The following is a 54,829-nucleotide window of genomic DNA, read 5'->3' as shown; positions in this document are numbered from 1 at the left end:
ACGGCCGGCGTGGACGTGGAACTGAGACATGACATGTGGCGCATCGTGGGCGAATTGAAGGACAAAGGCGTCACCATCATCCTGACGACACACTACATCGAGGAAGCCGAGGAAATGGCCGACCGTGTGGGGGTGATCAACAAGGGTGAAATCATTCTGGTTGAGGAAAAGGCGGAACTGATGCGCAAGCTCGGGCGCAAGTTGCTGTCGCTCAGCCTCACCGAACCTCTCAGCGAGATCCCGGGCAGCCTTGCCCACTATGACCTGAAGCTCGAGGACGAAGGGCGCAGTCTGGTCTATACCTACGATACACAGGCGGACCGCACCGGCATCACCTCGCTTCTGACCGACCTCTCTCAGGCCGGTGTCCGCTTCCACGATCTGCAGACCGACCAGTCGTCGCTGGAGGATATCTTCGTCGGCCTGGTCAGTCAGGGGTGAGGCGGAAATGGAAAAAGACTTCACCATCCGCGAGGCGGTACTTGCAGACAGCACGGCCCTGACCGATCTGTGCATGCGCTCCAAGCAGTCGAACGGTTACGACGACGCCTTCATGGCGATGTGCGCCGAAGAACTGAAGGTCCGCGACAGCTGGATCGAGGATGATGATTTCTGGCTGGCGCAGGATGCCGACGGGCGACCGGTCGGCTGTATTCGACTGTCCACGGGTGAGGATGGCGAGACGGGCGAACTGGAAACCTGTTTTGTTGACCCTGCCTGGCAGGGGCGGCGCGTTGGCCGGGCGTTGTTCGACATGCTTCACCAAAGGGCACAGGATCTGGGGCTGGTCAGGATCGGTCTCGATGCGGATCCCTTCGCCGAACCCTTTTATGCCCGCATGGGCTTCAAGACCATTGGCCGGTCACCATCCGGTTCGATCCCGGGGCGTACATTGCCCCGGATGGAACTCCTTCTGACATCGGGGCAGCAGCGCACATGAATTTCGAAGCGATCAAAGTCATTTATCTGACGGAAATGGCGCGCACCCGCCGCACGATCATGCAGAGCATCATCTCGCCGGTGATCTCCACGGTGCTTTATTTCGTCGTCTTTGGAGCGGCCATCGGCTCGCGGATTTCCGAAGTCGACGGCGTCAGCTACGGCGCCTTCATCGTTCCCGGGCTGATCATGTTGTCGCTGATGACACAGAGCCTGTCCAACGCATCGTTCGGCATCTATTTCCCACGGTTCACGGGAACGATCTTCGAGGTGCTGTCAGCTCCGGTGTCGTTTCTGGAAATTACCGTCGCCTATGTCGGCGCGGCGGCGACGAAGTCCATCCTGGTCGGTCTGATCATTCTCATTACGGCGAGTTTTTTCGTACCCCTGGAAATCCAGCACCCGGTGTGGATGGCGGCGTTCTTTCTCCTGACGGCCATCACCTTCGCGCTGCTCGGCTTCATCATTGGCATCTGGGCTGATAACTTCGAAAAACTGCAATTCGTCCCGCTGTTGATCGTCACGCCTCTGGCTTTTCTGGGCGGCAGCTTCTATTCCATCAACATGTTGCCGGAGATCTGGCAGAAGATCACGCTGATCAACCCGGTGGTCTACCTGATTTCGGGCTTCCGCTGGAGCTTCTATGGTCAAGCGGATGTCAGCTTGTGGCTGTCTCTGCTGGCAACCATGATCTTTCTTGGCGGGTCTCTGGCCGTCGTACATTGGATTTTCAAGACCGGTTACCGCCTCAAGGCATAAGGTCCGGCCGAAACGCGAGTTTGAGAGAGCGGGAATGCGTGCGTCTTTCCTTATGAAGAAGGCTTCGATCTTCATTCTGGCCGGCTTCCTGGCCGCCTGTCAGACCGGGCAAGGTCAGTCTCCGGCGCCTGTTGCAAGCACGGCACCGGCCGTTCAGGCTGCCCCGCTTCCGGCCGTTGCCTATGCGCCGGAAACAGCCGTCGAGCGCGGATTTTCCGCACTGGTGCTGAATGCATCCACCGGTGAGGAGCTTTACGCGGTCGATGCGGATGCGCCGCGTTATCCCGCGTCGCTCAGCAAGATGATGACGCTCTATCTGCTTTTTGAGGCCGTCTCCGAAGGGCGCTATTCGCTTTCCACTCCCTTGAGCGTTTCTGCCAAGGCGGCATCGGAGCCTCCGGCGAAAATCGGCCTCAAGGCAGGGTCCACCATCACGGTAGAGCAGGCAGCCAGGGCGCTTGCTGTCAAATCCGCCAATGATGTTGCCATCGTCGTTGCCGAAAACCTTGCCGGCAGCGAAGCAGCCTTTGCCCGGCAGATGACCTCCCAGGCACGGGCGCTTGGTCTGTCGCGGACCCGCTTCGTCAATGCCACCGGCCTGCCTGATCCCGCTCAGGTGTCCTCGGCCCGCGACATGGCGGTGCTGGGCCTCGCGCTCAAGCGTCGCTTTCCGCAATATGCCAGCTATTATCGGGCAAGGTCCTTTTCCTATAACGGCCGCACCTTCCGGGCGACCAACAACCTGGTGGGCAAGGTGGCCGGCGTCGATGGCCTGAAGACGGGCTATATCCGCATGTCGGGTTACAATCTTGTCGCGACAGCCAATCGCGGCGGCAAGCGTCTGATTGTTGTCGTCATGGGCGGAGCCAGCGAAGCGGCACGGGACAAGGAAGTGACGCGGCTGATCGAAGCCTATTCCTGAGCGGCCCCGAAAACTCAGGACGGCGCAGCACCGGACGCGGCATCAACAACGGAAACCCGGTTGCGACCGGTTCGTTTGGAGCGGTAGAGGCTCTGGTCAACCGTCTTGAGCAGTTCGGTCGATGGTAGCTCGCTGCCGTTGCCGTGATAGACACCTGCCGAAGCCGTCAAGTTGAACTCTTCCGGGGCGAACTCGAACCGCAGCCCGGCGATGCGTTCGCGCAGGCGTTCGGCGACACGGTAGGCGTTCTCCCTGGAAATGGATGGCAGCAGCACGGCGAATTCCTCGCCTCCGAGGCGTGCGAAGCAATCGTGCTGGCGCAGATGCGCCTTCACTTCCGAACAGACCCTCACAAGCGCCTCGTCGCCGGCAATATGCCCGAACCGGTCGTTGACCTGTTTGAAATGGTCCAGGTCGAAATGGACCAGCCCGAAATCGTCCTTTGAGGTCTCTTTCAGAAGGTTTTCCAGACGCGCCTGGAATTCCCGGCGGTTGAAGGCGCCGGTCAAAGGGTCGCGCCGAGCGTCCTCCCGGTTCCGGTTCGCCGCGATTTCGAACGACAGCGCCAGCGAGAAAGCCCCTGTCACGCTGATGAAGACCAGAGCGCACATCAGGTGAATGTTCAAGACCATATCATCGATCATGCCGGGACCCTGCGGCGCGCCTGACAGGAGCCCGTGAACCGTGCGCATCGCGCCCTCGGCGGCCAGAAACACGAACGCCAGAATGAGGCCGATGCTGGAGATAAGGCCTCGGAACGGCTTTGAGGCATAAATGGCGATGGTTGCCAGGGACAATAGAAGAAACACGATGTTGGCAGCCAGATAGGCCAGCGCATAGTTGGAAAGCAGGTAAGCGCAGCTTGCGGCGACGACATAGGCGAACGCGAGAGCGGCAACGTTGCTGATCTTGCTCGGCATGTGCGCCAGAAGGCGTGCGGCGTGCCAATGACAACCAAAGCCAAGCAACAGCAGCGTGTTGGGGAGCAGATAGGCGGCGAGCGGCGGCAGCCTGTTGCTGACCGCAAAGCCGATCAGCGCCAATGCCAGCAGGGCATTGGCTGCGGCCCAGCTCATCCAGTGGGTTCTCGGACGTGTCTGCAGGGATATGGCGAGGAAGCAGATGGCAAAGATCGACAGCAGAAGCACATTTGCTGAAAAGAGTGTCGATATATCCATCAAGGGGGCTCCGGGGGCGGATGCTCGTTCGTGGAAAGGGTAGTGATTACGTTATGGGAAAGGCTCTTGCAATCCAGTTAGCCGTGATGGAAAAACTTTTATCAATTCGGGAGTTTGGCGGTTCGATCCCGTTTACGATCCTCGTGAAATTTGCCGAGGTTTCAAGCATTCGTTTCAGGCGAACGATTGTCGTCATGCCGTCCTTTGGGGAGCGGCTGGATGAGACCACACCCTCATCGGTGCGGCGGGAAAAAAGAAACCCCGCTGTTGCCAGCGGGGTCTCGGTTCGGGTCGATGGGGCGAAGCTTGTTAGTTCTTGGTCTTGTCGACGAGAGCGTTGGACTTGATCCACGGCATCATGCCGCGCAGCTTTTCGCCAACTTCCTCGATCTGGTGTGCATCGTTCAGGCGGCGGGTCGCCTTGAACTTCGCAGCGCCTGCACGGTATTCCTGCATCCAATCGGAGGTGAACTTGCCGGTCTGGATGTCGGTCAGGACGCGCTTCATTTCTGCCTTGGTTTCCGGCGTCACGATGCGCGGACCGGTCACATACTCACCCCACTCAGCCGTGTTGGAAATGGAGTAGTTCATGTTGGCGATGCCGCCTTCGTAGATCAGGTCGACGATCAGCTTCACTTCGTGCAGGCACTCGAAGTAGGCCATTTCCGGAGCGTAACCGGCTTCGACCAGGGTTTCGAAACCGGCGCGGATCAGCTCGACGAGACCGCCGCACAGAACGGCCTGTTCGCCGAAGAGGTCGGTTTCGCACTCTTCCTTGAAGGTGGTTTCGATGATGCCCGAACGACCGCCGCCGACGCCACAGGCGTAGGACAGGCCGAGGTCATGGGCATTGCCGGAGGCGTCCTGGTGAACAGCGATCAGGCACGGCACGCCGCCACCCTTCAGGTATTCGCCGCGCACGGTATGGCCCGGGCCCTTCGGCGCGACCATCAGAACGTCGACGGTGGATTTTGCTTCGATCAGGCCGAAGTGAACGTTGAGGCCGTGTGCGAAGGCGATTGCGGCGCCGTCACGGATGTTGGCTGCAATGTGGTCCTTGTAGATGTCGGCCTGCAGTTCGTCCGGGGTGGCCATCATCATCAGGTCGGCCCAGGCAGCGGCATCTGCCACGTTCATGACCTTGAAGCCGTCGGCTTCTGCCTTCAGGGCAGTCGTGGAGCCTTCGCGCAGGGCAACTGCGATTTCGGTGCAGCCGCTGTCTTTCAGGTTCATCGCGTGGGCGCGGCCCTGAGAGCCGTAGCCGATGATGGCGACTTTTTTGGATTTGATCAGGTTAAGATCAGCATCACGATCGTAATAAACGCGCATGGGTTCCTTTCTCCCGTCTGCATTCTGTTAGTTGAAGGCCGGTTTTCCGGTCTTGATTGGTTCTGGTGGTTCCCAGTTTGTCCGAAGGTTCGAAGCGCTCACGCCCCGAACAGACGGTAAAAGCGGTCAACGGCCACTTCGGCCTGCGATTTCAGGTCCTTCTCGGCGGGACCGGCGGTCTCACCGAGGAGGAGGCGGATGTGGACGTCCCGAATGGCCAGACCGTAAAGCACCTGGTAGGCGTCTTCGGATTCGTCGAATTTCAGAAGACCGTGGCGGCGGCCGCTGTCCAACATGGCGCGCGCACGGGCGGAAATCATGTGCTTGCCGCGCACCAGCAGAAGCTGGCCAAGGCGGTTCGAGTTGGTGTTGGACTGGCCGATTGACAGCCGGTTCAGCGCCAGGGACGTCTCGGAAAACAGGACACCCAGCAGTGCCTCGACAAAGGCCGTCACATGCGCGCGGAACGTTGCCGCGTCGGCGGTGGCTCCGGCCTCCGAGGGAAACTGAACCTGGCTGGCCTGAAAGGCGACAACCGCGGCCAGCAGGCCATCCCGGTCGCCAAACCACTTGTAGAGGCTTTCCTTTGAGCAACTTGCCGTACGGGCAAGACCTGCCGTCGTCAGCGCCTTCTCGCCGCCCTCTACCAGCAGGGTCAGCGCATGTTGCAGCACCACCTGCTGGCGCGGCGAAAATTCGGGCGCTGCATCCGGGCGGGAGGTGGCAATATCGTAAGCGGTCGCTGGCATTTGTCTGGTCGGGTCGTTGATGAAATGTGTGGGAACCGTACGGTACGGTTCGGGTGCGGTTATGACATCGGCAACGAGGCAGGTCAAGGGTAATTTTGCACCTTTTTGGCGAGCGCTCGTGCCAGGACAAGGGCTTTTGAATGCGGGCTTAAAGCCGCAGGCGGAGTAGAAATTTACGCTTACTTGAGGTCCCGCTTGCTTCGGAAAGAAAATGCGGATTAGATTTTCGTATTGAAGTTTGTTGCTTTGTTTTTGCTGGGTGGTTTTGAAATGTTGACGATCAGAAAACTCGTTATCGGGCCGTTGTTGCTGGCCTTTCTTGTCTTGACTGCCGTTGGTGCGAGCGCGGCTCCGCGGGTGACAGCCAAGATCGATCTGTCCGAACAGCGGCTTTATCTTTATGTCGATGGCCGGTTGCGAAACAAATGGCCCGTTTCAACCGCACGCAAGGGCTACCGTACTCCGACCGGCAGCTGGCGGCCAACCCGGCTGGAACGCGATTGGCATTCGCGCAAGTACAACTGGGCGCCCATGCCCTATTCGGTCTTCTTTCTGGGGGGCTATGCCATTCATGGGACCTCCGACATCAAGCGGTTAGGACGTCCGGCCTCGCACGGCTGCATCCGGCTTCATCCCAAGAATGCCGCTCATCTTTATAATCTGGTGCGCAAGGTCGGCCGAGCCGACACGAGGATCGTGATCAAGCGGTGAGTGGACGACTGTCTCCCAACGACGGCGACCCTCCCGAGTCAATCACGCAAGAAGTGCAGGACCTGTGTCTTTCGCAGGCCCGCACAATCAGACTTTGGCACTCCTGATCCGGCACCGGCTTTCTTCACGCTGGAAGGCATCCAACTACCAACAACAGTTTTCCCGTCCTTTCCTTGCTGTCACCGGTTGCATGGTCGGGGCGAGGCGGTTTTACTTTTGACCACCTTCTGCGTGTTTCCTGTTCTGCCAAGCGGAGGCCGTCATGACCGCCTGCTCCAAATCCTGCCAACGACTATCATGTGCCGTCTTGTTGCTTCTTGCGATTGTTCTCGTTGGGCCTGCGCTCGGCCAGACCGCGGCGGGCGATGGCAATCCGCCGCTGCCGGAAAGTCCGGTTAGCGTCGGTCTTTACATCAGCCCGCCTTTCGTCATGGAGGAAGAGCCAGGCGTCTATTCCGGCATGGCGGTCGATCTGTGGGAGGCATTGGCGCAGAAAAACGGCATTCCCTACGAATACAGGATCTTCCCGACCATACGGGAACTGGTGGATGCCACGGCGAACAAATCCATCGGTATTGCCGTCACCAACCTCACAATCACCCGCAAGCGTGCGGACAGGATCGATTTTACGCAGCCCTGGTTCGACGCCGGCTTGCGCATCCTTGTTTCGGACAGTCAGGGCGCGAGCTTCAGCGAAGTACTCACCGGGCTGAACGAATCCGGTTACCTGAAAGCGTATGGCTGGCTGGCGCTCGTGATCCTGATCGCCACTCTTCTGATGACCCTGTTCGACCGGCGCTTCGACAAGAATTTTCCGCGCGGCTGGCCGGAAGGGGTGTCGGAGAGCTTTTATGCGGTCATGTCCGTGGTGACATCCGGCAAGGCGCCCTCGCGCAAGAACCTGTTTGGTTGGCCAGGCCGCATCTGGCAGGCGCTCTGGCTGGTCTGCGGCATTGCGGTGATGGCTTATGTGACTTCGTCGGTGACCAGTGTCATGACAACCCTGTCGCTCACCAACCAGATCAACAGTGTGGCCGATCTGCCGGGCAAGAGTATCGGCGTCTTCGCCGGCAGCGTGGCCGAGGAGTTTGCAGAAGCATCCGGTTGGTCGCACCGGTCATTTGACGACATCGAAGGTGCCGTTGCTGCTCTGCGCAATGATGAGATCGATGCCGTTGTCGGCGATGCGCCTGTCCTTGAGTATTACGCTCACAGTCACCCCAGAGCGAATGTTGAGGTGATCGGTCCGATCTTCGAGCCGGACAAATACGGCTTTGCACTTGCGCATGGCAGCCCGTGGACAAGGCCGTTGACGCTGGAATTGCTGACGGCGCATGAAACAGATCTGATCGAGCAATTGCGTGTGCGCTACTTTGGTGACGAGCGTTAGCCGCAGGACTGCGCTGCAGCCCTCAACCAGTCGACGACAACGGATGCTGTCTCCCGGTTCCGGCTCTGGTGCGACAGCACGGCGTGATAGGCGTTGTCCGGCTGCAGAGGCGGCAGACCGGCAGAGACCAGCAGGCCTTTTTCGACCTGATCGCCGGTGATCGAGCGCCAGCCGAGCATGACACCGTGCCCGGAGATGGCTGCCTGGGTGGCCTGAACGTAGTTGGAGAACCTCAGACCCTTTGCGGAACCTGCCGCTTTCTGGTGCGTGCGGGCAAGATAGTCCGGCCAGGAGAGCCAGCGCCGGTCGCTGGTGTCCACATGGATCAGAAAGGCTGTGCCAAGGCTGCCGCCGTCACTCCTTATCCGGTCGGCCAGGGACGGGGAACAGACAGGCTCCACGGTTTCCTGAAACAGAAGATCCACCGTGCCATCGTCCCAGCGGCCGTCACCGTAGCGCATGGCAATATCCGTACCCTGGCCAAGCCGGGGCACCTCCTGCTGCGTCGTGTGCACATTCACCGCGATGTCCGGATGGTCGATATAAAAGGCCTCCAGACGCGGCATCAGCCAGTAGGTGGCAAAGCCGATGGTGCAGGCAACGGTGACGGAGGCGCTGGCCGGGTCGTTGAGCGCGCGGATGTCGTTCAGCGCTTCACTCAGCCGTTCCGTGTTCTCGACAACCGCCTTCAGGAGGATCTCGCCGGCCTCCGTAAGGCCTGAGGGGCGCGTACTGCGGTCGATCAGGGCAGCGCCGATATGCTCTTCCAGTTGGCGCAGTGCCTGGCTGACCGCCGACATGGAGACATTGAGTTCAGCCGCTGCGGCCTTGGTGCCGCCAGCCCGTTGAACCGTCTCGAAAACGGTGAGCAGCCTAAGCGGAGGAAGTCGGAGCATATGGTCGTCCAAGTTAAGTGAATGCTTAATTTAAGTTTCGATTTTATCGCCTTTTCAAATCGACAGCGCAAGAGCAACTTCATGGAAGCCATTCGCAACGAAGGGCCTTTCAATGATGCGCGGAAGGCATCTGATGGGCCGTTGAACTAAACTTAGAAGGACGGATCTAATGCTTGGAACAGGTGATGCGGGTGTATTGCTTCAGGAAAAGGGTCTCGATGTACCGCTGAGCAACGGACAAACCGCCTACTTCAATTACTACTGGCTGCGTGACAATTGCCCGAGTTCCTTCGACCCGGAGACCCGCGAGCGCGTCAACGACATCTTCGCTCTGGAGGCAGCGCCGAAGGCAGCTTCCGCGGTCATCGTCGGCGGTGATCTGGAAATCGCATGGGCTGGCACCAACGACGTCTCCCGTCTGCCGCTGTCGCTGCTCTCCGCTTACTCTGCCGGCGAGAAGCGGCCGGACATCGCGAACCTGCCGCGTGAACCCTGGTATGGCGATCACTACGCCAAGATGGCGCGGTTTTCCTATGACGAGGTCATGGAAGATACCGGCCGCCGGCGCGACTGGGCCAAGGCCATGCTGACCGACGGTGTTGCGCTTCTGACCGGCTTGCCGGATACCGATGAAGCGCTCACCGATACGGCGGGCCTCATCGGACATGTACGGCCGAGCTACTTCGGCCTGACCTTTGAGGTCAAAACCCACATCAAGCCAACCAACCTTGCCTTCACGTCCAAGGCGCTACCGCTTCACACGGATCTGCCGGACGAGGATCTGGCACCGGGCGTGCAGTTCCTGCACTGCCGGGCCAATACGGTGGAAGGCGGTAACAGCATCTTTGTCGACGGGCTGGCGGTCGCGGAAGATTTCCGCAAGGCCTATCCGGAAGACTTCGAGCTTCTGGTCAACGTGGACGTGCCTTATTTCTGCGAGCATGACACCTTCGACATGCGCTCGCGCCAGCGGGTGATCGAACTGGACGAGCACGGCAACATTTCCGGTGTCACGATCAGCCAGCACCATGCCGATATCTTCGACATGCCGCAGCATGAGCTGGACCGCTACTATCCGGCATTCTGCCGCTTTGGCCGGATGATGCGGGACAAGAAATACCTGATGCAGTTCCGCTTGAATGCGGGGGAATGTATTGTCTTCGACAATCACCGCATCGTGCATGGCCGGGCTGAATACTCGGCAACCAGCGGAAATCGGCACCTGCGCGGCTGCTACACCGACCGGGGCGAACTGCGCTCCACATACCGGATCCTGTCCGGGGAAGGACGGTTCAAATGAGTGTTGTGACGGACGTACGCTTCGGGGCGGACCCTGCCCGGCAAAGCGAACAGGCCCTGCGAGAGGATCTCGCAGCAGCTTTCCGTCTGGCCGTGAAATTCGGCTGGAGCGAATCTGTCGGCAATCACTTCAGTGCGGCGGTGTCCGACGACGGGTCGAAGTTCCTTATGAACCCGAAATGGCGACATTTCGCGGAAATCCGCGCCAGCGACCTATTGCTGCTCGATGCCAATGACGACACGGTGATGGCGGGCGAAAATGCGCCGGACCCGTCCGCCTGGTGCATTCACGGCACAGTTCACAGGGCCAACCCGAAGGCACGAGTGCTGTTTCACTGCCATCCGCCCAACGCCACGGCGCTGGCGACGTTGCAGGATCCGTCGATGAAGCCGATCGATTTGAACACGGCCCGCTTCTTCGGCAAGGTCGCGGTCGACCTCGGCTTCGGCGGCATGGCCGACGAGGCGGAGGAGGGCAGGCGGATCGCCGAAACCCTGGGTGAAAAGCCGGTCCTGGTGATGGGCAACCACGGTGTTTCAATCTCCGCCGTCACGGTCGCCGAAGCTTTTGAGCATCTCTATTTCTTCGAGCGGGCTGCGGAAACGCTGCTGAAGGCCTATGCCACCGGCCAGCCGCTTGCTGTCATGTCGGACAATCTGGCCGCCAAGACCGCCGCCGAATGGGAACCCTATGTCGGCATGGGCTATGCCCATTTCGACTACTGGAAGCGCGATCTCGACCGGAGCGAACCGGATTACAGGGACTGACACCTGCACATATCGACTTGCTTTCGCCTCTCCAGTCTGGGGAGGCGAAATGCGTTCAGCGCCACTCTCGATGTCACCCCGGGCGAGCGACGCGAGACCCGGGGCCCACTCGTTTCCAGAGGGCGGACGTGCGGGAGGCGGTTCCTCTATCTTCCTTATCCGCTTCAGCAAGGAGCCTTGCGAGTAGGCCCCGGATCTGCGCCTTGCATGTCCGGGGTGACACTGAGGACGTGCCGGGAGTGCTACGCCTCAGGCTGGGCGGGTGATTTGGTCTGGGCGGACCGTGCAGATGGAAATGCCCTGAAACAGCAGAAATTCGCCCTGTAGTAGCGACCTAATACCCGTTGGAACCTGCTGCCTGCTAGCCTTCCTTCATCGCTATTTGCCACGCTGGAGGACGAAGCATGAGTGCGAAGAAGATCCTGATGATCACGGGTGATTTCACCGAAGATTACGAGACCATGGTGCCGTTTCAGACGCTGCTGGCCATGGGATATACGGTCGATGCGGTTTGCCCCGGCAAGAAGGCGGGCGACACGGTTGCGACCTGCATCCACGACTTTGAAGGCGACCAGACCTATTCGGAAAAACGCGGCCATAACTTCACGCTGAATGCCACCTTCGCCGAGGTTGACGTTGCCGTTTATGATGCTCTGGTGATCCCGGGTGGCCGGGCCCCTGAATATCTGCGCCTCGACGCGGCTGTTCTTGAAGCCGTGAAGCATTTCATGGAAGCGGACAAGCCGGTTGCCGCAATCTGCCACGGAGCGCAGATCCTGACTGCTGCCAGGGTGATCGAAGGCCGCACCGTATCGGCCTATCCGGCCTGCCGTCCGGAAGTGGAGCTTGCCGGTGCCACCTATGCCGATATTGCAATCGATGGTGCCGTGACCGACGGCAAGCTTGTCACGGCTCCGGCCTGGCCAGCCCATCCGGCATGGCTTTCGCAGTTCCATGCGGTTCTCAGCGGTGCAGCCGCCGGCTCCATGGCTGCCTGAGGCAAAAGGTGCGGGCCGGCCGGCTGGGCCGCACCGCCAATTTCCATGGCAGGCGGTTTGAGGGAGCGCCGGAGCTCTCCATCTGCTCCTGACCTGTCTTCCTCAAATGATGGAAGAGGGCTAGGCTACAGGCCAAGCAAGGGACGTCGAAGCGCCTTCATCAGTTCCCGTGTCTTTGCTTGCATCCTGACGAACCGGAGGAAGCATCATGTGCAAACTCTTCATCGAGGCAGATTCCACGCTTTGGGAAAGCACGACCAAGTCGTTGCGCATCGATGGCATGGTGACATCGGTGCGGCTGGAAACTTTCTTCTGGAAGGTTCTGGACGAGATTGCCGGACGCGACGGCATGAATGTGGTGCAACTGATCACCAAGCTTCATCATGAAAGCATCGACGCAGGACACGATCTCGGAAACTTCACGAGTTTTCTGCGGGTGTGTTGCGGCCGCTATCTGGCGTTGCAATTGTCCGGCGATGTGCCGACCGACAAGCGACTGCCGATTGCCGGCCTTGATGCAGACGGCATTCTGGAAGCCGAAACAGGCCGCATGCACTGAGGCAAGCTGCGGAGTGAGCGCATTCATTTCCCCATCGTCCTCCCGGCCAGCCGGAACGACGATGCAAAGATGGGTGTTTGAAACGGGAAGAACCCTTCCTCAGGCAGCAGCTTTCTCGGCGAGCGCAAGTCGCATGTCTTCGGCAACCTCTACCGGAGCAGATTCAGTCGGAACCTGGAAGAGGCCCAGTTTTTTCGTCACCTTGCCCAACATCACCGAGGCGGTCATCCACACCAGCAAGGGTGCAGCCACCAGCGGCAGGGCGACAGGCAGCAACCAGTAGAACATTTCAGGCGCATAGCTGTGCGAGAAGGCGATGGCGCCGGCGCCTGCAATGCTCATCCACCATGTGGCGGAAAACGCTGCCGAGATCGGCAGGGAACCGTCGTCCCGGTCGGCTGTCGGCCAGCCGCTGTCGGCTCCCGTCAGCACCTGAAACACCGAACGGCAGTGAAACATCATGTGGATCGGCGCAAGGATCGACGTCAGCAGGATTTCCAGAACGAAGCTGATCAGCAGGCGCGCAGGGCCGCCGAAATCTGCCGAATTGCCGCCAAGCAGCGCGCGCGCAACCAGCAGGAGCTTTGGCAGGATGAGCAGAGCCACCAGACCGAACAGCAGTGCAAGCGCTGTCGTCGTTTCCGGGTGGGGAAAGACCGGGAAGGGCGAGTGCCCGTCGAAATAGACAGGAGGCGGCGCCACCAGCGGTGCAGCCAGGCTTGCCAGCAGGAAAACGCACCAGATCGGCGAGGCAAGATAGGCGAAAACGCCTTGCAGGATCGAAATCCGGCTCCAGAAACGGAAGCGGGGGGCCGCCAGAATGCGGCTGTGCTGCAGATTGCCCTGGCACCAGCGCCGGTCGCGCTTGGCGTAATCGACCATATTGGCCGGTGCTTCCTCGTAGGAGCCTGTCAGATCCGGATCAAGACGTACCTTCCAGCCGTCCCGTGCCAGAAGCGCGGCCTCGACGGTGTCATGGCTGAGGATATGGCCACCGAAGGGCGGTTTGCCTGTGAGGGGCGCCATGCCGCATGCGGCAGCAAAAGCGCGGGTGCGGATCAGGGCATTATGGCCCCAGAAGGTGCCTTCCTCGCCCTGCACCGCTGCCAGTCCGCGTGCGAAATAAGGACCATAGAGACCGGTCGCGAATTGCAGGAGGCGGCCGAACAGGGTGGAAAGCCCGATGATCTGCGGCAGTGATTGCAGCAGACCGAGGCGCGGATCGGCTTCCATGCGCCGGACCATCTCCAGAATGGTCTTTCCGTCCATCAGGCTGTCGGCATCAAGCACAAGCATATATTCGTAGGCACCGCCGGAGGTCGTCAGGAAGTCGGCAATGTTGCCCGCCTTGCGGCCGATGTTCTGTTCACGGCGCCGGTAGAACAAACGTCCGCCGGCATTCTGGCGAACGAGTAACTGTTCGTAGGCGCGCTGTTCTGCCTCGCCGACGTCGTCTTTGGTGGTGTCGGACAGGACGAAAAAATCGAACCGGTCTGCCGCAGGCAGGGTGGCAACCGATTTCATGATGGCCTCCAGGCGGGCGTACACCGGTCCGGTGGCTTCATTGTAGATCGGCAGAAGAATGGCAGTGCGGCCTTCCGGAAAATCGCCGCTCTTCGCCCTCTCCTCAGTTGGAAACAGGATGCCGAAGAGAGCGATACATCCGCCCCAGGCCAGCCAGAACGAGGCGATGGCCATAAGAGCGATGCGGATGATGTCCAGCCAGTCGAACCCGTCCGACTGGACAACGATGGCAAACATGTAGGATGCCCCTGTGGTCAGGCACAGGGCGATCACTGCCATGGCCAGCCGCCGAAAGGCCGTCGACCAGGCTTCGGAGCCGGCCTTCTTCATGTCAGCGATCCTTGGCTGGAACCGGAACGCGCTTCAACTGCGGTGCCAGCGGCTGCAAGGCCCGGTGCCACAGGGCAACCAGCGGCGCAAAGCGAAGGGCCAGCGGCGGGTTGAGGTCATGCTGCGGCATTTCCAGCCCATGGCTGGGGGCCGGTACCGGCAAAGTCCTGATGAAGGCTGCCCGGTCCTGCTGCGCGGTGGTGACAGGATAGATGCCATGCCGGGCTGCAGGCGAGCTGGCGAGTGCGGACAAGAGCACGTCGTCACCAAGGTCTGGGCGCTTCAGGACAGACCGGATTTCGTCAAGCAGATCGCTGTCGGCGAAAAGGGCCGTCGTGGCCGTCTGATGATCGATACTCACATACTGTGTCATCTGTTCCCACTCCACTGATACATCCAGGTTTCCGTTACATCCGCCCCATCCAGTTGCAGGGCGAGGATGAACTCCACCGGTATTTCCTGATCGTCCCGCGCGATATCGAGCACGGCGCGCCAACTGCCGCTTTCCAGACGCTGGACGAACTGGTGTTCCACCTTGCCGTTCTGCAGGTTCAGTTTCGCTGTCAGAGGGGCGTCCGCGCCCATGTCAGCCAGATTGCCGCCAGCAAATTCCACGACGAACTTGCGCAGCTTCGGGTCCGGGTCGGAGGCGGCCGCGCCACCATGCCCAGTGCTGGTCGCGATAACCTGTGCCAGTTCGGTGCCCGGTTCCGGTTCCCGGCCCCAGATCATCCGATAAGCAAAACGGTGTTCGGAGCCTGCCTTGGTGCCGTTTTCCGGGACCCAGCAGGCAACGAGGTTGTCATAGATCTCTTTTTCGGCCGGGATTTCCGCCAGCATCACCTGGCCTTTGCCCCAGTCGTTGATCGGCTCGATCCAGAGTGACGGACGGCGCTGATATTTGGCTTCCGTATCCTGGTAATGGTCGAAATCCCGGTCCCGCTGCAGCAGGCCGAAACCCGCCGGGTTCTCCTCGTTGAAGAACGACAGGGCAAGCTTTTCCGGATTGCGGGCCGGGCGCCACAGACGCTGACCGTTCTGGCGCAGGATCAGCAGGCCATCGTTGTCATGAACTTCCGGGCGGTAATCATCAAAGCTGGTGCGGTCGTTCTCGCCGAACAGATACATCGATGTCAGCGGTGCGATGCCCAGACGTTCGACATCATCACGCAGGAAGATGTGTGCATCCACCTCCATCACCGTGTTGATGCCTGGCTTGATGGTGAACTGATAGGCCCCGGCCACGCGCTCGCTTTCGAGCTCCGCATAAAGCCGCATTTCGGCGGCGCCTTCCGCCGGGCGTTCCAGGTAGAACTTCGTGAACCGCGGAAACTCTTCCGGTCCGGCAATGGCCGTGTCGATCGCAAGTCCGCGTGCGGACAGGCCGTAAACGTTGCCCTTGCCGAGTGCCCGGAAGTAGCTGGCCCCCAGGAATACCGCCAGTTCGTCGAAATATTCCGGCGTGTTCAGCGGGTGGTGCAGGCGGAAGCCGGCGATACCCGGCAGATCAACGTCCTTGAATTTCTCCGGATCCAGCGGCTCGCGGTATTCAAAATCCGCACCTGTGAAGTGCAGTTCGCTGATCTTGCCGTCGACAATCTCATAGAGTTCCACCGGCTCCTTGTAGAGCCAGCCCGGGTGGAAGGCCTGCAGTTGATAGTTGCTGCGGATGTCTTTCCAGACAGACCTTTCGGGATTGAAGCGTATGGCACGATGCTGGTCATAGTCGAGCTTGGCGAGAATCTCGGGCAGTTGCGGGATTTCGGGGGTATAGGCCTTACCGGCCTTTTCCTTCATCCGCTCAACGAGTGCCGTAAAGTCAAATTCTTCGCCTGCTGCAAAGGATCCGCCCGCTTGTGCAGGTGCGGTATTCTCTGCAGCAAACGCGGTGCGCAGATCCGCGCTTGCCAGTGCGCCGGCCGCGAGGGCCGTTGCCGATAAAAACGTGCGTCGATTGATCACGACGATTGGTCACCTTGTTGAAATTAAAGTGTTCTTTGTGGTTCGTTTGTTGAATGAGCACGCGCACTGAAGCATTTTTATGGAGAAATACGGTCCAAAAAATGGCATTCCTGTGCAGCGCAGCATCGTACGCCTGTTTGTTTGTTTTTCAAACGCCCAAACAGCGCGTTGGTTTCAAAATTAATCGGAAAAAATTGCAGACTGGGATTTGGTTGCAATCATCTCGGCAACAAAATCAGCGATTGCCAGTGCCGAGGTCAGGCCTGGGGATTCGATCCCGTAAAGGGCAACCAGGCCGTCAAGTCCGTGGTCCGCAGGGCCGTCGATGCGGAAGTCCGCGGCGGGTTTCCCGGGGCCGGATATCTTGGGCCGGATGCCGGAATAGTCGGGCACAAGCGCACCATCGGCCAGTCCCGGCCAATAGCGGCGGATGGCAGCATAGAAACGCTCGCCGCGCGCCGGGTCGACGCGGTAGTCCATCGTCTCTACCCATTCCACATCCGGTCCGAAGCGCGCCTGATGTTGCAGGTCGAGCGTCAGGTGAACGCCAAGCCCGCCTGGCTCCGGCACGGGGTAGATGAGCTTGGAAAACGGCGCCTTGCCCTGAAGCTTGAAGTAGTTGCCTTTCGCAAGATAGCGGGGCGGAGGATTGGCGCCTTGCAGTGTGGACGCCAATTGCGGCGCACCGTGGCCCGCCGAAAGGATCAACTCCTTGCAGGTAAGGGCGTAGGTGTCGGCCCCGTCCGTCTCGGCATGCACCCGGTACCCGCCCTGCGCCAGGCGTTCCAGCCGTGCGACCCTGGTGTTCAGCACAACCTGGCCGCCGTTTGCTTCCAGCCCGCCCTGAAGCGCGAGCATGAAGCCGTGACTGTCGACAATGCCGGTGGAGGGAGACTGCAGGGCGCCGGTGCACGCCAGGTCCGGTTCGGAGCGTTTCAGGCTGTCCCGGTCCACAAACACGAGATCTGAAACGCCGTTTTCCGCGGCTTTGCGCCGGATTGCCTCAAGTTGCTCCAGTTGATCGTTATTGGACGCAACGATCAGTTTGCCAATGCGCTCGAAGCCGACGCCGTTCTCGGCGCAAAACCGGTAAAGCTGCTCCTTGCCTTTGACGCACAAACGGGCCTTCAGACTGCCTGCCGGGTAGTAGATGCCTGCATGGATGACTTCCGAATTGCGGGCGCTGGTCTCCGATCCGATGAGGCCGTGCTGCTCCAGAACCATCACCTCACGGCCTCTCAGCGCCAGTTCTCGCGCAATGGCGAGCCCAACGGCTCCGGCGCCGATTACGAGGGTTTCGATGTCATGCATGGTGTCGCGGGTGTTTCTGATTGTGCGCTTTTTAACTCATCCGCCCGTCATGCCATGGCTTGCCTTCAGGGTCGATGCTGAAGTTGCGCATGGCCCAACGGAAGAACAGGCAAACGAATTGGCTGTCACTGCGCCACGGAGCGAGCCCTGAATATATCTTTCCGTCATTGCCGGGCTTGACCCGGCAATTCATGCCATCCCGCTGCCCTTTAGCAAGTGCTGGTGGAGACGGCCGAGGGGCGGCATGGATGCCATGGACGAGCCATGGCATGACGTGGGGAGGGGTCTTTTCGGTCCCATCTCACGTCTCGCGGCATTCTAACAAGCCGGTACCGGGACCGGGAGGCTGCGATGCCATGGACAGTCAGTGACCAGGTTTGGAATTGCGTTGAGATCGTCAGGTGCTCCCCGGACCTGTGCGGGCCGGGGTGCGTTTGTCGTGAGTGTTAGCCCCACCAGGCTTCCGGTGCGAAGGAGCCTGCGGCGTCTTCGATAACCTGGGCGACCTGGAACAGGGTGCTCTCGTCAAACGGTTTGCCGATGAGCTGCAGTCCGAGCGGCAGGCCGGTGTTGTCGAGGCCGGCCGGGACGGAAATGCCCGGAAGACCGGCCATGTTCACGGTCACGGTGAAGATGTCGTTGAGGTACATTTTCACCGGGTCGGAATGAAGGTCCTGATCCGCAACGCCGAAGGCGGCAGACGGAGTTGCCGGGGTCAGGATGGCGTCGACACCGTTTTCCCAGGCAAGGTCGAAGTCGCGCTTGATGAGCGTGCGAACTTTCTGGGCTTTCAGGTAATAGGCATCGTAGTACCCGGCCGACAGAACGTAGGTGCCGATCAGGATACGGCGCTTGACCTCTTCGCCGAAGCCTTCGGCGCGGGTGTTCTCGTACATTTCAACGATGTCCTTGCCCGGGACGCGCAGGCCGTAGCGCACGCCGTCGTAGCGGGCGAGGTTCGAGGAGGCTTCCGCCGGTGCCACGATGTAATAGGCCGGCAGGGCGTATTTGGTGTGCGGCATGGCGATGTCGACGATTTCCGCGCCGGCATCCTTCAGCCAGTCGATCCCCTTCTGCCACAGCGCTTCGATCTCGGCAGGCATGCCTTCCAGGCGATATTCTGCAGGAATGCCGATCTTGAGACCTTTCACGGATTTGCCGATGGCGGCTTCATAGTCCGGCACCGGCAGATCGACGGAGGTTGTGTCCTTGGCGTCGACGGAGGCCATCGACTTCAGCATGATGGCGCTGTCGCGTACGGTGTGGGCGATCGGGCCGGCCTGGTCGAGCGAGGAGGCAAAGGCAACGACACCCCAGCGCGAGCAGCGGCCATAGGTCGGCTTGATGCCAACGGTGCCGGTGAAAGCGGCAGGCTGACGGATGGAGCCGCCGGTATCGGTTGCGGTTGCGCCCATGCACATGCGAGCTGCAACGGCGGCAGCCGATCCGCCGGAAGACCCGCCGGGAACAAGATCCTGGTTGGAGCCCTTCTTGCGCCACGGGTTGATCACCGGGCCGTAGTAGGAGGTTTCGTTGGAGGAGCCCATGGCGAATTCGTCCATGTTCAGCTTGCCGAGCATGACTGCTCCGTCGGCCCACAGGTTGGACGTGACAGTGGATTCGTAAGCCGGCTTGAAGCCGTCCAGAATGTGGCTGCACGCCTGGGTGTGCACACCTTTTGTGGCAAACAGGTCCTTGATGCCGAGCGGAATGCCTTCCAGCGCGCCGCCTTCGCCTTTGGCAAGCTTGGCGTCGGAGGCCTTTGCCATGTCGCGCGCCTTATCGGCGGTCACGGTCACATAGGCATTCAGGCTTTCATTGGCTGTCTCGATGTTCCTGATGAAGGCATCGGTCAGTTCCAGGGACGTGTAGTCCTTGTTCTTCAGGCCTTCACGGGCCTCGGCAATGGTCAGTTTGGTCAGATCGGTCATGGATTTGAACTCTCAGGCGGTCACGAGGGACCTGGAATAGAAGATGGAATAGGGACTGTCGGGATAATCGAGCACCGGGCCGCAGCGGCTGAAGCCGGCACGTTCGTAGATGCGCCAGGCTGCCGGGTGCTTGTCGCCGGTTTCCAGAACGAGCCTGGAATGGCCCTCTCGGGTTGCCAGTGCGATGATCCGGTCCAGAATGCTGCCGCCCAGACCAAGGCCCTGATAGGCCGGCCTGGTATACATGCGCTTGACTTCAGCCACGCCATCCGGGTGCCGGTGCAGGGCACCGCACGCAGCCACCTTGCCGTCAATCCGGGCGACGAAGACGGTCGTTGTCTCGCCGGCCATTTCTTCGGCTGTCATGTGGTAACAGGCCTCGGGCGGGCTCATGGTCAGCAGCAGGGCGTTCAGCTCGGCAATCATCTCGCCCATGTCTGTGGACAGGGGCGTTTCGATAGCGATAGCTGGAACGGGTGCGATCATCCGGGGTGGTCCGCTTATTCGACGACTTTTGGCACCATGAAGAAGTGATCTTCAGAAGCCGGTGCGTTCAGAGTGATGTCGTCGGCCTTGTTGCCGTCGGTCACGCCGTCCGTGCGCTTTTTCATGGTCTGCTCGACTACGGAGGTCAGCGGTTCGACGCCGGAAATGTCGACCTCGTCCAGCTGCTCGACGAAGCCGAGAATGGCGTTCAGTTCACCGGTCATGCGGGTCGCGTCTTCTTCGCTTACCTTGATGCGTGCCAGGCGGGCAACGCGTTTCACCGTATCGGTATCAACAGACATGTGTTCCTCGTCGTTACTGGTGCCCGAAGCGGATGTCCGCTCAAGGCTTGAGCTCTTCTTGCTGCGACGGCGCGCCGAACGCAAGTGTGCAGGCTTGCGTTGCCGGTGATTTCGGAATAAATCGGTACCAATGGTAACCGAAATAGGGATGAGTGTATGATCCAGTCCTCCGAAACCATCCGTCCACTGCCGATGGTGGCGGTTGTCTATCTGGCTTTCGAACCGGCATGGCTGGCACTCAGCCGCCAGGGGCGGGGGGAGATTGCCGGTCAGATCGGCGAGATCCTGGCGCGCCACCCGAAGGTGACCTTCGAGTGGTTCGACGCAGATGCGCTGGCAGGTGGCTTTTCCGATTTCGCAATTTGCCGGTTTTCCGACATGCGTGCCTATCACCACCTTTGGGAGGAACTGCGTGACACCGTGATCTTCTCCAAACCCTATGCCCGGATCGTCAACGTGACGACCGGCATCGAGAACGGGTTCCAGGATTATGAAGCTGCCCTTGAAGAGGTTGCCGGTGCCTGAAGACGGTACAGCCGGCCGGCCGCAGGAGGAGCGGGTCAGCAAGGCGCTTCTGGATGCCACGTTGATGGAACTGGCCGAGAACGGCTACGAGAAAACCACGATTGCCGCCATTGCCGCACGCGCACGCACCAGCAAGCAGGCGGTCTATAGGCGCTACGCAGACAAGGGCGCGCTGATTGCAGCGGCTGTCGAGGCGGCTCTTGCCAGGGTCAATCCAGCACCGCCTCAGCGAGGCAGCGTCGCGGAGGATCTGCGGCAGTGTCTGACCAACACCGTTGCGGCCTTGCAGGATACCGCGCTGGGCGCTGCGGTTCGTGCTCTGGTGCCTTATCGCGGCAGACCGGATCTCGCCGGCGTTCTGGATGAGGCAGAGGCTGCCCGGCGACTGGTTCTGCGCCAGATCTTCATCGCGACCCCTTTCGAAGCCGACATGGAAGCCCGGATCGATCTTCTGCTCGGGCTCATCTATTTCCGCCTGCTGATCCGCAATATCAGGATTGACGCCAGAGACATCGAAACGGCCATCTACCTGGTACTGGGCCTGGTGGCGCCGCGGGAGCCCGCGCCACGTCAGGAGCTGCCGGGCCTCCCGGGAGTGTGAAGCAACTCACCATCACGTTTTTCTCGCCAGACGTTAGCGGCTCTGTGAACAAGGGTGATTGGCCAATTCCTGCAGTCGAAGACATGGTTTTCATGCTTGGGGCGACAGGCTCCAGGTCATCAATCCGTTTCATACTCCATTGGAGACGCATATGACGCTCTATACGTCCAAATCGGTTCTGCTGGGATTGACCGCGCTCTTCTCCGCTGCCGCCTTCACGGCTTCCGCCGACGACATCACCACTTTCACCAAAGGCGGGGCCGCAATCGGCGGGACCGATCCTGTTGCCTATTTCACGGTCGGCAAACCTGTTGCCGGCTCCGACGAATACACGGCCGAATATGACGAGGTTACCTGGAAATTCTCGTCTGCTGAAAACCGCGACAAATTCGTTGCCGACCCGGCGAAATATGCCCCTCAATACGGCGGCTTTTGTGCGTTCGGTGCCGCTATGGGGTTCAAGGTGCCGGTGGTGCCGGAGGCCTGGTCGATCGTCGACGGCAAGCTTTATCTGAACAACTCCCTGAAGGTGCAGGAACGGTTCGAGGAAGATGTGCCGGGATACATCCGCAAGGCGACACTCAATTGGGACATCATCAAGGAGAAGAACCCGGGCGATCTGAAAGAGCCGATCATTCGCGAGTGACGTGGCGGTTGCTGTTTTCGGCGGTAAGCCCGCCAGCCGGCGGGCTTAGGCTTTTTGCAGGAAAACCGGCCTGCTGATCTTCATCCCGGCAAAGCACGGTTCGGGCGGGATTGGGGAGGCGCGAAGCCTCTCCTGAGGGACGCGGAAAGACTTTTCCAGAAGGTGGATCTTTAAATCGGCTTTCGGTGATGTTAAATCTTGATATTATAACTCAAGATTTATGAGGTGCCTCTTGGCCACTCCACCGAAACGCAAACCCCGCTTTCTAACCGTCAAGACGACGCGCTACCTCAGCCCCAATCTTATCCGTGTCACCTTTGCAGGTTCCGAACTGGAAGGCTTTCCGGAAGGCCACGAGGGTGCGAACTGCAAGTTGCTGTTGCCGCGCGACGGTGAAAGCCGAGAGGCCTTTGAAGCGTATTTTGCACCAGACGGGCCGCCCGAACGTGTTCATCCGGTTCGCACCTACACCGTCCGTGCCTTCCGCAAAGAGGCGCTCGAACTCGATATCGACTTTGTGGCGCACGGCGACGAAGGCCCGGCAACGCGCTGGGCCCAGAAGGCCGCGGGAGGGGATTTTCTGGGCTTCATGGGCCCCAGCCAACCGAAGATCACCGAGTTTCACGCCGACTGGTATCTGCTGGCAGCGGACCTTTCCGCAATGCCGGTTGTCGAAGCAACGCTTGAGGCAATGCCCCGTGAGGCACAGGGGCTTGTTCTGTTTGAAGTGCCTTCTGAAGACGACAGGCGCGATATCGCGGCTCCCGAGGGCGTCGAAATCAGGTGGCTGATCCAGGAGCAGCCGCATGTGCCTTCGACAGCGCAGGTGGACCTTGTGAAGTCCCTGGAATGGCCTTCCGGAACCATCCAGACCTGCATCGCAGGTGAAAGCTCCGTCATTCGGGCGCTACGGGATCACCTCCACAACGAGCGGAAAGTCCCCAAGGCAGACACCTACATCTCCGGCTACTGGAAAATCGGACTTGTCGAGGACGAGCACCAGCAGCTCAAACGGGCGGAAGCCGCCTGAGGCCGCTCGCTGGTATATCGCACTTCTCACCGGTTGGTAGCGCTCCAACCGGGGGGGGGGCGAGGTCACCGGTTTGACTGTGCGGTCGTATATCTTCCGGCGACCCAAATCTTGCCATCAACCTGAGATCCCTTAGATCTGTTGCTACAGGTTTTTCGGGAGGTGGTCTCATGCGTGGTTTGACAGTTGGTCTTGGGCTCGTTGTTGCCGGGCTTGCATTTGTGCCGGCGGCCTGGGCCGCCGGTCCTGCCTTCGATTGCGCGAAAGCGGAAAGTTCGGCTGAAAAGCTGGTCTGTTCGAATGACGATCTTGCAGCGCTGGATCAGAAACTGGCGGATGTCTATGAGAGCGCGGTCGGCGTCGTGAAGTCGCTGGATGCGGGCGCGGAAGAAGAGCTCAACACGCTGAAGGCCTATCAGCGGGGCTGGGTGAAGGGGCGCGACGACTGCTGGAAGAGCGACGAGGAACTCTCCTGCGTCCGCTCGACCTATGAACGGCGGATCGCGGAGCTGACCGCGCGGTATCAACTGATCAAGGGACAGGCCCCGGTCTTTTACACCTGCAACGATAACCCGGCCGACGAGATCGTCGCGACGTTTTTCGATACGGAACCACCGTCTGCCCGGCTGGAACGCGGCGACACGACGGAGATTGTGTTGCAGGGGCCAAGCGGATCCGGCGCACGCTACGAGGGCGACTTCGGCATTCTTTTCTGGATCAAGGGTGACGAGGCCATGGTCGAGTGGCCGCAGGGCACGTCTTTCGACTGCAAGGCGCGCAGCTGACAGGCCTTGGGATGGGCCTGTCAGGCCACGGGAACCGGCCGGTGTGATCCGCACAGCGGCCGGACTGACCGGGATCAGCCGTCCTTGTAATAGTAGCTGTAGCCGTTAAGGGCAGGCGCGCCGCCCAGATGTGCGTAGAGCACCTTCGATCCGGCTGGAATCTTGCCCTTCTTGACCAGGTCGATCATGCCTTGCATCGACTTGCCTTCATAGACCGGGTCGGTGATCATTGCCTCGGTTTTTGCGGCAAGCCGGATGGCGTCGTTGGTCTCTTCAGACGGAACGCCATAGGCCGGGTAGGCGTAATCGGGATTGATCACGATCTCGTCGTCCCGCACCGCGCGGCCAAGTTCCACCAGGGAGGCTGTGTTGTCTACGATCTGACGGACCTGTGCACGGGTCTGGTTAACCGTGCCGGAGGCGTCGATGCCGATCACGCGGTCGGCCCGGTTCTGGTCGGCAAAGCCAACGATCATGCCGGCCTGGGTCGAGCCGGTGACCACGCAGACGATGATGTAGTCGAAGGAGAAGCCCAGCTCTTCTTCCTGCTGCTTCACTTCCTCGGCGAAGCGCACATAGCCAAGGCCGCCGTATTTGTGCACGGACGCACCGGCGGGAATGCCGTATGGCGTGCCGCCGGCATCGCGCACGGACTGCATGGCGTCTTCCCAGCTCTGGCGGATGCCGATGTCAAACCCGTCGTCGACCAGGCGGGAATCCGCACCCATCAGACGGGTCAGCAGAATGTTGCCGACACGGTCGTAGACGGCGTCATAGTGGGGCACCCACTTTTCCTGCACCACAACGCATTTCATGCCGATCTTTGCGGCAGTCGCCGCAACCATGCGGGTGTGGTTGGACTGAACACCGCCGATGGAAACCAGCGTGTCGGCACCGGAAGCGATCGCGTCGGGCACGATGTATTCCAGCTTGCGCAGCTTGTTGCCGCCAAAGGCAAGGCCGGAGTTGCAGTCGTCCCGCTTTGCGTAAATCTCCACCTTGCCGCCAAGCGCTTCGGAAAGCCGGGGCAGGTGTTCGATCGGCGTCGGACCGAAGGTGAGGGGGTAACGTTCAAACTTGCTGAGATTCATGGAGCGCACCGGATAGATTGATAATCCCTTGAGACTTGCAGAAAATTTTAGAAAGGTGCTCTCGAATTTTGATCAATTTTCTCTGTTTCCGAGAAGTGAAGGCAGGTAGAAGTTCAAAATAGATCGGGCAGTTGCCGAAAAAATGAAAGAATCTTCCATGGCTGATGAGCTGGACAGGATCGACCGCAAAATTCTGAAGCTGCTGCAACAAGATGGCCGTCTGAGCAACGCTGAACTTGCGGGGCTAGTGAACGTCAGCCCGGCCACGTGCCACAGGCGCACGCAGCGCCTGTTCGACGAGGGCTTCATTCAGGGTGTGCACGCTCACGTCGATCCGCAAAAGGTCGACAGGTCGGCCCTTGTCATTGTCGGGGTGGTCCTGGACCGGTCGACGCCGCAAAGTTTCGCGGAGTTTGAAGAGGTCGTCCGCAAGGCGGACTTCGTTCTCGACTGCCATCTGGTGGCGGGCGACTTTGATTATTTCCTGAAGATCCGCACGCGGGACATGACGGACTTCAACAAGCTGCACGGCGAAAAGCTGATCGCGCTGCCGGGCGTGCGTCAGACGCGTACGTTCTTCGTCATGAAGGAAGTGACGGACAACGCGCCACTGCCATTCTGAAACATTTCGGCTCCCTTGGCCGGCAGGTCGCCGGCCTCGCAGACCCGGGAACTGATGAGCGCCCCGGATCTGCTGCCCGGAATTCCCTTCCATTGTCCTGCCGCCAGTTAGCCTCGATTGCCCTGGTTCAAAAAACGGTTGCCTTGGTCACCGGCAATAAAGTACAGTTTTGATATGTAATAACATAACATACCAAACTTGCTGGAGGCCTTATGTCCGATCTACGCCTGCCTGTAACCGTTCTGTCCGGGTTCCTTGGAGCGGGAAAAACCACCTTGCTCAATCGCATCCTCAACAACCGTTCCGGGTTGAAGGTGGCTGTAATCGTCAACGACATGTCGGAAGTGAATATTGACGCAGACCTGGTGCGGGCAGGCGGTGCAGAGCTGAGCAAGACCGAGGAAACCCTTGTCGAAATGTCCAACGGCTGCATCTGCTGCACCTTGCGCGACGATCTGCTGAACGAGGTTCGCCGCCTGGCTGGCGAAGGGCGGTTCGACTACCTACTTATTGAATCAACGGGGATATCCGAACCGTTGCCGGTGGCAGCGACCTTCGAATTTCGAGACGCAACCGGCGACAGTCTCGCAGATGTGGCAAGGCTCGACACGATGGTGACCGTGGTCGACGCGGTCAATCTTCTGGGAGATTTCTCCAGCCATGATTTCCTGAGCGACCGGGGCGAGACGCTTGGTGAAGAGGACGAGCGCACGCTGGTGCACCTCCTGACCGACCAGATCGAGTTTGCCGATGTGGTGGTTCTCAACAAGGTGGGCGCGGCGACAGCGGGGCAGGTCGATGCCGCCCGCAAGATCATCCGTAGTCTCAATGCCGATGCGAAGATCATCGAGACCGACTTTTCGGACGTCTCGCCTTCCGAAATCCTCAATACGGGGCTCTTCAACTTCGAGAAGGCTCATGAGCATCCGATGTGGGCGAAGGAACTTTACGGATTTGCCGATCATGTTCCCGAAACGGAGGAATATGGTGTTGCCTCCTACGTCTACCGGGCAAGACGGCCATTCGATCCGGAAAAGATCCACGAGGTGCTCAACGGGCAGCTTCCTGGTGTCATCCGTGCCAAGGGGCATTTCTGGATCGGGAGCCGGCCGCAGTGGGTGATCGAGTTTTCACTGGCAGGGGCGCTCTCCAGCGTAAGCCCGCTGGGGACATGGTGGGCGTCGGTACCACAGGAACGCTGGCCGGATGACGAGCGCGCCCGGGCCTACGCAAAGTCGCTCTGGGTTGAGCCTTTCGGCGACCGGCGGCAGGAAATTGTCTTCATCGGCGCAGGCATAGACTGGCCGCTGCTGAAATCCCGGCTCGACGCGTGTCTGATCGGCGAAGAGGCGGGTGACGATCTGGCGAGCTTTGCGCATCTGCCCGATCCCTTTCCAGCCTTTCGCCACGCGGACCGTGCAGCATGACGGCGCTGGAGCTGAAGGCTGAGGCCTTTTCGAACGGCCCCGCCGCTCGGGACGTTATCATCGGCCGGGATCCGGACATCCTCGCCGACATTCGTGAACCGGGCGTCGCCGCCGCCATTTGGCGGCGGACACCGGAACCCGAATTTCAAAAGTGGATCGATGCTTTGCCGCCAGACAGCCTGCCGGAGCTGCGGACGGTGGTGCCGGTGCATCTGGCCGAAGCGGCTGTCATGGCGGCCTGCGAAAGCCATGGCGTTCCGGCGTGTGAAATGCGGGACACGCTGGCAAGCGATGTCGGCGCACTCGCTCTTATGCTGGCAAAGACCCTGACGGTGCGTCTGGTGCGATTGCGACTGGACGTTTCGGAAGACGTCATGTGTCCGAAGTTCCACCTGGACAATGTTTGTGCCCGGTTGTTGTGCACCTATCGCGGGGCGGGGACGGAATACGTTCCGGAAAATGTCGCCCATGAGAGCGGCCGCATCCGTCAGGTGCCGCCCGGTGGCGTTGCTATTTTCCGGGGCCGGCATTGGACCTGCGAGGAAAGGACGGCGCTTCTGCACCGCTCGCCCGTCGCGACACCGGAAAGTGGTCCGCGGCTTCTTCTGGTGATTGATCCGGCGGATTAGGTCGGAGACTCAGTCAGCCCCATGCTCACGAGAGAGCCAGGAGCGGTATCGGTCCAGGTGTTGCGTGACGATGCTCGCGAGACGGGCATCGTCACAGATCGTCTCCGCCGTAATGGCATTGCTGGTAAGGTCTAGCGAAAACGCGGCTTCGCTGACGATTTCCGCAGACATGGTTCGAAGGATCTCTTCCAGCTGGGGAGGGGCGAACGCATGGCGGGAGGTGACATGGGCAAGGGCAACTGGTTTTCCGGGAAACTTCTGGCAGCCAACCATCCAGTCGAGGGCGTTCTTGAAGCTGCCGGGCAGCGCATGCATGTATTCCGGCACCGCGAAGAGCAGCCCGTCCGCGCGCGCCACCTGCGCGCGCAGATCGGCAACGATTTCCGGCAGGCTATCGGTGACGTCGAGATCCGGCACGAAATGCGGCAGTTCGCCAATGCGGTCATAGCGGCTGAGAACGAGCCCCTCCGGAGCCAGCCGTTCTGCTGCGTTCAGCAAAGCCAGGTTGGACGAGGCGTCACGCAAACTGCCGCAAAATGTGAGGATCTTCAGAGGCAAGGAACCGGTCCGCTTGAGGTGGGCGAGGGGAGAGGTTATCGGATTCACCCCGCCGCGTGATCCCCCAGTGAGCCTTCTGGCGAGTACCGCCTTACCGGCTGGCCGCTGCCAAGGCTGCGCCGAAGCCGACAAAGAGCGTGCCTGTGACCCTGCGCACCCAGAGCATTCGTTTTGCGGAGGTCAGGAAGCGGCGCATATGGCCGCCTGCATAGGCAATCGCTGCATGGTTGGCGAAACACAGGGCGGCATAGGTGAAGGACAGCACCGAGATCTCCATGAGATTGATGCCATCGGCCCGCATGAACTGCGGGAAGAGCGCGGTGATAACCAGAATGGCCTTCGGATTGGTGATGGATACCAGCAGCGCTTCCAGAAACAGTTTTCTGGGGCTCTTGCGCGCGATCAGGACGCCATCCTCCACATGAAAGGCCGACTTGTCGCGCCAGATCTTGATGCCGATGAAGATCAGATAGGCGGCGCCGAAAATCTTCAGCACCGTGAAGGCCACGGCGGAGGCTGCCATCAGGGCGCCGAAGCCAAGGGCGACAGCGTAACCCAGGATCACCAGTCCAGTGGCGTTGCCGGCTGCCGAGGCAAGGGTCGCGTTGCGGCCGAAGCGGAGCGTGTTGGAAATCGCCAGCATGACCGCCGGGCCGGGGCTGACGGCAGGCAGAAGCGAGACGGCAATGAAGAGGAGCCAAAGATCGATCGGCATTTCGGTTCTCAAGAAAAAGGCTGCGGAGTGCAGCCGGAGAGGTGTTTCAGCGGTGCTTCAGGGCAGGAGCTTGCCGTCACGCACGGCCTGCTCCAGCAGATCCTGGGCAAAGTCCCAAAGACGGGGGAAGGAAGACAGACGGGATTCCTTGGTCAGTCTCAAGGCTTCTGCGGAAATAGGTTCGTGGGTCGGATCGTCCAGACCGGAGGCAAAGACCAAAACCATCGGGTGTAGGGCGTCCATGGCATTTGCGAATTTGGCTTCCGGTGTTTCGTTGGCCTCAAACTCCAGCCACAGGGCCTTGAAATCAAGTCCCTGGGAGGTTGGAAGCAGGGCAAACAGCCGGTTGGCAGCGGCCTGCTCCAGATCCTTGACGCCCGCCCTGTTGTCGTCTGTGACCCAATGGTCTCCGGCATCGATCTCCACAAGGTCGTGTACGGCGAGCAGCTTGACGACGTGGCTGATGTCGGTGCCGGCCGGGGCATGTTCGGCAAGGGTCAGCGTCTGCAGGATCACGTGCCAGCAGTGCTCGGCCGTCGTCTCGCGCCGGGCACCACCCGTGAGCTGGTTCAGCCGGACAACTTCCTTCAGCTTGTCGGTTTCCAGAAGAAACGCGACCTGCCTTTGCAAGGTGTCGTTCATCAGATCTCGCCCATGGCCCTGCGGAAGCGGGCGACACTGTCGGCAAAGCCGTAGATCAGCGCATCGGCAGTGAAACCGTGGCCGATCGACATTTCCCGAATGAAGGGCGCGCGCGCCATCAAGGCAGGGATGTTTTCAACGGTCAGGTCGTGCCCGGCATTGACGCCGAGCCCGCAGGCCTTTGCGGCTTCCGCCGTGGCGACGATCTTGTCCAGTTCCTTCTCGGCACGTGCCGGGTCGTCGTAGCAGGCGCCATAGGGTCCGGTATAGATCTCGATGCGCTCGGCTCCGAGCCTTGCGGCGTGTTCGGGCGCGGCCGGATCCGGATCGCAGAAGAGGGAGACCGTAACAGCCCATTCCTTGGCAGCGGCAATCGCCGTTTCCAGGGCGCCGGTGTCTTTCGAAAAGTCCCAGCCGTGGTCCGAGGTCGTCTGCTGCGGGTCGTCCGGCACGAACAACACCTGTTCGGGGCGCGCTTCCTCCACCAGCTTCATGAAGTCGGGGGCCGGGTAGCCTTCCAGACAAAGCTCCTTGTTCGGGAACCTGTCCTCGATCAACTCGGAAAGCTCAAAGACATCTGTCTTGCGGATATGCCGTTCGTCCGGACGGGGATGAACAGTGATGCCCTTGGCGCCGGCTTCCATCGCGATGGCAGCCAGGCCGGTCACGCTCGGCCAGGGCAGGTCCCGGCGGTTGCGCAGCATGGCGATGGCGTTGACATTGACGGAAAGGCGAGAAACGGCAGGCATGGTTGATAGTCCGGTGAAAGCGGTTCTGATCTGGCTTTAAGAAACTGGGTCAGGATTGCAAGATTGTGTCAAAAGCCGTTGAAGTCAAACGAGGAATTGTCACTAGAGACAATGTTTTTCATTGCTCCTTTCCTTGGTTTTCCGAGGCAGATTGCGTTGAAGACGGTTTCAGCCAGCCCTGATATCGCACGATCCGTCCGAGACCGGGAAGGGAGATTTCGACGTCGAAGCGGAAGGTGCCGTCCGGGGCGGCCTCGACTGCTTCGCTCACCGGCAGCAACCAGCATGGCAAGGGAAGGCCGAACAGCTTGCCGCTGCCAACGGGATAGGCGAGTGCGCCGTCTTTCAGGTTCAGGTGGATGTTGAACGTGGTTGGTCCGAACCATTCCTGAACCACGCCGGATCCGGGTGCTCCTGACAGGCTGAGCACCGACCGGAAAGTCTTGCCGCCGAAATTGCGCAGCCAGAGTTCCTTGCGGCCCTGCCGCTCGATGGTCACGGTCACCGGCGTGGCGTCGGCTGCGGGCGGGAAACCGACAATGCGGCAGAGCAACTGGCCAAGCCGGGAGGTGCCGCGGGTGACCTTTGCTTCGCCGGCCCATTGCCGCTGGTCGAAGACCGTGTGGAGCGACCGGACCGGTTCCGGCAACGCCTTGAAGGTTGCGCCAAGCACCTGCTGGAACAGGACCGGTGCAGACTGTATTGCCCTATACGTGTGGACGGTCAGATGCGCGGTGGCGTCCTTGACGTCTGAAAGGGAAAATTCCCCCAGGCAGGGCCGTGCGCCCGGAAGAACATCGCCTTCATACAAGTGCCTGCACATGATGGCGCCCGGAACGGCCGGAATATGTGGGCCGTCGCCAGCTTCTGCGATCAGCGTCCAGCTTGCGGCCAAAGGCATACCGTTTCTGCCAAGGCCTGCAACCCGCACTTCCATGCCGCCGCGGTCGGAGCCGAACCGTTCGAACCATCCGGCGGCGGTTCGAAGCAGTGGCGCTGCCGCCTCAAGGGACCTGACAAGACGAAGCCGAACCAGCCAGGAAAGACCCCAGAGGCCCAGATGCAGGAGGGGCAGTTCAAGTCCCGCCCGGAAGAGAACGGTTCGAGCGTGATAGGCATCGGGAAAAAGGGCCAGATCAGGGGCGCCGATATAGCTTGACCAGCGCCTCGCAAGACCGCTGCTGCCCTCAGGGCCGATCCGCCGCCGGGAGAGGCCGGACCAGCCGATGACTTGCGTCCACCTGCCATCGCGGTAGACCGCAACAGGCTGCCCGGCTTGCGCCAGGATCGCTTCGATGACGGAGAGGCCACGTGGGGCCCGGTTGCCGGGTAGGATCGCACTTTCAATCAGGTCAACCTGAGAGAAATCCTTCCGAAGTGCTTCAACGGCAACGGAGGAGAGGGCCGGTACGCTGGATACGCCAGACAGCACAGTCAGTCCGGCTGCGCGTGCCTTTTCGTCCAGAATGATAATGCCGCCGGTGAAACCGGCATCGTCTGACAGGTCCAGATAATGGCTGCCGGCGTCAAGTGCGGCTTCAGCAACGGCATAGGGGGCTTGCCGGTAGGCCTGAAACGGTCCGGCGGCGTCGATGGTGATGAAAGGGTGAAGGGCCTGAAGGGCCGCAGCAAAATCCGGTGCCGTTCGGTTCAGCACAGCGGCAGTGCCGCCAGACTGGCGGCAGAAGGCTTCGGCCTTTTGCAGACTGCGGCCTGCAACGATTACCTCCAGATGCTCATGCCTCAACAGAGCTTCGGCCAGCTTTCCGCCGAACACGCCATAGCCGCCGAGAATGACGATCCGCTTCCTGGAAGAAGGCTCAGTCAAGGAGCCGCTCCCTCAGGTCTGCGGAGGGGAGAGGGCAGGCACGCCTGCCGAAGCGATAGCGGTTGCGGGCGATCCTGTCGTACGTCCAGTCGGCGAAGCTGCGTGGCAGGAGATCCAGGATCATCAGTGCTTTCCAGGGCCAGCCGAGGCTTTTCATCGTTGCGGTGAAGGAAGCCATTTTGGTGTAGGCCCGGCCATGACGGATGACGATGTTGGTTTCCATCTTCTGCGGGTCAAGCCCGTGAAGCTGGTAAAGCGCCTGCCCGATTTCTGAATGAGCGTCGACAAACCGATAGCCAACCGTCCGGTCATGCCTTGCGACGAAACGGGCAAAGCCGGAACACAATACGCAGATGCCATCAAAGACAATCAGGTTATCGGGCAGGTCCGCGAGGGCGGGAGGGGACTGCCTGTGGCGTTTTGTGGGGTCCATTGTCTTTGTGCTTTCACAGGCAACGTCTGGTTTCGGCGAGAGATTTACGCATGGGCAGCAGGCTTTGGCGAACCCGCACAAGGTCGCACTACAGTATTACGACGAGGTTTTCAGGCCCTGCCGTTTCCTCTAAGACAAGCCGAAAGGGAGCCGCGAATCTGACGCTTGCGTTCCAGGTTGAAGCCGATTTCCGTGTCGATCAGGACGAGAATCAATGCATACATCGAGAACTCCGAACGAGAAAAGTACCGGATAATACATGGCCATCACCAACGCGCTCCTCCTCTTCGCCCAGGCAGCCGTTTATTTTACCGTCATGATGAGCCTGCTGAGGGCACGTCAGGTGATTGGTATTGGCGTGTTCATGTGCGCCCTTGGCGTGATGCACTTTCTGGAAACCTATCTCGCCAGTGTTTTCTATATTGAGCTGCCGTTCGGCATCGTCTCTCCGGGCTCGACGGTGCTTTTTTCCGGCAAGCTCCTGATGATCCTCCTGCTCTATATCCGGGAAGATGCGCTGGTCGTGCGTCAGCCCATTTATGGTCTGCTGATCGGTAATTTCCTGATCGTCGCGCTGGTGATGATCCTGCGGAACCACGAGACGATCTCCGTTGCAGACGGCCGCAACCCGGATTTCGCGTTTATCGATGAAATGGGCTTGCTGATGGTGTGGGGCACCGTCCTGCTGTTCATCGATGCGATCGCGATCATCGTGCTTTACGAGCGGATCGGCAGTTGGGGCGGACGTCACCTGGGCCTGCGATTCCTCATTTGCGGCGCGGCGGTGCTGACCTTCGATCAGGCCGGTTTTTTCCTGGCGCTGCACTATGTCTCCGGCGCGCCCTGGCATGTGTTCATCGGCGGCTGGGTGGCGAAGCTGGTGGCGGTGTTGGTCTATACGGCGCTGTTCATCCTCTACCTGAAATACTTCGACAACGAGAGCAGTTGGCTCACCAACCGGTCCTTCAAGGATGTGTTTCAGGTGCTGACCTACCGGGAGCGCTATCACAAGCTCCTGGAAGCTTCCATTCGCGACCATCTGACCGGCGTCTTGCACCGCAGCCAGTACGACCAGAATACGCCCAAGATCCTGGCGAAGAACATGCAGGAAAAGCGGCCTTTGTCGCTCCTGGTGATCGACATCGACCATTTCAAGCAGGTGAACGACCGGCACGGGCACCAGGCAGGTGACGAGATCCTGAAGACCGTCGCTCGGCTGCTGGCCGACAATCTGCGCACCGACGATCATCTCTACAGGGTTGGCGGCGAAGAGTTCGTGCTGTTGTGCGAGAAGCTGCCGATAGAAGGCGCAACCACTCTGGCCGAGCGTCTGCGCAAGACAATCGAGCGCTTCAGCAAGATCTATCTTCCGGAAAAGGTGACGGTCAGTATAGGTCTGGCCAGCGCGCCGCAAGACGGTGTCACCATGGAAGCCTTGTTCCGCCAGGCGGACCTGAGGCTCTATGAAGCCAAGAAACAGGGCCGCAACCGGGTCTTCAGTCCGGTTACGGTGGATTAGACCAATCTGCCAGACCAAAGCATTTCAAAAAGAAAAAGCCCTGGAAATGGTCCAGGGCTTTTGTTCTTTCTGAGGGCCCGGGCGATCAGACCCGGTTGAGTAGTCTTGCCCGGATGGTGTTGGGCAGGCCGCGGATCTCTTCCAGAATGCTCACCGGATCTTCCACCGGGCTGTCGACATCCAGCACCACGTAACCGATGTCCAGGTGGGACTGCAGGTACTGGGCGCAGATGTTGAGATTGTGCCGGGTGAAGAGGTCGTTCAGCGTGCGCATGGCGCCGGGAGCATTGTGATGCACCTGGATGAAGCGCGTTGCTTCCGTGCCCTTGGACAGTTGAACCTGCGGGAAGGAAACGGAACCAATGGTGGAGCCGACGTCGGAATATTCCACCAGCCGCTTGGAGACTTCCTCGCCGATCCGGTCCTGTGCTTCTTCCGTCGAGCCGCCCACATGCGGTGTCAGGATGACGTTGTCGAGACCGCGCAGCGGCGAGAGGAACTCGTCCTTGTTGGACTTCGGCTCGACCGGGAACACGTCGATGGCAGCGCCTGCCAGATGGCCCGATTTCAGCGCAGCGGCCAGTGCATCGATATCGACAACCTTGCCGCGGGCGTTGTTGATCAGGAACGCGCCCTTTTTCATCTTCGAAATCTGGTCTGCTCCGAACATGTTGCGCGTTTCCGAAGTGTCGGGAACGTGAAGCGAGACGACATCGGATTCCGCCAGGAGGCCGTCGAGGCTTTCGGCCGGCATCACGTTGCCGTGCTGCAGTTTGTCGACCAGATCGAAATAGATCACCCGAAGGCCCATGGCTTCAGCCAGGTTCGACAACTGCGTGCCGATGTTGCCGTAGCCGACGATGCCGAGCGTCTTGCCGCGGACTTCGTGGGAGCCGGCAGCGCTTTTCATCCAGCGGCCTTCATGGGCGGCGGTGGACTTGGGAAAAATGCCGCGCATCAGCATGACGATTTCGGCGACAGTCAGTTCGGCGACGGACCTCGTGTTCGAGAAGGGGGCATTGAACACCGGGATGCCGCGTGTCAGTGCGGCTTTGAGGTCGACCTGATTGGTGCCGACGGAAAAACAGCCGACGGCCACAAGGCTCTTGGCTGCATCTAGAACCTCTTCGGTCACCTGGGTACGGGAGCGGATGCCGAGCATCTGCACGCCCTGAAGCTTTTCGATCAACGCGTCCTTTTCCAGGGCTCCGGACAGGATTTCCACGTTGGTATAACCGTGTTTTTCAAGCACCGCGCGCGCGGTCGGCGAAATGCCTTCCAGCAGCAGCCAGCGGATCTGGTTTTTCGGCCGGGAGAGACCGTGAATCATGGCGAAATGCCTTTTGGTCTGATTGGTTTGAATCGCGCCGGGAGGGCGCTAACAGCGCGGGTGTCGTATACGCGCTCGTTCACGTCGCGTCTAGGGTGCCGTTTCGGCGAAACGTCTGGCGTCCCCGCGCGTTTTGTTCCCCGGTGCCAAGGAAACTGGTTGCTGACGGGTGGCAGCCTGTGCCACATAGCGAGGAGGGGCGCGTTTTGGCCGGATCTCCAACCGGCTACCTGATTGTAATCCAGTACCAAGCGAGAGCAGGGACCCCAAATCCATGTTGAAATTGAACGGGCCTCATTTTGATTATGAGCCTTATCCTGTCTGCTATGTAAAAGACGTTTTGCCGTCCGACACCTATCGGGCGCTCGTCGAAAGCTACCCGGACAAGTCTCTGTTCAAATACATGCCGAACCTCGGGCACAAGTATTCTTTGTCCGATATCAATAACCCGGAAAATTATTACGCTTTCCTGTCGAAAACACCAGGCTGGAAGGCGTTCTACGACCATGTGAAGTCTGAGAACTTCATCCAGAATGTCCTGGATATGCTATCCGCCAACAATGTCGATCTTGGTCTGCGGCGGCTGAAAGTGATTTCCAAGGACGGCCAGCGGAAAGCCAGCCTCTTGAGTCGCATCCGGCGCAAGACCGAGGTGAGTGCCCGGTTCGAGTTCTCGATGATGCCGGCAAATGGCGGACAGATCCTGCCGCACACCGACGCTCCGCATAAATTGATCACGCTGGTTCTGTCCATGATGGAGCCGGGAGCCTGGGATCACGCATGGGGTGGTGGCACGGCGGTGTGCCTGCCCAAGGACCGGACGAAGGTCTTCAACCACGTCAACAAGGCCATGCCGCTCGATCAGGTCGAAACACTGAAGACTTTCCCGTTTGAGGAAAACCAGTGTGTCCTGTTCGTGAAGACCTACAATTCCTGGCACCATGTCGCGCCGATGACAGGACCGGACGATGCCCCGCTGCGCAAGACGCTGACGATCAATATCGAGAGCAAGCTTTAGAAACGGCGAGGCCTGTGGAAATGCCGCAGGCCTCTCGGTATTGCGGGGCTGTTGCGCACAATTCAGTCGAGACGGCGCAAGTCCTGCAATCGCAGGGCGATGGCTCGCACCGTGTCGTCGTCATATCCGAGGCCAAGGTCGTTGCGCATGAAACGGCCAAGGTCTTCCGCTTCCTCGATCAGCCACTCCCGCTTGTTGCCGCCACCGACAAACCGGGCCCGGCCGTCCAGAAAACTGATGAAACCCCGATCCGTCAGCCGGTAGAATTTCATGCTGCCTGCAAAGGACTGCCTGGGTGAGGCTGCGCACAGAAAGTTGGATGCTTCGATATCGGCAGGGCGGACATCTACCCGGTCAAAGCCGTAAAGCGCAAACCAGCCCTCCTCGGTCTGCCGCTCCAGCACATGCTCATCTGACGCGGCTTCAAAGCGGATCCGGTAGATCTGATCACGGATCTGCTGCTCTTCTTCCGAAATCCGTACCGGCTCGGCCGGGGCCTGCCCGCCGAAGCCGGCATCGACCAGCCATTCGGTGCCGTTAAGGGTCACGACAAAGGCAAGATGGGTCCGTGCGCCGCCTTCCGATGCCCCCATGCGGACCCGCGCCAGCACCTGCCGGGAAGAAAAACCGATGGCTGCCAGTGCGTCGCCGAGGAGGGAGTTCAGCTCGAAGCAGTAGCCGCCACAGCGGTGTTGCACGAGTTTTTGCCAGAGGCTGTCCCGGTCAAGGTCTGGCACCTCACCTAGAAAAGGCTGGACGTTTTCGAACGGGATAGCGCTGATCTGGGCTGCCTGCAGGCTTCGCAAGCCGTCGAGGGTCGCCGGGCATGTCTCCAGGCCAATGCGGTCCAGATAGGTTTTGAGATCGAAAGGCATGGGCAGGCTATCCTGTTTTTTACGTTCCTCGCATGTAGGCAAGCCTTTGGCCGCTGCCAAGAAACATGTCGCAGCCAGAAGTCTGCGCGTCTTGTGAGCGGTGCCTTGCCATGGCCGGGAAAACAAAAAGGCCCGCCGCACACGAGGCGGCGGGCCGATCAATCAGAATCCGATTTCTGAAAGGCCTATTCTCAAAGACCTTCCGGGCCGCGCTGAACGGCGGCGACGCCGGTGCGCGAGACTTCGACAAGGCCGAGTGGTTTCATGATCGAGATGAACTGCTCGATCTTGGAGGTCCGCCCGGTGATCTCGAAGACGAAGTGTTCCGTCGTCGCGTCGATCACGGTGGTGCGGAAGGCATCTGCAAGGCGCAGGGCTTCCAGGCGCTTTTCACCGGTGCCGGCCACCTTGACCAGGGCAAGTTCGCGCTCCAGCGGCTTGTCCTGATTGGCGTGCTTGGCCCGGACAGTCAGATCCGTCACCCGGTGGACCGGGACCAACCGGTCAAGCTGGTGGCGGATCTGCTCGATGATCATCGGTGTACCGGTGGTCACGATGGTGATGCGGGACAGGTGCTTCTCGTGCTCGGTTTCCGACACGGTCAGGCTGTCGATGTTGTAGCCTCGGCCGGAGAACAGGCCGATCACGCGGGCGAGGACACCCGGCTCGTTGTCGACGAGGAGCGATAGGGTGTGGGTTTCGATTTCATTGCTGACTTCAGCCAGGAAGTAGGCGGAAGGCGCATCAACATTCTGTGCGTTCATTGTCTTAAAGTCCTTTTGCCTTCTTCACCTCAAACGAGCGACTTGCCTTCGGCGCTGATGGCGTTGGCAACAGCTTCGTCGTTGGCTTCATCCGGCAGCAGCATTTCGTTATGTGCCTTGCCCGAGGGGATCATCGGGAAACAGTTGGTCAGATTGGCGACGCGGCAGTCGAACAGCACCGGCTTGTCGACGGCGATCATCTCCTCGATGGCTCCGTCCAGATCTCCCGGCTTTTCGACCCGGAACCCGACCCCGCCATAGGCATCGGCCAGCTTGACGAAGTCCGGCAGGCTGTCGGTGTAGGAATGGGACAGGCGGTTGCCGTGCAGCAGCTGCTGCCACTGGCGCACCATGCCCATGTACTGGTTGTTCAGGATGAACACCTTGACCGGCAGACCGAACTGAACGGCGGTCGACATTTCCTGGATGTTCATCAGGATCGAGGCATCGCCGGCAATGTCCACGCACAGCGCGTCGCGGTGGGCAACCTGCGCGCCGATCGCGGCCGGCAGGCCGTAACCCATGGTGCCGAGACCGCCGGAGGTGAGCCAGTGGTTCGGCTCCTCAAAGCCATAGAACTGGGCCGCCCACATCTGGTGCTGACCAACTTCGGTGGAAATGAAGGTCTTGCGGTGCTTGGTCAGTTCATAGAGCCGCTGGATTGCATACTGCGGCATGATGACATCGTTGTTCGGCTTGTAGGCCAGCGAGTTGCGGGCCCGCCACTGATCGATCTGCGTCCACCAGTCCTTCATGGCCTTGGCGTCGGACTTCAGCGAGGAAGACCGCCAGATCCGTACCAGGTCCTCCAGAACGTGAGCGACATCACCGATGATCGGCAGGTCGACATTGATCGTCTTGTTGATGGAAGACGGATCGATGTCGATGTGGACCTTCTTGGAATTCGGCGAGAAGGCGTCTGTCCGGCCAGTGATGCGATCGTCGAACCGGGCACCGATGCAGATCATCAGATCGCAGTCGTGCATGGTCATGTTGGCTTCGTAGGTGCCATGCATGCCCAGCATGCCGAGCCAGTTGTCACCGGATGCCGGATAAGCGCCGAGGCCCATCAGGGTCGAGGTGATCGGGAACCCGGTCAGCGATACCAGTTCACGCAGCAACTGACAGGCCTGCGGGCCGGAGTTGATCACGCCACCACCGGTATAGAGAACCGGTCTCTTCGCGGCTGCCATCATTTCGGCGGCCATGCGGATGCTTGCGGCATCGCCTTTCATCTGCGGACGGTAGCTCTTGTGCGCGGCGGCCGGGTTCGGCGTCGGGCCCTGATAGGTGCCGGTCGCGAACTGAACGTCCTTCGGAATGTCGACGACAACCGGGCCCGGACGGCCGGAGGTGGCGACATAGAAGGCTTCGTGCAGGATGCGCGGCAGGTCATCGACGTCGCGCACCAGCCAGTTGTGCTTGGTGCAGGGGCGGGTGATGCCGACCGTGTCGCATTCCTGAAACGCATCGTTGCCGATCAGATGGGTCGGCACCTGGCCGGAAATGCAAACAAGCGGAATGGAATCCAGCATCGCGTCGGTCAGCGCTGTCACCATGTTGGTGGCGCCGGGGCCGGAAGTGACCAGGGCAACACCGGGCTTGCCGGTGGAGCGGGCATAGCCTTCAGCGGCATGGCCTGCACCCTGTTCGTGCCGTACGAGAATATGCTCCAGACCTTCCTGCTGAATGATCTCGTCGTAAATGGGAAGCACTGCACCGCCCGGGTAGCCGAAGATCGTGTCAACTCCCTGGTCTTTCAGCGCCTGGATGACCATTTCGGCGCCGGTCATTTCCCGTGTCATTCGTTTCGTCCTTGCATTCTCGCCTGTTCGTCAGGCTTTGGCTCACATTACTGTTTTGTCTTCTGTCAGCCCGTCCCCGGAGGAGGGCGGGCTGAATCAACACTGTCTGTCTGGTCCGACGCATGCGGCGTCAAAGATCCGGGCAGAGGTGGAAAAGGCGAAGTCAGGAGGCGGGTACAAAAAAAGGCCCCTTTGGGAGCCTTGGTCGCGCGCCATCCTGTCCGTACGGGGTTATCCCGCCGCGGAGGCGCGCTTTCCTACTACTACTAGAATGAGCGACATAGCCATGTCGTCCCGGTCCTTTGATGCTGCAGGCCGTCAGGCCTGGATCGACGTTTATCAGAAACTTCCCGGAAGCGGGAAAGTCTCGCCACCCTGAGAGAAACCGAAATGGGAACGGCGTCAATGGGCTGGCTCAAGCCCGTCACGTCTGCCCCGGTCTTGATGCGCCGCACCCTAGTGAGGCGGATATGACCGGTCAAGCCTTAATTTCGAAAATTGCGCAAAAGATCGAAGATGTTTCTGAAAGTTGCCTTTTGGCTGGTGGAAATGAGCTTTCGTTCCGGCGAACGCAGATTTTCTCGGGGTTGCGTTCAACGCAGATCCGTCATGATAAAAAATTGTCATAAAAACCGTTGCGCCAAATCGGATCCCACTATATACACCCGCCATCCGACGTGCCGCGCGGTTCTCGCGGCCCTGTCGCTTTGGGTGTGTAGCTCAGTTGGTAGAGCAGCTGACTCTTAATCAGCGGGTCTGGGGTTCGAGCCCCCACTCACCCACCATTTTCTTCTCTCTGGAAATCTGAAACTGCCGGTGCGTTGCGATTGCGCGCCATGCGGCTTGTTGCGCATTTTGCCGAAACTTGTGGCCGCCGGTCGACGGCCACGAGATTTGGTACGGTGCCGCTGCGATCAGCAGGGAAACTCGTTTGTGATGAATTTCGAATCTTTCAAGGTGGTGAAACAGGTATTGCCGTCCTTGAAGTAGGTGTTTTCATGGCCGCAGACCATCGTCTCGTCCCGGAAGCCCTGTTCACAGAGCTGCCCGTCTTTCACTTCCCATTTCAGTGTCTTCTTTGCGGGCTTTTTACCGGTCACGGTGACGACTGCAATCTTGTTGCCATTGTCGTTCCACTCAACGACCCAGTCTCCGGCCTTCTTGCCGTTTTTGCCGTAAAAAATTCCCTCGATCTTTTTGCCGCTCAAGACGTCGATCCGTTCCGCCTCCGTCATCGGTTTGGCTGACGCAGGAAGATCTTTGGCAATTGCGGCAGTTGAAATTGCGCATACGGTAGCAAGCAGGAAGATTTGCTTTATCATCGCACTCTCCAATCAAGATCAATATCGATCAACAAGTCATTGCGCAGTAACTCGGGCATTATATTTGCGTCTGGTGAAGCGGACAACTTGATCAAAGGATGTGTATTGAAACACGACTCCGATGCCTTTGAGACCGGTTCCCGCGCTGATGACGCAAGACAGGCGAAGCGGAAGTTGCAGTGCACTGGATAACCAGGTCTTTGGGAAAGCAGTGAATCTCCGGTTGAAAACTCCCGTTCTTTCAAGCCTGTAACCGCAAGTTTTAACCTTGATATTTTTTCTTGTTTGACCGCCTTGGCAGACAACTTAACGTGCAGCCAAGCAGGGAAATCGGTGCCTATCTAATCTAGTGGCAAACAAGGCGATTGCCGCGTTTGGCGTGGCGGCTGTTTGCGGGACGCGGATGAAGGGCGACATCAGACAGGACATCCATGCATAAACTGGATTTCGAGTTGGACAAGGCACAGCTCAAGCGTGCCTGGGGGGTTATAGACAGGGAGTTTCAACGCCTGGGGCTAACGCTGCGCCGCGGGTCGGATTTCGATGTTGTCGAGGCGATGGCAGCCGCCAGCGGTCTGAAGCGGTTGGAAGGGCATTTCACCCCGAGCCTCAACACCTATACGCCCTCTCAGGCGTTCTGGCTGGCGCTGGTGGACGAGGAGGACCGGATGGTCGGGCGCGTGTGCGCGCGCTTCGACAGGATGGCCTATCCGATGACGCTGACGGACTTCTGGCGCAAGTATTTTCACCGCTGCTACCCGAACGCGGAAGGCGGCAAGGTTGTCTTGAGTGACAAGCAGCCGCGCGTCGGCCGGCGGATCACCGGCGATGTGGTCTATCTGGGGGGAACGGAAGTCGCCAAGGAGTGGCGCGGCTCAAAACTCGGCGGCCTGCTCAACCAGATGGCGCAGATCGAGGCCCTGGACGAGTGGGGCGCCGGTTTTTACTACGGCTGGGTGCAGGGTTTCAATTTCATGGACGGCTTCTGGCGCGACTGCGGCTTCACCCGGGCACATTTCCATGCGCTGAACTGGGTTGAACCCTTGCCTGGTACGCTGGATGCCAATCTGATTTTTGTTGCGAACTCAGCTGATGATGTGTGCGATCTGATTGATAGGATCGCGAGTGGACTTCAAGCAAAGTCATGAGACAGAAAATCCGCGTGAAGCCGGCACTGGTGCGGAACTTCACCAGCAGCCGCTGCAACGTCATGTCCGGAACACCGTCTCCCAGCCTGTTGCCCGTGCGCTGAATGTCGAACCAGGGCTCGCCGTCCATGACGATCTGATAGGCATCGGCAACGCCCTGCCGGTAAACGGACGGCAGGAAGCTGGTCGGCGGACGCGGCGTTTCCGGTTCAAGCGCGTGCGGGAAGAACCGGCGAAACGTGCTGTGTTTGCCAGCGAAGGTCAGCAGAGGCACGTCGCCCGGTTCAGCGCTCGGCAGGGTCATGAGCAGGTATTGGCTCAGCCGTGTCATCTGGCTGTCCTGCGTTATGATGCCCTCGTTGTCGCGCCAGGCCCTGAACAGAAACTGTGTCTTGTCTCCCGCCAATCCGTTTTCGATCAGCGAGAAGGAGAGGGGCTCAACAAAAGCGTTGTTGCTCATGGACGCCTCCGAAGGGACTGGATTTCGGCAGAAATCCTTTCTGAATGGCTTCGGCATAGATGTCATATCTTGCCGCCGCCGCCAACTGGGCGCGTTCGCAGTCGCTCAGCCGGCTTGTCTGGTCGTGGTCGAACAGATCGAAGCAATGGAAATCAAGCAGGAAGAGACAGTCGTATCTTGCTGCAATTTCAAATATCTCCAGGAATTCGAGCTGCTCTTCGGTATATTGATCTTCGCTCATCCCTGTCGCCTTGTCATCACATGTCATTCTTTGTTTTGCCTTTCAGACAATTTCTGGCTTGACGAGGTCCTATGAGCGGTCTGCGCGCCTGGAGGTTGCCGGCTTTTTCACCGGCAATGGTCTCCGGGCGTCCCCAAGTGTGCAGAGGCCGCTTCAATCCGGGATAGCAAGGATCTCCTCTCGCCAATCTCAGATTATCAAACAAATTCGCGGCAGGCGAGTATTCTTCTTCAACTTCCCTTAGAGATGAACCGGGGAGCCTATGATCTGGCGCCATTTAACTTGTGGATTGACCCTGCGGAAGACGCCGGCCAGGACAAGATCACCTCGAAACCGTCTGCGTGACCGTGCCGCGGGGAGGCCAGCGTCAGTGTTCCGCCGGTCTGGTCGGCAATCGTCTTTACCAGCGCGAGCCCGAGGCCGGTTCCCCGCGCCTGTGTTTCGCCGCGAACGAATTTTTCGCCAAGCTTTCGAAGGGTTTCGGCCGCAACTACCTTGCCTGTATTGGCAACGGCGAGCTTCTTGCCTGGCCCCGCAGTCACGGAGATGAGGGCCTCATCGCCGCCGTGCCGGCGAGCATTCTCAAGGAGGTTCGAGATCACGATGCTGAAAGCATCCGGATTGATCGCGAGGGTGAGATCGGCGTTCGGATGGATCGAAAGGCTCACATCTTGCGCATCACGCAGAAGGAACTTCAGGATCGGCATGAGATCTGTTTCCCGGTCGGCCCGAGCAAAGCCCGCTTCCAGACGGGCGAGACGGAGGAGGTTCTCCGAAAGCGCCGACAGATTCTTCAGCGCAGCTTCTACCGATTGTGCCCTGGCGCGTTGCGGCAGGTTCGCAAGTTCTTCGGAAAGCTGTTGCACCTGAGCAAGAGCACCGGCGATCGGGGTTCGCAATTCATGGGCGCTCATGGCGGAAAATGCCCGTTCCGCATCGAGAGCAGACCGCAACCGACCCAGCAGGCTGGCAACCTCGTTGGCAATCGGGGCCAGTTCCTTCGGATGCCCTTCGATGTCGATCCCCTCGAGATTGGTGTGACCGCGCTCGGCGATTTCGCGGCGCAGGCGTTCAACCGGCCGCATGGCGATCCGAACGGTCAGCCAGATGCCGAGGCCAATCAACGGCAGCAGGGCTGCGAGCGGCAGGAGCAGGGCCCCTGCAGCGTCCATGAGCACAGTCTTTCGGTGATCACCGGTTTCCACCAGCACGATGCTGTAGCCCCGCTTGCGTTCGCGCAACGACAGGGCGCGTCTGCCGTCCACTTCGAAGAACCCACTGGGGATTGGGTCGGGAAAGGCGCTTTCAGGGGGCATGTTGCCGGAGACCAGCCGGGTCCGGCCTCGCTTGTCGCGAATGAGGTAGCCGAAATTTTCCGTCTCGAACCCGTCAAAACCCGGGACGCGAAATTCTTCCCGCTCCTCGTGGTCTTCCTTTTCGCGCAGGTCATGGACGGCAAGCGGCAGAAGGCGCAGCGCACTTTGACGCAGGGTGTCATCGAAGGTTTCTGTCAACTCGTGCTTCAGCACGAGCGCGGCAATGGCGGCGGCGCCCAGCCAGAGCAGCAGTGTCGACAGGCCAAGCAGCAGGGCCAGCCGGAAAGTTATCGAAGGCGTCCGTCTCATGCGCCGGCCTTGTAGCCGAGCCCGCGCACGGTGGTGATGGCATCGGCACCGATCTTCTTGCGCAGGCGGCTGACGTAAACTTCCACAGTGTTGCTTTCGACTTCCGCGCCGAAGGCGTAGAGGCTTTCCTCAATATCGGATTTCGAGACGATGCCGCCGCGGTGACGCAGCAAGCGTTCCAGAACAGCCCATTCACGAGCGGTCAGGTCCACCGGCTTGCCGGCCCGTTCGGCGCTCTTGCGGGTCAGATCCAGGGTGATGTCGCCAAGTGTCGTTTCGGGATTGGGTGCACCGGCATAGCGGCGGGCAACGGCGGAAAGCCGGGCCCGCAGTTCGGCAAGATCAAACGGCTTGACCAGATAATCGTCCGCACCGCTGTCGAGGCCTTCGATGCGCATGGCCACCTGGTCCTGAGCCGTCACGATAATGACCGGCACCTGGTTGCCGCCACGGCGCAACGTCTTCAGGAAATTCAGGCCGAGCCCGTCCGGCAGGTTCAGGTCAAGCAGGATCAGTTCATAGGGCACGGCGTCGAGGGCGAGCGCGGCTTCGTCAAGGCGTTTGACCCAGTCAACACCGTGGCCCTGCATGACCACATGGTCGTGGATCGCTCCGCCCAGAATGGCATCGTCCTCGATCAGCAATACGCGCAAGGCGCTCTCCTGTTTAGGTATCCGACAGGCGCACCTGACACGCAAACCTGACACCAGCCTGAACGGATTTCCGGGTTGGCTTCAGGTGCCTGTCAGTTTGATCCCGTCTTCTTGTGGCGTCTAACGCAACGAGGATCAACTCGCCATGAAGAATATCGCCTGCGCTCTCCTGCTTTCAACGGCCCTGGTGATGCCCGCCACCGCGATGGCCAAGGATGTCAATGTGACCGTCGACATGAAGTCCTATGGCGGTCCGGGTGCCTATCTGGCCGTCTATCTGGTCGACGGAGCGGGCCAGTTCCAGCAGACCCTCTGGGTCGCCGGAAGGAAGTCGAAATACTACCGCCACCTGAAAGGCTGGGCGCGCGGCGTTTCCAGCACAGGCGGATCGATTGACGGCCTGACCGGACCCAGCGTCGGCAGCGGACGTTCGCTGACGGTCCGGGCCAATATCGCCGATGCGCTCATCAATGCCGGTTATCAGATTGTCGTCGATTCCGCAGTCGAAGACTGGGGTGACCGGCCACACGATGCCGCCGTGCCGCTGGTCAATGGTGCCAGTGCCGGCGGATCCGGCTTCGTTGGCAAACTGTCGGTCAAAATGTAACGGAGGCTACCGCCCATGCTCAGGATCCTTCACACCTGGCCGACGCTGCTTGCGGGCGTTCTCGTGACAGTCATGGCCATGTCTGGCGCTGTTCTGTCTCTGGAACCCGCCGTGGCACGTTTTTCCCAGCCGGTTGGCCAGACTGTCGCCGAGGACACGACGGTCGCGTCGCTTGCAAGCGGGGTGGTTGCGCATTTCAGCGATCCGCAGAAGATCGTGCGCAGGGCAAGTGGGCAGGTCGTTGTCTATCACGCAGATGCTGACGGCTTTGCGGCAGACCTGGTCGATCCGGCGACGGGTGAGAGCCTTGGGGCCTATCAGCCTTCAGCGTTTTTTCAGACGGTTACCGAACTGCACCGCTCGCTGTTTGCTGGTGAAACCGGCCGGATTGCGACCGGTATCGGTGCGGCTGTCATGATCCTGCTGTCTGTCGGCGGTGTCCTGCTTCTGGTCACGCGGAGCGGCGGCTGGCGCAAGCTCCTGAAACCGTCGAGCGGAACGTTTGCTCAGCGTCTTCATGTTGAAGCCGGCCGGATCGCCGTTGCCGGGCTGGGCATTCTTGCTGTTACGGGGCTGTTCATGTCCCTGACGTCTTTCAGGCTGATCGGCGCACCGGCTGAAGACAGCTTCCTGTCATTTGCCGAATCCTCCGCTGGGCCGGCCCTTGCCGTTGCCGACATGCCGGCGCTGCAAAACGTGGACATTGCGGATCTTCGCGAACTGGTCTTTCCGGCAAAGGGCGATGCCCTGGATGTCTTTGGCCTGACGGTTGCTCAAGGGTCGGGCTTCATCGACCAGGCAACCGGTAACTTTCTGAGTTTCAGTGCCAACACGCTTGCGGAAAGCCTTTATCAGCTCGCCTACACGCTTCACACGGGGCAGGGGGCCTGGGGCTATGCGCTTGTGCTGGGAATCGCCGGGCTCAGTGTACCGGTGCTTTTCGTCTCGGGCATGGCGACGTGGGTTCGCCGCGTGCGGCGCAGTGTTCGCATTGCCGGTAATGTACCTGCCGGACGGGCGGACACGGTCATCCTGGTTGGCAGCGAAGGCAATTCCACCTGGGGCTTTGCCCGCAGCCTTCATGCCGCTTTGAAGGCGCAGGGGCTGGTGGTCCATACCGCGTCAATGAACGATCTTGCCGGCTCCTATCCCTCCGCCAGGCGGTTGATCGTCCTTGCCGCGACCTACGGGGACGGTGACGCACCTGCGTCTGCTTCCCGCTTTATGTCGCGTCTGGCGGGGTTCAACAGCCAGACGGATCTGGCTGTCAGTGTCGTCGGGTTCGGCGATCGAAGCTTCCCGGCGTTTTGCGCCTATGCGAGACAAGTCGAGGGAGCTCTGAAGGATATGGGCGTCGCAGAACTGCTGCCGATGGCCACGGTCGACCGGCAGTCAACGCAGCAATTTGCCGCCTGGAGCCACGATCTGGGCAAGGCGATCGGCATCGACCTTCATGTGGAGCACACGGCAGATCTGCCGGATCTGAAGGAATGGGAATGTGTTGCCCGCAAGGACTTTGGCCAGGCCTATCAGACGCCGAAATCCATCCTGAGATTTCGCGCGGTGCAGACCAAGCCCGGCAAGTTCAGTCTTTCCCGCGCAGCAGGGCCGTCCTTCAAGGCTGGCGACCTGATCGGCGTCCTGCCGAAGGGATCCGACGTGCCCCGCTTTTACTCGCTCGCCTCCAGCGCTAGCGACGGTTTCCTTGAAATCGCGGTCAGCAAGCATCCGGGTGGCTTGTGCTCCGGGCAATTGTGCGATCTTGGTCCCGGCGACCGGATAGCGGGCTTCATCCAGCCGAATGCACGCTTCAACATGCCCAGGGGCAAGGCTCCGGTCATCCTCATCGGAGCAGGCACGGGTGTTGCGCCACTGGTCGGCATGGTGCGGGCAAATGACGCTCTCAAACCTGCCTATCTGTTCGCCGGAAGCCGGGATCCGCAGTCCGATCAGCTTTACCGGGAAGAGATCGACACTTTCAGAAAATCCGGCCGGGTCCGGAACGTCAGCTACAGCTTTTCCCGTGTTCCGGGCGGCGCCTATGTGCAGGACGCTTTGCGCGCCAATGCGGAGGAGCTGCGCCGGATGGTCCGGCAAGGCGCTGACATCATGATTTGTGGCGGTACCAGCATGGCGGAGGGCGTGAGCAAGGCGCTTGACGATGTGTTGGGCCCGCTTGGCCTGACGGTTCAGAAACTGCGGGCAGACGGTCGTTATCAGGAGGATGTCTATTGATGTTTCAGATGCTCGGCACTCCGGCAATCCCGTCCAATTCAGTTCCCGGACGGCATGTCATCAGCGGAAAAACCATGGGAACCCGCTATTCGGTGGTCTTTTATTCCGAGTTCAACTTCGACGCCGAAGCCCTGCAGCGGGAGCTTCAAGAAGCGGTCGACCGTGTGGATGAGCAGATGTCACCCTGGAAAGCGGATTCGATCCTGTGTGAAATCAATCGCATGGAGCCGGCAAGCTGGATCGATCTGCCGGACGAAACTTTCGAGGTCTGTGAGGCTGCGCTTCTGACATGCGTGGAGTCCGAGGGGGCATTCGATCCGTTCGTCGGCGACCTGGTGTCCGCCTGGGGATTCGGACCGGAAACGGACGCCCCGGACCTGAGCAAGACCAAACAGTTGCAAGGCGACTGGAATAGCCGCAAGCGGGAGGTGGAATTCGACCGGAAAAACCGGCGTTTGCGCCGCCCGGCGAGCTGCCGGCTGGACCTTTGCGGCATCGCCAAGGGCTACGGGGTCGATCGCCTCAGCCAGGTGATGCATCGCTGGGGCTTGCCGGACCATCTGGTCAGCATCGATGGCGAGTTACGGGCCAGCGGGCGCAAGGCCGGTGGCAGTGGCTGGCAGGTAGCCTTGGAAGCGCCAGAAGCGAATGTTCGCCGCGAAGCGCTGAGGCTCGAAGTTTCCGATGTTGCCATCGCGACCTCCGGCACCTATCGCAAGAGCCGGAACGCTGGCGGCCGCACGGTCTCGCACACGATGAACCCGCAATCGGGAGCGCCGGTCAACAATGAACTTCTGTCCGTGTCGGTGATTGCCGAGAACTGCATGACGGCCGACGCATGGGCAACGGCCTATATGGTCATGGGCTGTGAAAAAGCGCTGGCGCACGCACAGCACGCCGGTCTCGACGCCATTTTCGTGGTGCGCACACCCCTTGGAGCGGTGGACGTCCTGGCAACGGATCCTGAGCTGCTGTCTGCCTGATGGGAGGGGGCTGAAGCGGATCAGGTCTGCTGTTCGGTTTGCTTGGGGCGCAGTTCCAGTTTCCTTGCGCCTGCGTCCAGGGCCTTGATGTCCGAAGACGCGGCAATCTCCCGGTCGGCGGCGTAGCGGTCATGGTTCTGGGCAACCTTGCCGAGATCGTAGAGGTAATTCACCATCACGCCGGCAGATTGGGCCCGGCCCTTTGCCGATGTATCGGCATCCGCATGGACCGCATGCACCTGGGCTCCGTTGCCGAGATGAAAACGGGCCACCGGATCCACCGGCTGGCCATCCTCGCGGCGGGCCGAGAGAAGGTAATGTGCGGCAAGGGTACGCAGCAGCTTGTTGTCCGCGTCTTCATAGGCAATGCCTTCCGACGACAGCCACTTCGTCAGCCCCGGGATCGGTGACAGGGTGACAAAGGTCCTCAGGTTCGGCAGCTCTGCCGAAAGATCGGCCGCCACCTGTTTGATCAGCGAGTTGCCGAAGGAAATGCGGGCCAGCCCGTCCTGACAGTTGGAAATGGAATAGAAGACGGCAGTGCGTGCCGTCGCCGCCGTGATCGGTTCCCGGTCGCTTGCCAGAAGATCCTGGATCGAACCGGGAATGCCGTCCGTCAGCGCGACTTCCACGAAAATCAGTGGTTCGTCGGGCATCGACGGGTGGAAGAAGGCGAAACACCTTCGGTCGCCCGGTGCAAGCCGGCTGCGCAGATCTTCCCAGCTCGTGATTTCATGCACGGCCTCATAAGCGATAATCTTTTCCAGGATATGCGCCGGGCTTTCCCAGCTGATCGGCCGCAGCACCAGAAACCCCCTGTTGAACCAGGAAATAAACAGGTGCCGAAAGTCCTGGTCGAGTGCCTGCAGTTCCGGATCGGAGCCGCCGAGCCGCAACAGATCGGCGCGCATGCGCACCAGTTGCTCTGTCGCGCCGGGGATCTGGTTCAACCGCCGGATCAGTTCCTGGCGCTTGGGCTCAACCGCGGCCATGAAGGCCGTGTATGTTTTCCGGTTCGGGGTGGCCTCATAGGCCTCCAGTGCGGTGCGCACGGCGCCCGGATCGATGTTCATGTCGTGGGCAAGGTGACGGAAAAGCTCCAGCTTCTCGCCATCCGCCATATCCTGAAACCTTTGCAGGAGCGTGCTGGCAGCGGCGACGACCGTGACTTCGCCGGCCGTGCCTGCAAGAGCGGTGACGAGATCCTCCGTCGGCCGGTTGTCACGCCGTTCGGGCGCTGCCGTGCGGTAGCGGCGCTCGAAAATGGTCGACAGCAGATCGCCGAGAATGGTCATAGGGGTCTCCAGAACGTCCGGTGAGGGTTGGGCTCTGTCCTGAAGATAGGGTGTCCGGAGCGCCGACCCAATTCCCCAAAAGAGGCAACCCGGGCGGCGTCGCCCGGGGCGTGGCAGGTGAATGCGCCGCCGTCAGGCGGCTTCGCTGTCCTGCTGGTCGAGTGGGCCTTTTTTCAACGATTTGAAGAAGGCCGTCACCGCTTCGGTGAGCTGCCCGGCGTTGGAAGACATGCTTTCGGCCGAACTGAGCACTGTCTTGGAGGCCGCGTGGGTGGTTGCAGCGTTCTGGGCGACACCGTCGACGATGCCGGTGACCCTGTTGGTGCAGTCAACGGTGTTGGTGACGTTCTCCTGAATGGCCTGCGTCGCCTCAGCCTGCTTCACCGATGCGTTGGAAATCATCGTGGTGATCGATTCGATTTCCGTGATGGTTTTGGAAATCGTGTCGAAGGACTGCGCCGTATCGCGGCTGGCCGCGTCGACTTCTTCCAGCGATTGGGTGATCTCATGTGTTGCCTTGGCGGTCTGCGTGGCCAGTTCCTTGACCTCGGCAGCAACCACGGCAAAGCCCTTGCCCATTTCACCCGCGCGTGCGGCTTCGATGGTCGCGTTCAGCGCCAGCAGGTTGGTCTGGTCGGCGATGGAGGAAATCAGGCTGATGATCTCGCCGATGGCTTCGGCGGACGTGCGCAGGCTGTTGGCCTTTTCCTGGCCTTGCGTAACCTGGGCGACGGCAGCGCGGGCGATCTCGATGGACCGCTCGATCTGGCCGCTGATCTCGCTGGCGGTGGACGAGAGGTGGTCGGCGGCGGAAGCTGCCGCGTTCACGTTTTCCGCCGTCAGGTCGGCCGCGTCGGCAATGGCGGTCACGACTTCGGAGTTGGAAACCGCAGAGGTTTCCATTTCTTCCGCCGTTCCGGTCATCTGTTCGGCGGAGGCCATCAGGCTCTGGGCAATCTGGCTGATCTGGCTTTCGAAGGAATCGGTCGACTGGCGGAAGGCACCGACACGGCCCTTGATCGTCTCGATGGCCGTGTTCATGATCTGCGCATTCTGCAGATAGCTGCCGTTAAGGCCACCGGGCTGGATCCGGCGGTAATACTGGTTGTTCTCGATTGCGGTCATCGAGGCGGCCGCTTCACGCAGGAACGCATCCGTCCGGTCGATCATGTGGTTCATGGCGGTCATCAGGTCGCGAACTTCACCGGCTTCGGTGTAATCCCTGGCGCGCGCCTCGAAGTTGCCCCAGCCGACCTGGCTGCAGACTTCAGTCGCAGCGGTGAGGCCCCGCCGGGTCCGCTGCACGGCGGTAAGCGCAAACAGCATGGCAAGCATCACAAGGCCGCCGCACACCACGGTTGCCGTCATCAGGCCGAGCAAGGCGCAGACCACGGCCGCCGCGGCGGCAGCCATTGCGGCACCGCAGGCGAGCGTGGTGTTAAAGAGTGTGAATGAGCTCGTCATAGCTCACGCCTTTCGATTGAAGGATCGATACAAGCTGATCGTGACCGGCCTGCATGCCGGTCTTGCGATTGTCCGCCTGCTGTTCTGTCTGCCTGAGCTGGGCATAAAGCGGGGTGATGATGTCATCGACAATGCGCCGGTTGGGTACGCGGCGGTTGGAGTGGTAGCCGATAATCTTGCCGCTTTCATCGTAGGACGGCGTCACGTGCGCCAGCACCCAGTAGTGATCGCCATTGGCGGACATGTTGACCACATAGGCGAAAATCTCTCCACCGGCCTCGATGGTGTCCCACAGCAGCTTGAAGACACAACGGGGCATGTCCGGGTGGCGAATGAGGCTGTGCGGTGCGTTCTCGAGGGCCTTGCCGTCGAACCCGGCGATTTCCCGGAAGATGTCGTTGGCATAGGTGATACGCCCGCGCGTATCTGTTTTCGAGACGATCAGGTCCCGTTCGGAAAAGAACCGTTCCACCCCCGTCGGGGTGACCTTGTACTGGGTCATCCTTGGTGCGCCTGCTCTACTTGGCAATTCTGGGTATAGGGTACGGTTGTGTGCTTAATGATCCTTAAATGAATGCGAATGAAGGTCCTTTTTTAACTATATGAATTCATAGGTATTTCTCGCCATGTCATCTTTCTCCTGTGCAAGCATTCGGATGGTGATGCGCCGCGTTGTTCTTGAGGTTTCGGGGTGACCTTGCGTTCGTTCGAAGAGCTGAGCAGCTCAGATTTTTCTGTTCTTCGGCCCGCTGCGCACCGGGTCCGAGAAACTGCGGACTTTCCAGACAGGCCCCATAGGCTGTATAGAGGGCGCCAATAGCCGGGCGAGGGCTTTTGCCCCTGGGGTCTGCACCCTGGGATCCGGCGTCCTTCAAGAAACAGAACAAGCCACATGAACGAATTTCTCGTTGCCGCCCTTTATATGTTCACGCCGCTCGATGACTTCGAGGCCATGCGCAGCCCGTTGAAGGCTTACTGCGAGGAAAGGGATGTGCGCGGCAGCCTGCTGCTTGCAGCCGAAGGGATCAATGGCACCATCTGCGGGCCGGAAGCCGGTGTGCGCGAGGTCCTGGCGCATCTTCGATCCGACCCCCGACTTGCAGGCCTGAACCACAAGGAAGCCTGGACCCATCGGCATGTCTTCAAGCGCATGAAGGTGAGGCTGAAGCAGGAGATCGTTCGGTTGGCCGTCGACGGGATTGATCCGAATGAAATCGTCGGGGAATACGTCAAGCCGGAAGACTGGAACGCGCTGATCTCCGATCCGGACGTCGTTGTCATCGATACGCGCAATGATTATGAATTCGCGTTCGGTACGTTCGAGCGGGCACTTAATCCGAAAACCCAGTCGTTCCGCGAGTTTCCGGCCTGGGTGGAAGGTGAGGACGAATTGCAGAAGAAGCCCAAGGTGGCCATGTTCTGCACCGGCGGCATCCGCTGCGAAAAGGCGACGGCCTGGATGCTGAAGAACGGCTTTGAGGAAGTCTATCACCTGGAAGGCGGCATCCTGAACTATCTGGAAAAGGTGCCTGAGGCCGACAGCCTCTGGAAGGGTGAATGTTTCGTCTTCGACGACAGGGTGTCCGTCGACCACCAGCTTCAGCCGCGTTGGGGAGAGTGGGTGCCGGAAGAAGCCCGCCACATCATCAACGAGGACACCGACTACGAAAAAAGTGCCCGTGCGGAGACGGACAACGAGGCCTGAGGTCAACTTCGGTCAGCGCGTTTCTTAACGAATATTAACTTTTTAGCTTTAACCCCTTGTGGAACTTCCCTAAAGTCAAGGTTGTAGGCGTTTTCCTGCGCCGGACTGGGGGAAAGTACATGCGTCACAGCTTCTGGAGCGCGCTTGTCGCGCTGATCGTCGCCCCGTTGGTCAGCACGTCCGTGCTGGCGGGGGGAACTGCATTGTCCTGCTATGAACAGGCGACGGTACCCGCCGTCTACAGCACGGTCAACGAACGGGTTCTTGTGGAACCGGCGTCGAGTTACGTGGTGCAGAAACCGGCCGTCTACAGCTATCAGTCCCAGCGCGTGCTGGTGCAGCCCGAACGAGTCAGCTATCGCACGTCGCCTGCCGTCTATCAGACGCGCCAGAGCCGGGTTCTGGTTCAGCCTGCCAGCATCGGGTGGGAATACCGGGTCATCAACGGCCGCAACATCCTGTGCAAGGTGCAGAACCCTGCCGTTTATCGCACGATCAGCCAGAAAGTCCTCGTTCAGCCGGCCTCACGCGTCGCCCTACGCCAACCAGCTATCTACAGCTCCATAAGGGAAAAGGTCCTGGTACAACCCGCGACGAGCTACCGTGTCCAGAAACCTGCGGTCTATCGCACGGTCAGCCGCCGGGTTCTCGTTCAGCCGGCCCAGACCGTCTGGAAGCCCGTCAAGGTCCGGGGTTGCCGCTACTAGGTGGCTGGGTCAAGATCGGGTTTCCGTCCGTTTTTCCAAACAGGCTGAAAGCCGTTTACCTGACCAGTTGTGGGGCTGAAACATGATTTGCACTTTGATTGCGTCTTCCATTCTGCTCAGCATGGAGGACGGCTCGATGGCTGTGCTCATTCCCGAAAACCAGTCGGTACGCATCTTCAACGAGCAAACTGCAAAAGGCGAAGGGGCTGTCGTGCATCTTTTCGGAGAAACGAAGATCCAGGTGCCGGGTGTGAAGGCCGAGCAGATCATCGAAGCTCTGAGGTCTTGCAAGCCAGAGAAGGACGTTGAATAACGGGGACGGAAGATACGTTTCATCCCCCAAGTCCCACCCGAGCCGATCCCTCCGCCTCGATGGATATGTCGAATCCACCGGAGTGTGCCGCCCATCCTTCGAGACAGCGCTAATGCGCTTCCTCAGGATGAGGGAG

General features: G+C 60.0%; 57 protein-coding genes and 1 tRNA gene (1 of these 58 only partly in view). 29 read left to right on the top strand and 29 right to left on the bottom strand.

All coding sequences use genetic code 11. From position 1 onward, the window contains the following. The 4 genes in view from V1T76_RS07720 to V1T76_RS07705 are tightly spaced (at most 34 nt apart) and all read left to right on the top strand, a layout consistent with a single transcriptional unit that may run on beyond the window. Positions 1-441 carry the final stretch of an ABC transporter ATP-binding protein gene (locus tag V1T76_RS07720; RefSeq protein WP_330560077.1) on the top strand. The gene continues 483 nt to the left of window position 1, outside the view, so the window shows 441 of its 924 coding nt (coding positions 484-924); the start codon falls outside the window, past its left edge; its stop codon occupies positions 439-441. 7 nt (positions 442-448) lie between these two features. Next, positions 449-940 carry a GNAT family N-acetyltransferase gene (locus tag V1T76_RS07715; RefSeq protein ID WP_330560076.1) on the top strand — a complete coding sequence of 164 codons (492 nt, stop codon included), beginning with the start codon at positions 449-451 and terminating at the stop codon, positions 938-940. Further along, positions 937-1,698, top strand: a complete 762-nt coding sequence (locus V1T76_RS07710) for an ABC transporter permease (RefSeq protein ID WP_330560075.1) — start codon at positions 937-939, stop codon at positions 1,696-1,698. The genes V1T76_RS07715 and V1T76_RS07710 overlap by 4 nt, the downstream gene beginning before the upstream one ends. Before the next feature lie 34 nt (positions 1,699-1,732). Beyond that, entirely contained in the window at positions 1,733-2,620 is an 888-nt protein-coding gene (locus V1T76_RS07705; RefSeq protein ID WP_330560073.1) for a D-alanyl-D-alanine carboxypeptidase family protein, read from the top strand. Positions 2,621-2,634: 14 nt separating this feature from the next. On the opposite strand, the gene V1T76_RS07700 is transcribed toward V1T76_RS07705, so the two are convergent. The 3 genes from V1T76_RS07700 to V1T76_RS07690 all read right to left on the bottom strand — a co-directional run bounded on the left by V1T76_RS07700 (position 2,635) and on the right by V1T76_RS07690 (position 5,876). Then, on the bottom strand, positions 2,635-3,798 hold the full coding sequence (locus V1T76_RS07700; RefSeq protein WP_330560071.1) for a GGDEF domain-containing protein: 1,164 nt from the start codon (positions 3,796-3,798) through the stop codon (positions 2,635-2,637). A 309-nt stretch (positions 3,799-4,107) separates the two neighbouring features. Further along, positions 4,108-5,127: a ketol-acid reductoisomerase gene (ilvC, locus tag V1T76_RS07695; RefSeq protein ID WP_330560070.1), complete on the bottom strand. Its 1,020-nt coding sequence runs from the start codon at positions 5,125-5,127 to the stop codon at positions 4,108-4,110. 98 nt (positions 5,128-5,225) lie between these two features. Then, entirely contained in the window at positions 5,226-5,876 is a 651-nt protein-coding gene (locus V1T76_RS07690) for a TetR/AcrR family transcriptional regulator (protein WP_330560068.1), read from the bottom strand. A gap of 270 nt (positions 5,877-6,146) precedes the next feature. Between V1T76_RS07690 and V1T76_RS07685 the strand changes: the two genes are divergently transcribed. Then, positions 6,147-6,587: a L,D-transpeptidase gene (locus tag V1T76_RS07685; protein WP_330560066.1), complete on the top strand. Its 441-nt coding sequence runs from the start codon at positions 6,147-6,149 to the stop codon at positions 6,585-6,587. A 262-nt stretch (positions 6,588-6,849) separates the two neighbouring features. Then, positions 6,850-7,977: a transporter substrate-binding domain-containing protein gene (locus tag V1T76_RS07680; protein ID WP_330560065.1), complete on the top strand. Its 1,128-nt coding sequence runs from the start codon at positions 6,850-6,852 to the stop codon at positions 7,975-7,977. Here the strand turns inward: V1T76_RS07680 and V1T76_RS07675 are convergent. Then, positions 7,974-8,873, bottom strand: a complete 900-nt coding sequence (locus V1T76_RS07675) for a LysR substrate-binding domain-containing protein (protein ID WP_330560064.1) — start codon at positions 8,871-8,873, stop codon at positions 7,974-7,976. The two genes, V1T76_RS07680 and V1T76_RS07675, sit on opposite strands and share 4 nt — an antisense overlap. Before the next feature lie 169 nt (positions 8,874-9,042). Here V1T76_RS07675 and V1T76_RS07670 point away from each other — a divergent pair, with 169 nt between their 5' ends. The 4 genes from V1T76_RS07670 to V1T76_RS07655 all read left to right on the top strand — a co-directional run bounded on the left by V1T76_RS07670 (position 9,043) and on the right by V1T76_RS07655 (position 12,497). Then, positions 9,043-10,173 (top strand): TauD/TfdA family dioxygenase, encoded by a 1,131-nt coding sequence (locus V1T76_RS07670; protein WP_330560063.1) that lies wholly within the window; start codon positions 9,043-9,045, stop codon positions 10,171-10,173. Then, on the top strand, positions 10,170-10,940 hold the full coding sequence (locus V1T76_RS07665; protein ID WP_330560062.1) for a class II aldolase/adducin family protein: 771 nt from the start codon (positions 10,170-10,172) through the stop codon (positions 10,938-10,940). Before V1T76_RS07670 ends, V1T76_RS07665 begins: the two co-directional genes overlap by 4 nt. Before the next feature lie 404 nt (positions 10,941-11,344). Continuing rightward, on the top strand, positions 11,345-11,938 hold the full coding sequence (locus tag V1T76_RS07660; protein WP_330560060.1) for a DJ-1/PfpI family protein: 594 nt from the start codon (positions 11,345-11,347) through the stop codon (positions 11,936-11,938). Between the two features lie 208 nt (positions 11,939-12,146). Beyond that, the gene (locus V1T76_RS07655; RefSeq protein ID WP_006932881.1) at positions 12,147-12,497 is read left to right on the top strand and encodes a ribbon-helix-helix domain-containing protein; all 351 of its coding nucleotides are present in this window, start codon (positions 12,147-12,149) and stop codon (positions 12,495-12,497) included. Between the two features lie 99 nt (positions 12,498-12,596). Here the strand turns inward: V1T76_RS07655 and mdoH are convergent, their stop codons facing one another. The 7 genes from mdoH to gatC all read right to left on the bottom strand — a co-directional run bounded on the left by mdoH (position 12,597) and on the right by gatC (position 20,343). Beyond that, entirely contained in the window at positions 12,597-14,351 is a 1,755-nt protein-coding gene (gene mdoH / locus V1T76_RS07650; protein WP_330560058.1) for a glucans biosynthesis glucosyltransferase MdoH, read from the bottom strand. A gap of 1 nt (position 14,352) precedes the next feature. Then, on the bottom strand, positions 14,353-14,724 hold the full coding sequence (locus V1T76_RS07645) for a hypothetical protein (protein ID WP_330560057.1): 372 nt from the start codon (positions 14,722-14,724) through the stop codon (positions 14,353-14,355). After that, positions 14,721-16,313, bottom strand: coding sequence for a glucan biosynthesis protein (locus V1T76_RS07640; protein WP_330560056.1), 1,593 nt, complete (start codon positions 16,311-16,313; stop codon positions 14,721-14,723). The genes V1T76_RS07645 and V1T76_RS07640 overlap by 4 nt, the downstream gene beginning before the upstream one ends. 180 nt (positions 16,314-16,493) lie before the next feature. Next, positions 16,494-17,624, bottom strand: coding sequence for an NAD(P)/FAD-dependent oxidoreductase (locus V1T76_RS07635; protein ID WP_330560055.1), 1,131 nt, complete (start codon positions 17,622-17,624; stop codon positions 16,494-16,496). A 446-nt stretch (positions 17,625-18,070) separates the two neighbouring features. Continuing rightward, a complete protein-coding gene (gene gatA, locus V1T76_RS07630) occupies positions 18,071-19,555 on the bottom strand; it encodes an Asp-tRNA(Asn)/Glu-tRNA(Gln) amidotransferase subunit GatA (RefSeq protein WP_330560053.1) in 1,485 nt (494 codons plus the stop codon). A 12-nt stretch (positions 19,556-19,567) separates the two neighbouring features. Further along, positions 19,568-20,041 carry a GNAT family N-acetyltransferase gene (locus tag V1T76_RS07625; RefSeq protein ID WP_330560052.1) on the bottom strand — a complete coding sequence of 158 codons (474 nt, stop codon included), beginning with the start codon at positions 20,039-20,041 and terminating at the stop codon, positions 19,568-19,570. A 14-nt stretch (positions 20,042-20,055) separates the two neighbouring features. Beyond that, entirely contained in the window at positions 20,056-20,343 is a 288-nt protein-coding gene (gatC, locus tag V1T76_RS07620) for an Asp-tRNA(Asn)/Glu-tRNA(Gln) amidotransferase subunit GatC (RefSeq protein WP_330560051.1), read from the bottom strand. A 156-nt stretch (positions 20,344-20,499) separates the two neighbouring features. On the opposite strand from gatC, the gene V1T76_RS07615 reads away from it, so the two are divergent. From V1T76_RS07615 to V1T76_RS07595, 5 genes are all read left to right on the top strand, one after another. Next, positions 20,500-20,868, top strand: a complete 369-nt coding sequence (locus V1T76_RS07615; RefSeq protein ID WP_330560049.1) for a darcynin family protein — start codon at positions 20,500-20,502, stop codon at positions 20,866-20,868. Further along, complete coding sequence (locus tag V1T76_RS07610) at positions 20,861-21,469, top strand: TetR-like C-terminal domain-containing protein (protein WP_330560048.1); 609 nt, start codon at positions 20,861-20,863, stop codon at positions 21,467-21,469. Before V1T76_RS07615 ends, V1T76_RS07610 begins: the two co-directional genes overlap by 8 nt. A gap of 151 nt (positions 21,470-21,620) precedes the next feature. Then, a complete protein-coding gene (locus V1T76_RS07605) occupies positions 21,621-22,115 on the top strand; it encodes a YHS domain-containing (seleno)protein (RefSeq protein WP_330560047.1) in 495 nt (164 codons plus the stop codon). Positions 22,116-22,347: 232 nt separating this feature from the next. After that, positions 22,348-23,145, top strand: coding sequence for a siderophore-interacting protein (locus V1T76_RS07600; RefSeq protein WP_330560046.1), 798 nt, complete (start codon positions 22,348-22,350; stop codon positions 23,143-23,145). A 170-nt stretch (positions 23,146-23,315) separates the two neighbouring features. Then, a complete protein-coding gene (locus tag V1T76_RS07595) occupies positions 23,316-23,930 on the top strand; it encodes an MliC family protein (protein WP_330560044.1) in 615 nt (204 codons plus the stop codon). Between the two features lie 74 nt (positions 23,931-24,004). Here V1T76_RS07595 and V1T76_RS07590 read toward each other — a convergent pair whose 3' ends face one another. Further along, positions 24,005-25,021 (bottom strand): 1-aminocyclopropane-1-carboxylate deaminase, encoded by a 1,017-nt coding sequence (locus V1T76_RS07590; protein WP_330560043.1) that lies wholly within the window; start codon positions 25,019-25,021, stop codon positions 24,005-24,007. 142 nt (positions 25,022-25,163) lie between these two features. On the opposite strand from V1T76_RS07590, the gene V1T76_RS07585 reads away from it, so the two are divergent. The 3 genes from V1T76_RS07585 (at position 25,164) to V1T76_RS07575 (ending at position 27,699) form a co-directional block, all read left to right on the top strand. Next, entirely contained in the window at positions 25,164-25,643 is a 480-nt protein-coding gene (locus tag V1T76_RS07585; RefSeq protein WP_330560041.1) for an Lrp/AsnC family transcriptional regulator, read from the top strand. Positions 25,644-25,855: 212 nt separating this feature from the next. Next, positions 25,856-27,070 carry a GTP-binding protein gene (locus V1T76_RS07580; protein ID WP_330560040.1) on the top strand — a complete coding sequence of 405 codons (1,215 nt, stop codon included), beginning with the start codon at positions 25,856-25,858 and terminating at the stop codon, positions 27,068-27,070. Continuing rightward, entirely contained in the window at positions 27,067-27,699 is a 633-nt protein-coding gene (locus V1T76_RS07575) for a DUF1826 domain-containing protein (RefSeq protein ID WP_330560038.1), read from the top strand. Before V1T76_RS07580 ends, V1T76_RS07575 begins: the two co-directional genes overlap by 4 nt. Before the next feature lie 9 nt (positions 27,700-27,708). Here the strand turns inward: V1T76_RS07575 and V1T76_RS07570 are convergent, their stop codons facing one another. From V1T76_RS07570 to V1T76_RS07545, 6 genes are all read right to left on the bottom strand, one after another. Continuing rightward, positions 27,709-28,257: an NADPH-dependent FMN reductase gene (locus V1T76_RS07570; protein WP_330560037.1), complete on the bottom strand. Its 549-nt coding sequence runs from the start codon at positions 28,255-28,257 to the stop codon at positions 27,709-27,711. Positions 28,258-28,348: 91 nt separating this feature from the next. Then, positions 28,349-28,972 (bottom strand): LysE family translocator, encoded by a 624-nt coding sequence (locus tag V1T76_RS07565; RefSeq protein ID WP_330560036.1) that lies wholly within the window; start codon positions 28,970-28,972, stop codon positions 28,349-28,351. 57 nt (positions 28,973-29,029) lie between these two features. Continuing rightward, positions 29,030-29,614: an HD domain-containing protein gene (locus V1T76_RS07560; protein WP_330560035.1), complete on the bottom strand. Its 585-nt coding sequence runs from the start codon at positions 29,612-29,614 to the stop codon at positions 29,030-29,032. Continuing rightward, complete coding sequence (locus V1T76_RS07555; RefSeq protein WP_330560034.1) at positions 29,614-30,363, bottom strand: pyridoxine 5'-phosphate synthase; 750 nt, start codon at positions 30,361-30,363, stop codon at positions 29,614-29,616. Before V1T76_RS07555 ends, V1T76_RS07560 begins: the two co-directional genes overlap by 1 nt. A 118-nt stretch (positions 30,364-30,481) precedes the next feature. Further along, entirely contained in the window at positions 30,482-32,191 is a 1,710-nt protein-coding gene (locus V1T76_RS07550) for a DUF4166 domain-containing protein (protein ID WP_330560032.1), read from the bottom strand. Next, the gene (locus tag V1T76_RS07545; protein ID WP_330560030.1) at positions 32,184-32,624 is read right to left on the bottom strand and encodes a thiol-disulfide oxidoreductase DCC family protein; all 441 of its coding nucleotides are present in this window, start codon (positions 32,622-32,624) and stop codon (positions 32,184-32,186) included. Before V1T76_RS07545 ends, V1T76_RS07550 begins: the two co-directional genes overlap by 8 nt. A gap of 259 nt (positions 32,625-32,883) precedes the next feature. On the opposite strand from V1T76_RS07545, the gene V1T76_RS07540 reads away from it, so the two are divergent. Then, positions 32,884-34,143: a GGDEF domain-containing protein gene (locus V1T76_RS07540; protein ID WP_330560028.1), complete on the top strand. Its 1,260-nt coding sequence runs from the start codon at positions 32,884-32,886 to the stop codon at positions 34,141-34,143. Between the two features lie 85 nt (positions 34,144-34,228). Here the strand turns inward: V1T76_RS07540 and serA are convergent, their stop codons facing one another. After that, positions 34,229-35,473, bottom strand: coding sequence for a phosphoglycerate dehydrogenase (gene serA / locus V1T76_RS07535; protein ID WP_330560027.1), 1,245 nt, complete (start codon positions 35,471-35,473; stop codon positions 34,229-34,231). A 274-nt stretch (positions 35,474-35,747) separates the two neighbouring features. Between serA and V1T76_RS07530 the strand changes: the two genes are divergently transcribed. After that, entirely contained in the window at positions 35,748-36,491 is a 744-nt protein-coding gene (locus V1T76_RS07530) for a hypothetical protein (RefSeq protein WP_330560026.1), read from the top strand. Positions 36,492-36,553: 62 nt separating this feature from the next. On the opposite strand, the gene V1T76_RS07525 is transcribed toward V1T76_RS07530, so the two are convergent. From V1T76_RS07525 to V1T76_RS07515, 3 genes are all read right to left on the bottom strand, one after another. Further along, entirely contained in the window at positions 36,554-37,366 is an 813-nt protein-coding gene (locus tag V1T76_RS07525) for an arylamine N-acetyltransferase family protein (protein WP_330560025.1), read from the bottom strand. Positions 37,367-37,557: 191 nt separating this feature from the next. Then, entirely contained in the window at positions 37,558-38,130 is a 573-nt protein-coding gene (ilvN, locus tag V1T76_RS07520; protein ID WP_006932838.1) for an acetolactate synthase small subunit, read from the bottom strand. A 29-nt stretch (positions 38,131-38,159) separates the two neighbouring features. Further along, positions 38,160-39,935 (bottom strand): acetolactate synthase 3 large subunit, encoded by a 1,776-nt coding sequence (locus V1T76_RS07515; RefSeq protein ID WP_330560024.1) that lies wholly within the window; start codon positions 39,933-39,935, stop codon positions 38,160-38,162. A gap of 305 nt (positions 39,936-40,240) precedes the next feature. Here V1T76_RS07515 and V1T76_RS07510 point away from each other — a divergent pair, with 305 nt between their 5' ends. Together V1T76_RS07510 and V1T76_RS07505 are read left to right on the top strand one after the other, a co-directional pair. Further along, positions 40,241-40,564 carry a hypothetical protein gene (locus tag V1T76_RS07510; protein ID WP_330560023.1) on the top strand — a complete coding sequence of 108 codons (324 nt, stop codon included), beginning with the start codon at positions 40,241-40,243 and terminating at the stop codon, positions 40,562-40,564. A gap of 80 nt (positions 40,565-40,644) precedes the next feature. Then, positions 40,645-40,720, top strand: a tRNA-Lys gene (locus V1T76_RS07505). A gap of 129 nt (positions 40,721-40,849) precedes the next feature. On the opposite strand, the gene V1T76_RS07500 is transcribed toward V1T76_RS07505, so the two are convergent. Continuing rightward, complete coding sequence (locus V1T76_RS07500; RefSeq protein WP_330560022.1) at positions 40,850-41,257, bottom strand: hypothetical protein; 408 nt, start codon at positions 41,255-41,257, stop codon at positions 40,850-40,852. 431 nt (positions 41,258-41,688) lie between these two features. Between V1T76_RS07500 and V1T76_RS07495 the strand changes: the two genes are divergently transcribed. Then, the gene (locus V1T76_RS07495) at positions 41,689-42,405 is read left to right on the top strand and encodes a hypothetical protein (protein WP_006932835.1); all 717 of its coding nucleotides are present in this window, start codon (positions 41,689-41,691) and stop codon (positions 42,403-42,405) included. Positions 42,406-42,842: 437 nt separating this feature from the next. Here V1T76_RS07495 and V1T76_RS07490 read toward each other — a convergent pair whose 3' ends face one another. From V1T76_RS07490 to V1T76_RS07480, 3 genes are all read right to left on the bottom strand, one after another. Continuing rightward, positions 42,843-43,106, bottom strand: coding sequence for a hypothetical protein (locus tag V1T76_RS07490; protein WP_330560021.1), 264 nt, complete (start codon positions 43,104-43,106; stop codon positions 42,843-42,845). 260 nt (positions 43,107-43,366) lie between these two features. Continuing rightward, on the bottom strand, positions 43,367-44,731 hold the full coding sequence (locus tag V1T76_RS07485) for a sensor histidine kinase (RefSeq protein WP_330560020.1): 1,365 nt from the start codon (positions 44,729-44,731) through the stop codon (positions 43,367-43,369). Beyond that, positions 44,728-45,384, bottom strand: a complete 657-nt coding sequence (locus V1T76_RS07480; RefSeq protein WP_330560018.1) for a response regulator transcription factor — start codon at positions 45,382-45,384, stop codon at positions 44,728-44,730. Before V1T76_RS07480 ends, V1T76_RS07485 begins: the two co-directional genes overlap by 4 nt. A gap of 145 nt (positions 45,385-45,529) precedes the next feature. On the opposite strand from V1T76_RS07480, the gene V1T76_RS07475 reads away from it, so the two are divergent. Genes V1T76_RS07475 through V1T76_RS07465 form a run of 3 tightly spaced genes read left to right on the top strand, consistent with a single transcriptional unit; the run spans position 45,530 to position 49,209 of the window. Then, complete coding sequence (locus tag V1T76_RS07475) at positions 45,530-45,991, top strand: DUF2271 domain-containing protein (RefSeq protein ID WP_330560017.1); 462 nt, start codon at positions 45,530-45,532, stop codon at positions 45,989-45,991. A 15-nt stretch (positions 45,992-46,006) separates the two neighbouring features. Continuing rightward, positions 46,007-48,226, top strand: coding sequence for a PepSY domain-containing protein (locus V1T76_RS07470; protein WP_330560016.1), 2,220 nt, complete (start codon positions 46,007-46,009; stop codon positions 48,224-48,226). After that, positions 48,226-49,209, top strand: a complete 984-nt coding sequence (locus V1T76_RS07465) for an FAD:protein FMN transferase (RefSeq protein WP_330560015.1) — start codon at positions 48,226-48,228, stop codon at positions 49,207-49,209. The genes V1T76_RS07470 and V1T76_RS07465 overlap by 1 nt, the downstream gene beginning before the upstream one ends. Positions 49,210-49,229: 20 nt before the next feature. On the opposite strand, the gene V1T76_RS07460 is transcribed toward V1T76_RS07465, so the two are convergent. From V1T76_RS07460 to V1T76_RS07450, 3 genes are all read right to left on the bottom strand, one after another. Continuing rightward, complete coding sequence (locus tag V1T76_RS07460) at positions 49,230-50,504, bottom strand: malonyl-CoA decarboxylase (protein ID WP_330560014.1); 1,275 nt, start codon at positions 50,502-50,504, stop codon at positions 49,230-49,232. 132 nt (positions 50,505-50,636) lie between these two features. Continuing rightward, complete coding sequence (locus V1T76_RS07455) at positions 50,637-51,968, bottom strand: methyl-accepting chemotaxis protein (protein WP_330560012.1); 1,332 nt, start codon at positions 51,966-51,968, stop codon at positions 50,637-50,639. Continuing rightward, positions 51,943-52,470, bottom strand: a complete 528-nt coding sequence (locus tag V1T76_RS07450) for a PAS domain-containing protein (protein ID WP_330560011.1) — start codon at positions 52,468-52,470, stop codon at positions 51,943-51,945. Before V1T76_RS07450 ends, V1T76_RS07455 begins: the two co-directional genes overlap by 26 nt. A gap of 390 nt (positions 52,471-52,860) precedes the next feature. Here V1T76_RS07450 and trhO point away from each other — a divergent pair, with 390 nt between their 5' ends. From trhO to V1T76_RS07435, 3 genes are all read left to right on the top strand, one after another. Then, positions 52,861-53,673 carry an oxygen-dependent tRNA uridine(34) hydroxylase TrhO gene (trhO, locus tag V1T76_RS07445; RefSeq protein WP_330560009.1) on the top strand — a complete coding sequence of 271 codons (813 nt, stop codon included), beginning with the start codon at positions 52,861-52,863 and terminating at the stop codon, positions 53,671-53,673. 119 nt (positions 53,674-53,792) lie between these two features. Next, positions 53,793-54,380: a hypothetical protein gene (locus tag V1T76_RS07440; protein ID WP_330560008.1), complete on the top strand. Its 588-nt coding sequence runs from the start codon at positions 53,793-53,795 to the stop codon at positions 54,378-54,380. An 82-nt stretch (positions 54,381-54,462) separates the two neighbouring features. Further along, positions 54,463-54,693 (top strand): hypothetical protein, encoded by a 231-nt coding sequence (locus V1T76_RS07435; RefSeq protein ID WP_330560006.1) that lies wholly within the window; start codon positions 54,463-54,465, stop codon positions 54,691-54,693. The last annotated feature ends 136 nt before the right edge of the window (positions 54,694-54,829 follow it).

It is taken from the genome of Roseibium sp. FZY0029, from assembly GCF_036350355.1.
Classification (GTDB): Bacteria; Pseudomonadota; Alphaproteobacteria; order Rhizobiales; family Stappiaceae; genus Roseibium.
This window is presented reverse-complemented; position numbering and strand designations above follow the sequence as displayed.

Excerpts from the sequence above, each read along its gene's own strand:
- V1T76_RS07565 (WP_330560036.1), bottom strand. The coding sequence starts at position 28,972 with ATGCCGATCGATCTTTGGCTCCTCTTCATTGCCGTCTCGCTTCTGCCT.
- V1T76_RS07530 (WP_330560026.1), top strand. The coding sequence starts at position 35,748 with ATGTTGAAATTGAACGGGCCTCATTTTGATTATGAGCCTTATCCTGTC.
- V1T76_RS07635 (WP_330560055.1), bottom strand. The coding sequence starts at position 17,624 with ATGCATGACATCGAAACCCTCGTAATCGGCGCCGGAGCCGTTGGGCTC.
- V1T76_RS07435 (WP_330560006.1), top strand. The coding sequence starts at position 54,463 with ATGATTTGCACTTTGATTGCGTCTTCCATTCTGCTCAGCATGGAGGAC.
- V1T76_RS07510 (WP_330560023.1), top strand. The coding sequence starts at position 40,241 with ATGCTGCAGGCCGTCAGGCCTGGATCGACGTTTATCAGAAACTTCCCG.
- V1T76_RS07465 (WP_330560015.1), top strand. The coding sequence starts at position 48,226 with ATGTTTCAGATGCTCGGCACTCCGGCAATCCCGTCCAATTCAGTTCCC.
- V1T76_RS07490 (WP_330560021.1), bottom strand. The coding sequence starts at position 43,106 with ATGAGCGAAGATCAATATACCGAAGAGCAGCTCGAATTCCTGGAGATA.
- V1T76_RS07700 (WP_330560071.1), bottom strand. The coding sequence starts at position 3,798 with ATGGATATATCGACACTCTTTTCAGCAAATGTGCTTCTGCTGTCGATC.
- V1T76_RS07670 (WP_330560063.1), top strand. The coding sequence starts at position 9,043 with ATGCTTGGAACAGGTGATGCGGGTGTATTGCTTCAGGAAAAGGGTCTC.
- V1T76_RS07625 (WP_330560052.1), bottom strand. The coding sequence starts at position 20,041 with ATGATCGCACCCGTTCCAGCTATCGCTATCGAAACGCCCCTGTCCACA.
- ilvC (WP_330560070.1), bottom strand. The coding sequence starts at position 5,127 with ATGCGCGTTTATTACGATCGTGATGCTGATCTTAACCTGATCAAATCC.
- V1T76_RS07515 (WP_330560024.1), bottom strand. The coding sequence starts at position 39,935 with ATGACACGGGAAATGACCGGCGCCGAAATGGTCATCCAGGCGCTGAAA.
- V1T76_RS07710 (WP_330560075.1), top strand. The coding sequence starts at position 937 with ATGAATTTCGAAGCGATCAAAGTCATTTATCTGACGGAAATGGCGCGC.
- V1T76_RS07680 (WP_330560065.1), top strand. The coding sequence starts at position 6,850 with ATGACCGCCTGCTCCAAATCCTGCCAACGACTATCATGTGCCGTCTTG.
- V1T76_RS07475 (WP_330560017.1), top strand. The coding sequence starts at position 45,530 with ATGAAGAATATCGCCTGCGCTCTCCTGCTTTCAACGGCCCTGGTGATG.
- gatA (WP_330560053.1), bottom strand. The coding sequence starts at position 19,555 with ATGACCGATCTGACCAAACTGACCATTGCCGAGGCCCGTGAAGGCCTG.
- V1T76_RS07485 (WP_330560020.1), bottom strand. The coding sequence starts at position 44,731 with ATGAGACGGACGCCTTCGATAACTTTCCGGCTGGCCCTGCTGCTTGGC.
- serA (WP_330560027.1), bottom strand. The coding sequence starts at position 35,473 with ATGATTCACGGTCTCTCCCGGCCGAAAAACCAGATCCGCTGGCTGCTG.
- V1T76_RS07470 (WP_330560016.1), top strand. The coding sequence starts at position 46,007 with ATGCTCAGGATCCTTCACACCTGGCCGACGCTGCTTGCGGGCGTTCTC.
- V1T76_RS07545 (WP_330560030.1), bottom strand. The coding sequence starts at position 32,624 with ATGGACCCCACAAAACGCCACAGGCAGTCCCCTCCCGCCCTCGCGGAC.
- V1T76_RS07540 (WP_330560028.1), top strand. The coding sequence starts at position 32,884 with ATGGCCATCACCAACGCGCTCCTCCTCTTCGCCCAGGCAGCCGTTTAT.
- V1T76_RS07495 (WP_006932835.1), top strand. The coding sequence starts at position 41,689 with ATGCATAAACTGGATTTCGAGTTGGACAAGGCACAGCTCAAGCGTGCC.
- V1T76_RS07525 (WP_330560025.1), bottom strand. The coding sequence starts at position 37,366 with ATGCCTTTCGATCTCAAAACCTATCTGGACCGCATTGGCCTGGAGACA.
- ilvN (WP_006932838.1), bottom strand. The coding sequence starts at position 38,130 with ATGAACGCACAGAATGTTGATGCGCCTTCCGCCTACTTCCTGGCTGAA.
- V1T76_RS07705 (WP_330560073.1), top strand. The coding sequence starts at position 1,733 with ATGCGTGCGTCTTTCCTTATGAAGAAGGCTTCGATCTTCATTCTGGCC.
- V1T76_RS07690 (WP_330560068.1), bottom strand. The coding sequence starts at position 5,876 with ATGCCAGCGACCGCTTACGATATTGCCACCTCCCGCCCGGATGCAGCG.
- V1T76_RS07595 (WP_330560044.1), top strand. The coding sequence starts at position 23,316 with ATGCGTGGTTTGACAGTTGGTCTTGGGCTCGTTGTTGCCGGGCTTGCA.
- V1T76_RS07715 (WP_330560076.1), top strand. The coding sequence starts at position 449 with ATGGAAAAAGACTTCACCATCCGCGAGGCGGTACTTGCAGACAGCACG.
- V1T76_RS07675 (WP_330560064.1), bottom strand. The coding sequence starts at position 8,873 with ATGCTCCGACTTCCTCCGCTTAGGCTGCTCACCGTTTTCGAGACGGTT.
- V1T76_RS07560 (WP_330560035.1), bottom strand. The coding sequence starts at position 29,614 with ATGAACGACACCTTGCAAAGGCAGGTCGCGTTTCTTCTGGAAACCGAC.
- V1T76_RS07555 (WP_330560034.1), bottom strand. The coding sequence starts at position 30,363 with ATGCCTGCCGTTTCTCGCCTTTCCGTCAATGTCAACGCCATCGCCATG.
- V1T76_RS07660 (WP_330560060.1), top strand. The coding sequence starts at position 11,345 with ATGAGTGCGAAGAAGATCCTGATGATCACGGGTGATTTCACCGAAGAT.
- V1T76_RS07575 (WP_330560038.1), top strand. The coding sequence starts at position 27,067 with ATGACGGCGCTGGAGCTGAAGGCTGAGGCCTTTTCGAACGGCCCCGCC.
- mdoH (WP_330560058.1), bottom strand. The coding sequence starts at position 14,351 with ATGAAGAAGGCCGGCTCCGAAGCCTGGTCGACGGCCTTTCGGCGGCTG.
- V1T76_RS07585 (WP_330560041.1), top strand. The coding sequence starts at position 25,164 with ATGAAAGAATCTTCCATGGCTGATGAGCTGGACAGGATCGACCGCAAA.
- V1T76_RS07590 (WP_330560043.1), bottom strand. The coding sequence starts at position 25,021 with ATGAATCTCAGCAAGTTTGAACGTTACCCCCTCACCTTCGGTCCGACG.
- V1T76_RS07605 (WP_330560047.1), top strand. The coding sequence starts at position 21,621 with ATGACGCTCTATACGTCCAAATCGGTTCTGCTGGGATTGACCGCGCTC.
- V1T76_RS07500 (WP_330560022.1), bottom strand. The coding sequence starts at position 41,257 with ATGATAAAGCAAATCTTCCTGCTTGCTACCGTATGCGCAATTTCAACT.
- trhO (WP_330560009.1), top strand. The coding sequence starts at position 52,861 with ATGAACGAATTTCTCGTTGCCGCCCTTTATATGTTCACGCCGCTCGAT.
- V1T76_RS07655 (WP_006932881.1), top strand. The coding sequence starts at position 12,147 with ATGTGCAAACTCTTCATCGAGGCAGATTCCACGCTTTGGGAAAGCACG.
- V1T76_RS07460 (WP_330560014.1), bottom strand. The coding sequence starts at position 50,504 with ATGACCATTCTCGGCGATCTGCTGTCGACCATTTTCGAGCGCCGCTAC.
- V1T76_RS07450 (WP_330560011.1), bottom strand. The coding sequence starts at position 52,470 with ATGACCCAGTACAAGGTCACCCCGACGGGGGTGGAACGGTTCTTTTCC.
- V1T76_RS07580 (WP_330560040.1), top strand. The coding sequence starts at position 25,856 with ATGTCCGATCTACGCCTGCCTGTAACCGTTCTGTCCGGGTTCCTTGGA.
- gatC (WP_330560051.1), bottom strand. The coding sequence starts at position 20,343 with ATGTCTGTTGATACCGATACGGTGAAACGCGTTGCCCGCCTGGCACGC.
- V1T76_RS07615 (WP_330560049.1), top strand. The coding sequence starts at position 20,500 with ATGATCCAGTCCTCCGAAACCATCCGTCCACTGCCGATGGTGGCGGTT.
- V1T76_RS07645 (WP_330560057.1), bottom strand. The coding sequence starts at position 14,724 with ATGACACAGTATGTGAGTATCGATCATCAGACGGCCACGACGGCCCTT.
- V1T76_RS07455 (WP_330560012.1), bottom strand. The coding sequence starts at position 51,968 with ATGACGAGCTCATTCACACTCTTTAACACCACGCTCGCCTGCGGTGCC.
- V1T76_RS07665 (WP_330560062.1), top strand. The coding sequence starts at position 10,170 with ATGAGTGTTGTGACGGACGTACGCTTCGGGGCGGACCCTGCCCGGCAA.
- V1T76_RS07685 (WP_330560066.1), top strand. The coding sequence starts at position 6,147 with ATGTTGACGATCAGAAAACTCGTTATCGGGCCGTTGTTGCTGGCCTTT.
- V1T76_RS07440 (WP_330560008.1), top strand. The coding sequence starts at position 53,793 with ATGCGTCACAGCTTCTGGAGCGCGCTTGTCGCGCTGATCGTCGCCCCG.